Annotated in this window: 50 protein-coding genes and 1 tRNA gene (1 of these 51 running past the window's edge); 26 read left to right on the top strand and 25 right to left on the bottom strand. The window is 48.1% G+C overall.

Annotated features, from left to right (window positions below; genetic code table 11):
* The 6 genes from FWE06_03160 to FWE06_03135 all read left to right on the top strand — a co-directional run.
* Positions 1-663: the end of a YodL domain-containing protein gene (locus FWE06_03160; protein ID MCL2546182.1), read on the top strand. Its footprint begins 2,691 nt before the window's first position; only the last 663 of its 3,354 coding nucleotides appear in the window; its start codon lies beyond the left edge, outside the window; its stop codon occupies positions 661-663.
* 4 nt (positions 664-667) lie between these two features.
* Positions 668-919: a transposon-transfer assisting family protein gene (locus FWE06_03155; protein MCL2546181.1), complete on the top strand. Its 252-nt coding sequence runs from the start codon at positions 668-670 to the stop codon at positions 917-919.
* Positions 909-8,642, top strand: a complete 7,734-nt coding sequence (locus FWE06_03150; GenBank protein ID MCL2546180.1) for a strawberry notch family protein — start codon at positions 909-911, stop codon at positions 8,640-8,642. The genes FWE06_03155 and FWE06_03150 overlap by 11 nt, the downstream gene beginning before the upstream one ends.
* A gap of 92 nt (positions 8,643-8,734) precedes the next feature.
* Complete coding sequence (gene mobC, locus FWE06_03145; protein ID MCL2546179.1) at positions 8,735-8,995, top strand: plasmid mobilization relaxosome protein MobC; 261 nt, start codon at positions 8,735-8,737, stop codon at positions 8,993-8,995.
* Positions 8,996-9,265: 270 nt separating this feature from the next.
* The gene (locus tag FWE06_03140; GenBank protein ID MCL2546178.1) at positions 9,266-9,676 is read left to right on the top strand and encodes an SLOG family protein; all 411 of its coding nucleotides are present in this window, start codon (positions 9,266-9,268) and stop codon (positions 9,674-9,676) included.
* 89 nt (positions 9,677-9,765) lie between these two features.
* Positions 9,766-11,199, top strand: coding sequence for a relaxase/mobilization nuclease domain-containing protein (locus tag FWE06_03135; GenBank protein ID MCL2546177.1), 1,434 nt, complete (start codon positions 9,766-9,768; stop codon positions 11,197-11,199).
* A 258-nt stretch (positions 11,200-11,457) separates the two neighbouring features.
* Here FWE06_03135 and FWE06_03130 read toward each other — a convergent pair whose 3' ends face one another.
* From FWE06_03130 to FWE06_03060, 15 genes are read right to left on the bottom strand one after another with little or no spacing between them, the layout of a single operon-like run.
* Positions 11,458-12,288: a KilA-N domain-containing protein gene (locus FWE06_03130; GenBank protein MCL2546176.1), complete on the bottom strand. Its 831-nt coding sequence runs from the start codon at positions 12,286-12,288 to the stop codon at positions 11,458-11,460.
* Between the two features lie 16 nt (positions 12,289-12,304).
* Positions 12,305-13,519 carry a PD-(D/E)XK nuclease family protein gene (locus FWE06_03125; protein MCL2546175.1) on the bottom strand — a complete coding sequence of 405 codons (1,215 nt, stop codon included), beginning with the start codon at positions 13,517-13,519 and terminating at the stop codon, positions 12,305-12,307.
* Positions 13,520-13,546: 27 nt separating this feature from the next.
* On the bottom strand, positions 13,547-15,214 hold the full coding sequence (locus FWE06_03120; GenBank protein ID MCL2546174.1) for a hypothetical protein: 1,668 nt from the start codon (positions 15,212-15,214) through the stop codon (positions 13,547-13,549).
* Positions 15,215-15,239: 25 nt separating this feature from the next.
* Positions 15,240-15,962, bottom strand: coding sequence for a hypothetical protein (locus FWE06_03115; GenBank protein ID MCL2546173.1), 723 nt, complete (start codon positions 15,960-15,962; stop codon positions 15,240-15,242).
* Between the two features lie 4 nt (positions 15,963-15,966).
* Positions 15,967-17,238 (bottom strand): topoisomerase IV, encoded by a 1,272-nt coding sequence (locus FWE06_03110; GenBank protein ID MCL2546172.1) that lies wholly within the window; start codon positions 17,236-17,238, stop codon positions 15,967-15,969.
* 40 nt (positions 17,239-17,278) lie between these two features.
* Positions 17,279-18,868 (bottom strand): metallophosphoesterase, encoded by a 1,590-nt coding sequence (locus FWE06_03105; protein ID MCL2546171.1) that lies wholly within the window; start codon positions 18,866-18,868, stop codon positions 17,279-17,281.
* A gap of 23 nt (positions 18,869-18,891) precedes the next feature.
* Positions 18,892-22,092 (bottom strand): DEAD/DEAH box helicase family protein, encoded by a 3,201-nt coding sequence (locus FWE06_03100; GenBank protein MCL2546170.1) that lies wholly within the window; start codon positions 22,090-22,092, stop codon positions 18,892-18,894.
* Positions 22,082-22,612 (bottom strand): hypothetical protein, encoded by a 531-nt coding sequence (locus FWE06_03095; GenBank protein MCL2546169.1) that lies wholly within the window; start codon positions 22,610-22,612, stop codon positions 22,082-22,084. Before FWE06_03095 ends, FWE06_03100 begins: the two co-directional genes overlap by 11 nt.
* Before the next feature lie 34 nt (positions 22,613-22,646).
* On the bottom strand, positions 22,647-23,165 hold the full coding sequence (locus FWE06_03090) for a hypothetical protein (protein ID MCL2546168.1): 519 nt from the start codon (positions 23,163-23,165) through the stop codon (positions 22,647-22,649).
* Between the two features lie 33 nt (positions 23,166-23,198).
* Positions 23,199-24,017 (bottom strand): hypothetical protein, encoded by an 819-nt coding sequence (locus FWE06_03085; protein ID MCL2546167.1) that lies wholly within the window; start codon positions 24,015-24,017, stop codon positions 23,199-23,201.
* Positions 24,018-24,027: 10 nt separating this feature from the next.
* Entirely contained in the window at positions 24,028-25,920 is a 1,893-nt protein-coding gene (locus tag FWE06_03080; protein ID MCL2546166.1) for a site-specific DNA-methyltransferase, read from the bottom strand.
* The gene (locus tag FWE06_03075; GenBank protein ID MCL2546165.1) at positions 25,913-26,755 is read right to left on the bottom strand and encodes a hypothetical protein; all 843 of its coding nucleotides are present in this window, start codon (positions 26,753-26,755) and stop codon (positions 25,913-25,915) included. Before FWE06_03075 ends, FWE06_03080 begins: the two co-directional genes overlap by 8 nt.
* Complete coding sequence (locus tag FWE06_03070; GenBank protein MCL2546164.1) at positions 26,745-27,701, bottom strand: abortive infection family protein; 957 nt, start codon at positions 27,699-27,701, stop codon at positions 26,745-26,747. The genes FWE06_03075 and FWE06_03070 overlap by 11 nt, the downstream gene beginning before the upstream one ends.
* Positions 27,698-30,283, bottom strand: coding sequence for a DEAD/DEAH box helicase (locus FWE06_03065; GenBank protein MCL2546163.1), 2,586 nt, complete (start codon positions 30,281-30,283; stop codon positions 27,698-27,700). The genes FWE06_03070 and FWE06_03065 overlap by 4 nt, the downstream gene beginning before the upstream one ends.
* 11 nt (positions 30,284-30,294) lie before the next feature.
* Entirely contained in the window at positions 30,295-30,459 is a 165-nt protein-coding gene (locus FWE06_03060) for a helix-turn-helix transcriptional regulator (protein ID MCL2546162.1), read from the bottom strand.
* Between the two features lie 279 nt (positions 30,460-30,738).
* Here FWE06_03060 and FWE06_03055 point away from each other — a divergent pair, with 279 nt between their 5' ends.
* The 9 genes from FWE06_03055 (at position 30,739) to FWE06_03015 (ending at position 37,667) form a co-directional block, all read left to right on the top strand.
* The gene (locus tag FWE06_03055) at positions 30,739-31,719 is read left to right on the top strand and encodes a WYL domain-containing protein (protein ID MCL2546161.1); all 981 of its coding nucleotides are present in this window, start codon (positions 30,739-30,741) and stop codon (positions 31,717-31,719) included.
* A 114-nt stretch (positions 31,720-31,833) separates the two neighbouring features.
* Positions 31,834-32,166: an HIRAN domain-containing protein gene (locus FWE06_03050; protein MCL2546160.1), complete on the top strand. Its 333-nt coding sequence runs from the start codon at positions 31,834-31,836 to the stop codon at positions 32,164-32,166.
* A 151-nt stretch (positions 32,167-32,317) separates the two neighbouring features.
* Positions 32,318-32,683, top strand: coding sequence for a helix-turn-helix domain-containing protein (locus tag FWE06_03045; protein MCL2546159.1), 366 nt, complete (start codon positions 32,318-32,320; stop codon positions 32,681-32,683).
* Between the two features lie 6 nt (positions 32,684-32,689).
* Positions 32,690-33,454 (top strand): ImmA/IrrE family metallo-endopeptidase, encoded by a 765-nt coding sequence (locus FWE06_03040; GenBank protein MCL2546158.1) that lies wholly within the window; start codon positions 32,690-32,692, stop codon positions 33,452-33,454.
* Positions 33,455-33,523: 69 nt separating this feature from the next.
* Positions 33,524-33,832, top strand: a complete 309-nt coding sequence (locus FWE06_03035; protein MCL2546157.1) for a hypothetical protein — start codon at positions 33,524-33,526, stop codon at positions 33,830-33,832.
* Positions 33,833-34,345: 513 nt separating this feature from the next.
* Entirely contained in the window at positions 34,346-34,852 is a 507-nt protein-coding gene (locus FWE06_03030) for an RNA polymerase subunit sigma-24 (GenBank protein ID MCL2546156.1), read from the top strand.
* A 562-nt stretch (positions 34,853-35,414) separates the two neighbouring features.
* Positions 35,415-35,939 (top strand): type II toxin-antitoxin system PemK/MazF family toxin, encoded by a 525-nt coding sequence (locus FWE06_03025; protein MCL2546155.1) that lies wholly within the window; start codon positions 35,415-35,417, stop codon positions 35,937-35,939.
* Between the two features lie 151 nt (positions 35,940-36,090).
* Positions 36,091-36,327 carry a helix-turn-helix domain-containing protein gene (locus FWE06_03020; protein ID MCL2546154.1) on the top strand — a complete coding sequence of 79 codons (237 nt, stop codon included), beginning with the start codon at positions 36,091-36,093 and terminating at the stop codon, positions 36,325-36,327.
* A gap of 116 nt (positions 36,328-36,443) precedes the next feature.
* A complete protein-coding gene (locus FWE06_03015) occupies positions 36,444-37,667 on the top strand; it encodes a site-specific integrase (GenBank protein ID MCL2546153.1) in 1,224 nt (407 codons plus the stop codon).
* A 164-nt stretch (positions 37,668-37,831) separates the two neighbouring features.
* On the opposite strand, the gene FWE06_03010 is transcribed toward FWE06_03015, so the two are convergent.
* Positions 37,832-37,920: transfer RNA gene (locus FWE06_03010), tRNA-Ser, on the bottom strand.
* 366 nt (positions 37,921-38,286) lie between these two features.
* On the opposite strand from FWE06_03010, the gene wecB reads away from it, so the two are divergent.
* From wecB to FWE06_02995, 3 genes are read left to right on the top strand one after another with little or no spacing between them, the layout of a single operon-like run.
* Complete coding sequence (wecB, locus tag FWE06_03005; GenBank protein ID MCL2546152.1) at positions 38,287-39,438, top strand: UDP-N-acetylglucosamine 2-epimerase (non-hydrolyzing); 1,152 nt, start codon at positions 38,287-38,289, stop codon at positions 39,436-39,438.
* Complete coding sequence (locus FWE06_03000) at positions 39,432-39,893, top strand: GNAT family N-acetyltransferase (GenBank protein ID MCL2546151.1); 462 nt, start codon at positions 39,432-39,434, stop codon at positions 39,891-39,893. The genes wecB and FWE06_03000 overlap by 7 nt, the downstream gene beginning before the upstream one ends.
* Positions 39,894-39,904: 11 nt before the next feature.
* Positions 39,905-40,147, top strand: a complete 243-nt coding sequence (locus tag FWE06_02995) for an RNA-binding S4 domain-containing protein (GenBank protein ID MCL2546150.1) — start codon at positions 39,905-39,907, stop codon at positions 40,145-40,147.
* A 128-nt stretch (positions 40,148-40,275) separates the two neighbouring features.
* Here FWE06_02995 and FWE06_02990 read toward each other — a convergent pair whose 3' ends face one another.
* The 6 genes from FWE06_02990 to FWE06_02965 form a co-directional block, all read right to left on the bottom strand.
* The gene (locus FWE06_02990; GenBank protein ID MCL2546149.1) at positions 40,276-41,148 is read right to left on the bottom strand and encodes a MerR family transcriptional regulator; all 873 of its coding nucleotides are present in this window, start codon (positions 41,146-41,148) and stop codon (positions 40,276-40,278) included.
* A gap of 135 nt (positions 41,149-41,283) precedes the next feature.
* Positions 41,284-43,038 carry a hypothetical protein gene (locus tag FWE06_02985; protein MCL2546148.1) on the bottom strand — a complete coding sequence of 585 codons (1,755 nt, stop codon included), beginning with the start codon at positions 43,036-43,038 and terminating at the stop codon, positions 41,284-41,286.
* Positions 43,039-43,042: 4 nt separating this feature from the next.
* On the bottom strand, positions 43,043-43,471 hold the full coding sequence (locus tag FWE06_02980) for a S1 RNA-binding domain-containing protein (GenBank protein MCL2546147.1): 429 nt from the start codon (positions 43,469-43,471) through the stop codon (positions 43,043-43,045).
* Between the two features lie 35 nt (positions 43,472-43,506).
* Positions 43,507-44,112: a ribosome biogenesis GTP-binding protein YihA/YsxC gene (gene yihA / locus FWE06_02975; protein ID MCL2546146.1), complete on the bottom strand. Its 606-nt coding sequence runs from the start codon at positions 44,110-44,112 to the stop codon at positions 43,507-43,509.
* Complete coding sequence (gene tyrS / locus FWE06_02970; GenBank protein MCL2546145.1) at positions 44,109-45,338, bottom strand: tyrosine--tRNA ligase; 1,230 nt, start codon at positions 45,336-45,338, stop codon at positions 44,109-44,111. The genes yihA and tyrS overlap by 4 nt, the downstream gene beginning before the upstream one ends.
* The gene (locus FWE06_02965) at positions 45,331-45,897 is read right to left on the bottom strand and encodes a hydrolase (GenBank protein ID MCL2546144.1); all 567 of its coding nucleotides are present in this window, start codon (positions 45,895-45,897) and stop codon (positions 45,331-45,333) included. Before FWE06_02965 ends, tyrS begins: the two co-directional genes overlap by 8 nt.
* A gap of 147 nt (positions 45,898-46,044) precedes the next feature.
* Between FWE06_02965 and FWE06_02960 the strand changes: the two genes are divergently transcribed.
* The 6 genes from FWE06_02960 to FWE06_02935 all read left to right on the top strand — a co-directional run bounded on the left by FWE06_02960 (position 46,045) and on the right by FWE06_02935 (position 54,016).
* Positions 46,045-46,566, top strand: a complete 522-nt coding sequence (locus tag FWE06_02960; GenBank protein MCL2546143.1) for a nitroreductase family protein — start codon at positions 46,045-46,047, stop codon at positions 46,564-46,566.
* On the top strand, positions 46,567-49,755 hold the full coding sequence (locus FWE06_02955) for a PD-(D/E)XK nuclease family protein (GenBank protein MCL2546142.1): 3,189 nt from the start codon (positions 46,567-46,569) through the stop codon (positions 49,753-49,755).
* Positions 49,756-49,771: 16 nt separating this feature from the next.
* A complete protein-coding gene (locus tag FWE06_02950) occupies positions 49,772-50,302 on the top strand; it encodes a flavodoxin family protein (protein MCL2546141.1) in 531 nt (176 codons plus the stop codon).
* Between the two features lie 34 nt (positions 50,303-50,336).
* Entirely contained in the window at positions 50,337-51,065 is a 729-nt protein-coding gene (locus tag FWE06_02945) for a nucleoside monophosphate kinase (protein MCL2546140.1), read from the top strand.
* Positions 51,066-51,158: 93 nt separating this feature from the next.
* The gene (locus FWE06_02940) at positions 51,159-52,673 is read left to right on the top strand and encodes a hypothetical protein (GenBank protein ID MCL2546139.1); all 1,515 of its coding nucleotides are present in this window, start codon (positions 51,159-51,161) and stop codon (positions 52,671-52,673) included.
* Positions 52,674-52,675: 2 nt separating this feature from the next.
* Positions 52,676-54,016, top strand: a complete 1,341-nt coding sequence (locus FWE06_02935; protein MCL2546138.1) for a cyclic 2,3-diphosphoglycerate synthase — start codon at positions 52,676-52,678, stop codon at positions 54,014-54,016.
* On the opposite strand, the gene FWE06_02930 is transcribed toward FWE06_02935, so the two are convergent.
* Genes FWE06_02930 through FWE06_02920 form a run of 3 tightly spaced genes read right to left on the bottom strand, consistent with a single transcriptional unit; the run spans position 54,013 to position 56,795 of the window.
* A complete protein-coding gene (locus tag FWE06_02930) occupies positions 54,013-56,202 on the bottom strand; it encodes a DEAD/DEAH box helicase (GenBank protein MCL2546137.1) in 2,190 nt (729 codons plus the stop codon). The genes FWE06_02935 and FWE06_02930 overlap by 4 nt on opposite strands.
* A 3-nt stretch (positions 56,203-56,205) precedes the next feature.
* Positions 56,206-56,556, bottom strand: a complete 351-nt coding sequence (locus FWE06_02925; GenBank protein MCL2546136.1) for a type II toxin-antitoxin system HicB family antitoxin — start codon at positions 56,554-56,556, stop codon at positions 56,206-56,208.
* Complete coding sequence (locus FWE06_02920) at positions 56,553-56,795, bottom strand: toxin HicA (protein ID MCL2546135.1); 243 nt, start codon at positions 56,793-56,795, stop codon at positions 56,553-56,555. Before FWE06_02920 ends, FWE06_02925 begins: the two co-directional genes overlap by 4 nt.
* Positions 56,796-56,915: 120 nt before the next feature.
* Between FWE06_02920 and FWE06_02915 the strand changes: the two genes are divergently transcribed.
* Both FWE06_02915 and FWE06_02910 read left to right on the top strand, forming a co-directional pair.
* A complete protein-coding gene (locus tag FWE06_02915) occupies positions 56,916-57,257 on the top strand; it encodes a type II toxin-antitoxin system RelB/DinJ family antitoxin (protein MCL2546134.1) in 342 nt (113 codons plus the stop codon).
* Positions 57,250-57,546, top strand: coding sequence for a type II toxin-antitoxin system YafQ family toxin (locus FWE06_02910; GenBank protein MCL2546133.1), 297 nt, complete (start codon positions 57,250-57,252; stop codon positions 57,544-57,546). The genes FWE06_02915 and FWE06_02910 overlap by 8 nt, the downstream gene beginning before the upstream one ends.
* Positions 57,547-57,671 lie beyond the last annotated feature (125 nt).

The following is a 57,671-nucleotide window of genomic DNA, read 5'->3' as shown; positions in this document are numbered from 1 at the left end:
ACTTCTCATTTTGTTGACAGGGTTGGATTTGCTGAACTCTCTGCATTTCTTGGGGTAGAAAAACAGCCGGAGCAAGCTGCCTCTGCCGTGGAGCAAGGCGGTAACGAACCACCGCCGACACCCGCAGACCCGCCCACCGCTGAAATACCCGATATTCCCCGCAAAGACCAGCCCATATATTCGCTTTCGGCTGATGAGGCTTTGCAAAAGGGCGAAATCGAGGAATTTCACGACAGCCGCAAGCTAAACGTAGAGTGCGGTAATGCGATTGATAATGCCGTTATCGCAAGCAATTACGACACACACCGTTATGACCTTGATACCGCCATCCGTGGTGTTATTGATAAATACGGTGCTGACCGTGTGGCGTGGGTTTTGGCAAGCAACGTGAATTACTCCGACCATGACGGCAGATTAACCGCCGCCAGCAAGGAATGGGCGAAAGGGTTTGACACACCTACGCCCGATGTTCACTTGCAATCACACAAGATATTGATAGAGGGCTTGGTAGATAAATTCCGCAAGGTAGAGAAAGAAAAGCCCTCATTGATGAACGCTCTCGCCACAGGGGAAAAGAAAAGCAAAACCGAGTATGACGGCAAGGCACAGCCGGGGCTTGATACCCCCGACAAGTCCAAAAAGAAAACAGAAATGGAGGTTTAATCCTATGATAATCGCCCTTGATAAATTCAGCACCGAGGAACTTAACCTTATGAGCATTTTCGATACCGCAGACCGTGAAATCTTGCGGAATGACCTCGTGACAGCCCTCCATGATGTGTATGAGCCGGACATGATTGAGATATTCGGCTCAACGCTTGAAAAGTTGGACGGCCTTACGGACGAGGAATTTGCGGAACTCGGCTTTTTTATAGCCGATGATGAAATGCTTTTGGAGGGGGATGCTGTTGACGAATAAACTTCAAATGTACGCCGACCTTGCCGACCAGCAGACCCGCCAAGTTACCCAAAGCATGGGCGATTGGACGGGTTTTCTTAATACCGCAGGGCGGCTTTACAAGTACCCCTTTGACGAGCAACTGATGATTCACGCCCAACGCCCCGATGCAGTAGCTTGTGCGCCGATTGAAATGTGGAACAAGCCCATGAACCGCTCTGTAAAACGTGGCGCAAAGGGTATTGCTCTCATTGATAATACAAGCGGCGAAAGCAGATTAAAGTATGTTTTTGATGTAGCGGACACACATGACGGACGGTATGGGAAACCCCGCCGTCCGTTCGTGTGGGCGGTCAAGCGGGAACATGAAAATTCCGTGATTGATGCACTCGTTGAGAAGTTTGACATTGATGATGAAAGCTACGCCGGATATGATGCAAACAACGGAACACCCCTGCGTGGCAATCAGCTCGGTGATTATCTTCAAAGCATTGCACAGACCCTTGCGGCGCGCTACTATCAAGATAATAGGCGTGATATTAACTATGCCGTAGAGGGCAGTTTCCTTGATGGGCTTGACGAATTTAATATCGGTGTGACGTTCCAAGATGCTCTTACGGTTAGCACCGCTTACGCCCTTATGTCAAGGTGCGGCATTGACCCGATGGAGTTTATCGAAAACGAGGATTTTCAATCTGTTTTTGATTTTAACACCCCCGACAGCGTATACGCCCTCGGCAAAGCGGTCAGCGATGTGTCCGAAGAAGTTTTGCGTGATATTGAAATAACCATAAAAAAATACGAACGGCAAAAAGCCGTGGGATTGGGAGGGCAACGACATGAGCGTAGCGGTAGTAGACAAAGTAACATACTCCCATTGCGGGGATTATCTAATACCCAACATAGCGATACCCCAGCAGAGCCAACCGCTGGGGCGATTCGGGATGATGAGGAAAGAATACCTCAACAAGCACAGGGGGATTCTGTACACGAGGCACAGCTTGAAAGGGACTCTGTATCGTCATTGCCTCGAAATCGAGGTAATTGGGAACAATCGGTTGAACTCGCTGATAGCGGAACTATCCGCACAGAACCCGCCGCCGAGCAAAACGAGCAACCCGCAGGGCTGGACAGCACACATGAACGGGCTGAAAGCCCAAGCGGAGGCAGTCATAGTCAAGGAATTGATACACAGTTAGAGCAAACTGAACAGGGGGGTCACGAAACAGAACCCCCCTCCGAGAATGGCTTAGTTTCGCCGTTTGCGGGCATTACCATCGTTGAGCAGTCTGAACAACTTTCGCTAATGGACTTTCCAACGGAGCAGGAGCAGATTGATACCATTCGTGGCTCTATCCAAGTGGAACATCCCACCGTGACACCGCAAGCTGCTACCATAACCCAAGAGGACATAGACCAAGCCATTATAGACTGGAACGGCGATTTATCTAGTAAAATCCGTGTTTATGAGTATATGTACGAACACGCCCGCGCTCGTGATACTGCCAAATTTCTGCTTGCAGAGTATGATGCAGGGCAAGCGACAACGCCAAGTCCGTATTCAAAAGAGGGCTTGCATATCGTTAAAGACAACGCCGAGCCTGTAACCCTGCCGTGGGCGAAAGTGCAACGCCGCATAGGACAACTCATGGATGAGGACAAATTTTTAACTGTTGACGAGCGGACGGCGGCTGATAATGCCCTTGATGTTGAATGGGAGCGACTTGCCGATGAAAATACACCCGACACACCGCAGTTATCTTCTAACCAACACACAGAAACGATTGACGACGTAGAGTTTGTCTTTACCACAGTTACGCCTCGTGCCGCCGAAGTTTCGCCCCAAGCACAGGAAACAGAGCAACCGTCCGAAATGCAACCCGAAACTGCAAGCGTAACCTCACAAGGCAGTCCACCGCCTGTTTTCTTTGTAGATTGGCAAGCTGCACAGCACGATTTTGATATGAACCTATACCAAGACCGTGACAAGATTGGCTATAACAAGGACGGTGTGGAATATGCCGTAGGCAAGATGGGCGATTACACCTATATCACCACCACAACAGGCATTACTCCGTGGGGCGATATAACAGGGGCAACAAATATCCCTCGTGATGTGTGGGAGCAAATGAACGCCTACCGCAACGGCGAATTATCCGATGATGATGTGCGGGTAAATTATATGAGCGTTCTTGATGCTCACAAGCAAGCCCTGCAAGCTGAAATTGCAACGCCGCAGGGTAATGAATTGTGGCGGGAGTATCAAGCCCTTTCCGGCGAACATCAAGATAAAATCGCATTAAAGCATGGCGGCGGCTATTTCTATGCCATTGGTGAAGATGCACACGTTTTATCAAAGCAGTATGAATTAACACTTGTAATGGGCGATTTTGGATTGGCTGAGTATCAACCCTATATCAGCATCCCCCTCCATGCTCTTGACGAATATATTGAACGCTTTACTAACGATGGAAGAAGTGTTGCAGTTGGGTACGGCATAGAGGGCAATATCGTCCATGAGGGCAAACCTCTATTGGATGTTTCGGATAACTCGCTTGAACCGCAGGGCAGTCCGATGTGGCAGGACTACACCGCCATTGCCAACGAGCATAAAGATAAAATCCTATTTTATCGGCTGGGTGACTTTTATGAGGTAATGGGTAGCGATGCCAACGCTGTGTCGAAATTCCTTAACCTTGCCCTTGTCGGGCGTGACGTAGGACTTGACGAACGTGTGCCGCTCGTAGGTGTTCCCGCACACGCACTTGATGGATATGTTGACCGCCTTGTGAGTGAGGGTTTCGGGGTTGCTGTGCGACATGGCATGGATGATGTTACCGTCCATGAGGCTGTACCGCAATTAAGCATTACAGAAGATGAACCGCAACAAGACACCGCCGCTGAATACTCCCTTAGTTATCGGTTTTTATCCGACCCCGACAGGATAATCGTGTTCAACGATATAGACCCCGATGAAATTGATATTGTTGGCCGTGTTCACGCTGATGGCGAGGTAGTAATCACAAAGGAAAACGTACCTCAGTCCGTAATTGACGAGTTGACGGCATACGGCATTGAAAACTTTGACGAATTACGAGAATCAGCAGAGGCAAGTTTACAACGAATGATGGATGCCGCCGTTGCAATCGGCAGGGCTTATGACGAATCTTTGGAAATTACAGACCCACCGCAAGTCAATGAAATCACCACCGTACAAGCTGCCACATCCCCGACAACGGAAATAGCCGCCTTTGTACAGTCCAAACTGGAAAATGGCGAAAGGTTTACAAGTGCGGAACTTTTTGCGGCGGCAACACAGGCATACGGCGATACGATGGCAAACAACGCCTTTACCTCAAAAGATGCCTACGATGCAATGGAACTCGGCGTGAATCAGTATGTGTTATCGGTTGACAACCTCTCACATGAAAGCATGATGAACGCTCTTGAATTGTTCCCCACACAGACCCGTCGCACCGCTGAAATGGAGAAGTTTCAACAATTCTCTACCCCGCCGAGCATTGCGTACCTTGCGAATTGGGCGGCGAACGTGACCGCAGACGATGTTGTGCTTGAACCCTCCGCCGGAATTGGCGGCATTGCGGTTTTTGCCAAGAAAGACGGTGCAACGGTATTCGTCAACGAACTCGACAAACGTAGGCTTGAAATCCTTAAAAATCTACCTTTTGACGGATTTTTCAATGAAGATGCCGAGCAAATCAACAACATCCACGGTGATAAATTAGAGCCTACGGTCATTGTTATGAACCCGCCGTTTTCTTCATCGGCTGAACGTAACATCCACGACACGAAAATCGGGGCAAAGCACATTGACGAGGCATTAAAGATGCTTGCTCCCAACGGACGATTGGTTGCCATTGTCGGGCAAGGAATGGCTGATGATGCTCCCGCTTTCCGCAGTTGGTGGCGTGACATCAAGGCTCAGTACAACGTCAAGGCGAACATTGGCGTAGACGGCAAGAACTACAACAAATACGGCACAACCTTTGGAATACAAGTGCTTGTCATAGACAAGAACGGTGCTACTGTCGAGCCTGTAAAGACCGCTTTTATCGAAAACTTGACCGACCTACAAAATATCTTGGGAGGTATTCGGAATGATAGACCAAGCATTGAAATTGATAGTGGACATGAACGAATCATCGCTACACCAACACGCTCTGAAACTATTACAGAGCGAGAGCCGGAACGCAAGCCCGATGAGTCTGTATTTGCTCCAAGCGGCAGAACTGATACCGCAGTTGGTGGAACTGGACGAGAGCAGACCACTACATCAGAACTTGGTGCAGTATCTGACGGAACTCCCTCAACTCCACCCGACCCTGCAAGTGTCGGCGATGATGGGCTTGCACCAATCGTCCACGGAGAACGACATAGAGGAAATGACGGACGAAATGATGTCAACCCTGAATTTGGACGAGTTGACGATGCTGTTAGCGGACAATCTCTTGGGAGTATTGAGCCGCGGCTAACGCCGCCAAAGCCTGTTAAAACAGAACTCACCGACAGCATTTTTGAGAACTACGAGCCGCAACCGCTACTGCTTACAAACGTACAGCCCCACCCCGCCAACATCAGCGAGAGTGCGGCTATGAGTGCGATACAGCCGCCACCTGTTACCTACAAGCCTACTCTAAGTCAAGATATAATCAGCAATGGTATTTTGTCTGATGTGCAGTTAGAGGCGGTCACATACGCAGGGCAAAGCCATAAACAAACCCTCCCCAATGGCAACACAAGGGGATTCTTCTTAGGTGACGGCACAGGCGTAGGCAAGGGGCGCACGGTTACAGGGATTATCTTGGATAACTTCAATCAAGGCAATAAAAAAGCCGTGTGGCTAAGTGAAAACAGGGGCTTAGTGCCGGATGCAAAACGTGATGTTACGGCGTTATTCGGCAACTCCGATTTAGTGACGGAATTTGAGGGTGGTAAAAAAGCGGATGCCTCGTTGAGCAATGACGAGGCTATTTTATTTGCTACCTATTCTGCTTTATCAAAGGGTTTCGACCAAAGCGATTCAAACTTTGAAAAGATTGTGAACTGGCTCGGAAAGGATTTTGACGGCGTAATTGTTTTTGACGAGGCGCACAACATGGCGAACTCCACCGCCAGCAAAGGCAACAGGGGTATCAAAAAAGCCAGCCAGCGAGGTATGGCGGGGCTTGCCATACAGGATGCTCTACCGAACGCGAAAATCATTTATTCCTCCGCAACCGGGGCAACCGAAGTGGAAAACCTACGGTATGCCGAGCGGCTGGGTTTGTGGGGCGAGGGTACGGCGTTCCCCAACGGTGACGATTTTGTTCACAGAATCAAAGCCGGAGGACTTGCCGCAATGGAACTCATTGCAAGAGATATGAAAGCGATGGGCGTGTATCTTTCCCGCAATATCAGCTACGAGGATGTTGCCTACGATAAAATCGTCCATGAACTCACACCCAACCAGCGGCAGATATATGACGAGTTAGCGCGGTCTTGGCAAGTTGTTCTCCAAAACTTGAACGCCGCATTAAAAACGACCAACCAAGACAAGGACGGCACGGCGAAAGGCAGGGCTTACGGTGCTTTTTGGAGTGCGGAGCAACGCTTTTTCAATCAAATCCTTACTGCCATGCAAGTGCCGAGCATGATTGCCGATATTCAAAAGCAGTTGGACAATGACAATTCCGTGGTAATCCAGCTTGTGAGTACCAATGAAAGCGCACAGGAGCGGGAGTTTGCTCGATTGCAAGAACATGAACTTGACCTCGAAGATTTTGACTTGACCCCTAAGCAGATGCTGATGTCCTATATCGAAAACTCATTTCCTACCGTGCAATTTGAAAAGTACGAGGACGAAAACTGCAATGAACGCAGTCGGCCAGTCTTTGACAGCGAGGGCAACGCTGTAATCAACCGTGAGGCAGTTAAACAAAAGGACGAGCTGCTCGACAAGTTAGGCAGTATCAAAGTACCCGCATCCGCTCTTGATATGATTATCAACCATTTCGGGAGCGATATGGTAGCCGAGAACACAGGACGAAAGCGGCGTGTTGTCGTTACTGACGGCAAGGCGAGAGAGGAAAACATCGCCTCCAAAAAGCAAGCCGATGTTTCGGCGTTCCAAGACGGTGATAAGCGTATCATCGTTTTTTCAAGAGCAGGGGGAACTGGCAAAAGTTATCACGCTGACAAGTCGGCTAAGAACCAACAGCACCGTGTTCATTATCTTTTGCAAGCGGGCTGGCAAGCTGACGCGGCGGTACAGGGCTTTGGGCGTTCCCACAGGAGCAACCAAGTGTCCTCGCCTACGTTTTCGCTCGTGACAACGGACTTAAAGGGGCAAATGCGTTTCATTTCCACCATCGCCAAGCGGTTAGACCAGCTTGGGGCTTTGACGAAAGGGCAACGGCAAACTGGCAGTCAAGGGCTGTTCACCGCCGGAGATAACTTGGAAAATGCTTTTGCGGCTGATGTGCTGGCGGGATATTACAAGTCTTTAATCCTCAATCGTGTTGAGGGTGTAGAGGACGGCATGGCAGTCATTGAAAAGCTGGGCTTAAAGGACAAGCTGGTTGACGAGTACGGTCAAATCATTGTTACGGCAAATGAAATGCGTGAGGTCAACAAGTTTTTGAATCGCATCCTTTCCCTTGAATGTAACGAGCAGAACGCTGTCTTTGACGGCTACGCCGAGCGGCTGCATATTGCCACCGAGAAAGCCTTGCAAGATGGCACACTTGACCGTGGGCTTGAAAACTTCAAGGCTGATAAGGTTGTGTTGAACGAAGTCACCGATATTCGAGCCGATGAAAGCACAGGGGCAACAACCAAGTATTTCAACCTCACTACCCACAACAAAATAAAGCCGTTAGAGTTTGAGAACATCAAAACCGATAACTCTGCCTTTATCGGCTTTTACCAAAGCAAGAACACAGGAGCGGTTAGAGCGGCGTTCAAAACTTCATCTGTAACCGATGAACACGGCAATATAACCGAGAATTGCAGACTTACAGGGCAAGACGGTAACGAGTATATGCCCCTCGGCAGACTGATGGGAAACTGGAATAAACTCACTCCCGAAACCGCCGAAAAACTTTGGGATAAGGCTGTTTCTGAACTGCCCGAATTTCGTACCAACAATCTACACTTGATTGGCGGTACGGTGTTGCCTGTATGGGATAAACTCCCCATTGAAAACGTGCGGATTTATCGTGTTCTTACTTCTGACGGTGATTTACTCATCGGTAGGGTCATACCCGAAGATGCCATTGATGCCACGTTGGAAAAGCTGGGGGCTACGAGGGAAAAGGAAAAAATCGAAACGGTGGACTTGTTGAAAAACATTAAAAGCGGCGATACAGTCTACCTTGATAACGATTGGCGAATCGTCCAGCGGCGGGTGTCCAATGAGCAACGAATAGAGGTCATCGGTGCTGATTTTCTTCATAATGATTTACTGACGAAAAAAGGATTGTTCACCGAACGGATAGGGTATCAAACAAGATATTTTATCCCTGCCGAAAAAGACACCATACGGATTTTGGACGATGTGCTGAAAATCGCCCCTGTTAGTTATGTTAGCAAGGCTGGCAGAACTAATGACCGTGTTGCGGCGAAGTCCAACTCAGCAAAAGGTAGACCGTCCATGCTTGATGACCTCGAACGATACGCACAAAAGAGCAGAGCCGAGTTTGGCGGCGGCGATGCTCCGACCCAAAAGAAAGAAACTACACTCTGACGAAAGGGGGGCTGCTCATAGAAAAGAACAACAGGACTGTGTTCGTAACTGCGAGGGTGACTGAATCCGAAAACGCTCTGATTGAGGAAAAAATGCAAGCGGCTGGGATTGCCAACCGTGGAGCGTATGTCCGCAAAATGATTTTGGACGGCTATGTTGTTCGTGTTGACTTTTCCGATGTGCGTGAACTCGTCCGACTGCTTCGCAACGCTACCAACAATCTCAACCAAATGGCGAAACGAGCCAACGAAACACACAGCATATTCGCCTCGGATATAAAGGATTTACAGGACAACTACGAAAAATTGTGGGTGTCGGCAGAGGGCATAATGAAAAAGCTGGCGAGTATATAGCCCACGGTGCGGCGGTCACAATCAAACGTGACCGCCGCACTTTTTTTTATACCTTTGACCGGGCAATGCGCCTAACAAACACCTATCAAAATTGCTCCGTGGCCTCTGATTTTCACAAAGATTTTTTGGGGGGCTGCGCTACCCCTTTTGAGCGCGCTAACATGGATTTATCCAGTATTTTAGCGAATTTGAAAGGGGTTGGAATTATTGAAAAAGGAAAGTATATGCTGTTTTACAGGGCATAGAAAAATCGGAAAAGCGGAGTTGCTTATGCTCAAAAATCGCCTGTCTGAAACGATTGAGGCACTCATCAAAGAGGGGGTTGGTACATTCCTCTGCGGCGGGGCAATCGGTTTTGACACGCTCGGCGGGTTTGCAGTTTTGGAGTTAAAGGCACGGCATGAGTTTATGAGGTTGGTGATGGTTTTACCCTGCCGAGAGCAAGACAAAGGCTGGTCTGCTAATGACAAGGCGGCGTACAAAGAACTGCTTGCCGCCGCCGATGAAATAGTCTATGTGTCCGAGGAATACACCAAAGACTGCATGAAAAAACGGAACATCCGCTTGGTACAGGACAGCGATTTTTGCATTGCTTACATGAAATACCAACGCACAGGCACGGCACAGACCGTTCGCCTTGCCAATGAAAAAGGTATATCCGTTCTTAATCTTGCAGAGTAATTTGCTTTCCAATCAATACAAACGCTCGTGGCGCGGTCTACATTGACCGTGCCTTTTACTTACTAAAATCACGAAAGGAGGCTCACCCAATGGCGGCAACATGGATAAAACCAATCAGAGCCAAGAAAGGCAAAACGACTGTTCAAACTTTTGCCGATAGCTTGCACTACATCACAAATCCCAGCAAGACAAGAAACGGCGAATTGATAAGCACTCACGGTTGCGACCCTCGCACTCATTATTTAGACTTTTTGCTCAACAAGCAGGATTATGATAAGAGCATCGGCACAGCGGCAAATAAAAAAGATGTTTTACTCTACCACATCAGAATATCGTTCAAGCCGGGTGAGATAACTCCCGAAGATGCGGCTAAACTCTGTCACGATATGACCCTGCGGTGGACGAAAGGTAATCATCAGTTTGTCGTTGCCACCCACGAAGATAAAGGGCATATCCATTGCCACATCATGTACAACGCAGTAAACCTCAACACCGATAAGAAATTCAAAAACTTTTGGGGGTCAACTCGTGCATTGCGTAGAATGTGCGATATTGTGTGCTTAGAAAACGGATTATCCGTTATCGAAAACCCCAAGCCCAGCCGTGGAAGTTATGCGGATTGGCTGGGTAGCAAAAAAGAGCCGTCCGCTCGTGAATTGCTGGAACAGTTTATCGAAAAAGCACTCCAACATAACCCTGCCACTTTCGAGGAATTTATCAAGCTGTTGGAGGATGAAAATTGCGAATTTAAGCGTTCACGCCGCTCTGTGCGACTACCGGGCAAGCGGTGTTTCCTGCGGCTCAAAGGCTTGTCCGAGGATTACACCGAGGATGCCATCAAGGAAAGAATCGCTGGATTGCGTTCCGCTCCCATGCGTGAAACTCCAACCGCCGATGCACCGCCCCCTGTCAAAACTGCCCCTGCACCACAAGAGCGAAAGTTTAGCTTGCTCATTGATGTGCAGAACTCTATCAAGGCTCAAAATTCGCCGGGGTACGAGCGGTGGTCTAAGGTTTTCAATCTCAAACAAGCCGCCAAGACCCTCATGTTTTTACAGGATAATGACCTTGACGATTTAGAGAAGTTGTCCGAGGCAGCACAAAAAGCCAAAGGCGATTTTAACGATTTGCAAACCCGCATCCACGCCGCTGATGAACGCTTGAAAGAGATACCGCCCATGCAAAAACACATCGGCACTTACGTTAAGACCAAAGATGTTTACGCCGAATACAAGCGCCGTAAATTCAGCAAAAAATTCTATGCCGAGAACGAAAAAGCCATTGAAGATTGTAAAGCTGCCAAAGCGTTCTTTGACGAGAATGGGCTGGCGAAGTTGCCGACCATCAACTCTCTAAAACAGGAGTATGCCACGCTGACCGCCGAGAAGAAAAAGCTGTATGCTGGTTACTCTGCCGCCCGAAACCATATGCAAGAGATTCTAATGGCACAGCAAAATGTTCACCAACTACTGGATTACCGTGATGCTGAAATTGGCAGAGCCAATGACCGCACGGAGCGGTAAAACGCCTTTTATGCTGTTACCTTTGCCTTAAAAACGATTTTGGAAAGGGGTTGGGGTTTATGGTTTTACGCACTCGGAACGAGTGCCAGCAGACGCGAAAGCGGCTTAAAGCAAAAATCGCCTCACGGCGATTTTTGCTGGGGGGAGTTTGAGGGGTTTCCCTCAACAAGCTGTATTTGTTACACAAATACATTGCTTGCCAGTCTTTTGAACTGGATTTTCGCCTTTGGCGGTTTAAGTGCTTTTAACTACCTTAGATTACTTCTGTGTGAGTCTTTTTTGAAGTGATGCACCGACAAGGGACTTCATTTGCAATATGGCGGTGTTGTTCAGTTGTCGTAGCCTGTCGGATTGGGAAAGTCCCTGCCGTATCAATAATGCGTTTATGCTTTCAATGTTTGAGAGAACAACCAACTGTTCAAGCGTTGCGTAGTCACGCATATTTCCCTCTTTACCCGCATTTTCTGCCCGCCATTGTGATGCCGTCTTTCCAAAGAGTGCCACGTTCAAAAGGTCGGCTTCGTTGGCGTAGACATACGAGGCTTGTTGCTTGGTTATTTCTTCGGGAATGAGCCGCTCTTTCACGGCATCCGTATGGATTCGATAATTGATTTTTGACAAAGTGCGTTGCAGATTCCATTCGAGCGAAAGCCGCCCTTGTTCCTCTTGTTTCAAACGCTGGAACTCGGTAATCAAGTACAGCTTAAATTCGGGGCTTAACCAAGTGGCGAACTCGAAAGCAATGTCACGATGAGCATATGTGCCGCCGTAACGTCCGGGCTTTGCGATAATTCCGATTGCTCCTGTTCGCTCCACCCATTGTTTTGTGGAAATAATAAAGCTATTGTCCACGCTCTCCATTTTAATGTTACCGAAATCGGTAACATTAAAATTTGGGTTGTTGAGTTGTTCCCATGCACCCAAGAAATTTAGAGTATAGCCTGTCCTCATCCAATGGGAAATTACAAGCCCTGTCGTATCGGCATTTTTATACTTCGCCATGTCGGTCAGAGATATGTAATCATCTTCCCTGTGGGTGAGGACGGCAACCGCCGTGCCTTGTACGTTTACGATTTCTTGTTTTTTCATAATGAATTATTCCCTCCTATTTAAGTTTGGCAAGGACTGCGTTTGCCTGTTTAACGGTGCTATCTAATATTTCCTCGAAAGTTTTTGGGTCAAACAACTTAAAATAATTTTCGTAGCTGCCGTTAAAATTTGTCATGTTAATCCAATCGTCCTCAAAAGAAATATACTCATACACTACACAATGAGCAGAGGATTTCTTTTCTTCAACTCCATAATGCGTTCTCAACTTTTTAACAATATTTCTATCGCCAAGTCGTGCCGATTCACCCTCCCGAATCATGCCAAACCCAGCTAAGAGGGGGTCGTAGTTTGACATATTCAAAATAAAAATTACAGACACGCCCGGCACAACATCCTTTTCAAACATATATCTTATCTCGGCGTTAATGCTGTTTCCCCATTTTACAAAATCGCTTTCAAGCGGTTCGCTCTCAAAATTTGAGCCAAACCGTTCATGGAAAGCGGTGAAAAACTTGGTTGCTATTTCAAACCTACATTCGTCAAGAGTATCCGCAATGACTTTCGCATTACGCATATGTTGGGGTGATTCAGATAACAATTTTATAAGTTCCATTTTGGGCTTATCCTCCAAGTTATTTGTGATGTTCCTTATTGCAGAAATAAATTGAATGAGTATTTCTCGAAGCGGGGTTTTTCTGATTGTGTCGGGTAGGGCGAGGCATTTTTCAAGCCACCGTAAAATATGAACATCAAACGACATAAAAATTATATCATCATCTGATAATTTGCCCCTGCTGTCATCTGACGGTTCTTCTCCAAAGAGGGTTAAGTAAATAATTCGAGCCTCACTATCTTTCGTTCGGGCATACATACAATAATCATAACATTGTGCGGATTGGTCGGCGGCGTAAATTTTCACTTCAATAGGAATACATCGTCCGTTTCCCTCAATAACCAAGTCAACAGGCCGTCCTTTGTCTGTCATGCGTTCTGCCGCTACTTGCATATTTTCAATTTCGGCATCGGAAAGAGCATCGCCCATGTCGCAACATTCGCTCAAAAATAATTCAAGGTATGCGCCGCCTTGTCCGTGCCGTCCTTTGGGATTCAATAATTCGGCTAATATACGGCAAACGATTACTTCCTTATCCTCAATACGAGCAACCTCAAAGATGTTAAAACTTCTACCAGTTTCACGAGCGATGGCAGAATATTTGTCAATGATGCTACCCGCCGTCACCAGCAAATTATTTATGATAAGTTCGTCCATCAGCTTTATCCTCCACACACTCAAATACTATACTATATCGGGTTTATTGCTCATTTCCTTTTCAATCAAATCAGCAGAAATTTTAAGAGCTGCCAGCCGCCTCTGCATCAACGTGTGCTGTGGCGTACTGTCAATCAACTGCACATATGCCTTTTCACATTTGCCAATAAGTGACTTAATCGCTCGTAGTGCCTCGCTTAGTTCATCTTCGGAATAAATTGATTCTATTATTTTTTGGGCAGGGGGGTCACGAAACAGTACCTCCCCTCCCAAGCGTTTGACACAATCGTTTTTTACAATGCACTCGCCGCAAAGCGGATTTTTCGCCTTGCAATAATTCCGCCCAATTTCCCACAATGAAAAGTCAATAATACCGGGGAAGTCGGGGTGCAATTCCCTCGCACAGCGTATGGCGGCTCTTGTGTCCTTATCGCTCTCAATCAGCCCCATGCGATACATTACCCTGCATATATGCACATCGGGCGATACATCAATCGCCTTAAAATCAGCCAACTCAATTTGAAATTGGCGAACGAGGATATTTACAGCCATAGTCGCTATTTTTTCGCCAGCCCCACGAAAAGCTAAAAAGTGATTAACCGCCGTTTTACTGCCCGGTTTGCCTTTCCACATCAGCGAGGCATCGCCGTCAAACTTTTCTACAATCCTCTGAACACCGCCCTTGAATATAACCGCCATTTCTCTGTGAAACCTATGCAGGGAATTTTGTTGGAAGAATGATATGTACTCATCTTCGCTCACGGCGTTCAACGAATGAATATTTGCCCCATACTTCGCCATGACTATGCAAGGCACAGCCCACGCCCGCTCTGCCTTAACGCCTCTATCCATAAGACAAGCAAGCACAAAAGCGTGAGGGGTGTTTTCCAAATCGTTAAGCACGGCATCATATTCATCTTTGCCTGTTAGGTGTACCCACGGATGCTCGGACTTTTGGGCGAAACGCTCCAATCCCATTTTCACAAGCCATTTGCCAACCCTTTGCACCATAATTGCTTTTTCGGTGGGTGGTACAGTTATAGGAGGTGGCGTAGGCTTGCTCATCGGTAGCTCGTTTCCGCTGATGAACTCCAATAAAAGGCGTAATGACCGCTCGTAAATGTAAGCATCGCCGCGAGGATTTTTCCGTCCACGAGATTCAAAGTATTTTTGGATTTTTGCTCTGTATGTTTCGGGAATGATGCCATCAACAATAATCTGCTGAAAATCGAAACCCAAATTATTACCTTTTCGTTCAAGGAAGAACGCTCCCGACACGGTTGAACCTATGCTCGGATTTTTTGGAAACCGTTGTTGCATATGGGCTTGAAATTTTTTCCGTAGCTGCGCCGTGTCAATGGATGTAGTGGGCGGCGGCAGGGTCTTGGGTGCAGTCTGTTGGTCGTATGGTCTGTTGTGGTAGTAATCCAAAAGCAAATCAAACGCTTTCTCATACCCCGCCGCATTGCCGCGGGGGTTTTGAACGCCTCTCTTGGTAAACCGTTCTTCGAGCCACGGTCTGTATGTTTCGGGGATAAAGCCATCTGCCAGTATCTGCTCAAACTTCATGCCAAAATCATCCTCATGCCGTATGAGGTAAAAAGCATCCGACACATGGACACCGATATAATTATCGTTTGGAAAACGCTCTGCTAAGTAGCGTTTGAAGTTTTCTCGCAGTAGAACTGCATCCATATCCATACACCTCCCGCCGAATGTATTACAAAGCCAGTTCGAGTATTTTATCTACCAATAATTTTCTTTTGTCTTGTGAAAGCGGCGGTCTTAGCTGTTGCAGATAATTACTCCACCCAACGATAGTGAGGTTGCCTATCTTGCCGACCTTGATTTCGCAACTCGCATTTAATTGAATAAAACAATGGCTCGTTAAAGGTGCAATGTGTTTCTCAACGTATTTCATTGCAGTTCGACCATTCACAAACAGGCATTTTATTTGTCCGGCGTTCAGAATCGTTCGTAGCAAATCCCCGCCGTGGCGAACCAACCCAACCCTCTGCTCATCGGTCAAGGCACTCCACTTCACGCTGGTAGCCCACGGCGATATGTCAAGGTTAATAATATCGCCCTTAAAGTATGATAAATCTGCCTCGTTAAAAAGTTTCTCTAATTGCCCGAACCATTGCATATAAGGTCTTTTGTGGAAGAAGTTACAGAGTGATTGATATACCATTTCTGCTTGCTCTAAGCTAAGTGTTTCATCATCAGCCGCTCCAAGGAAATCCCTGTCTACAAACCGCTTTTTATTTGTCGGGAATATTTCATGCTTGGTATTGGTAAATTCTCTATTGCTTGGGTTTATAGCAATGGTAGCATATTTAGCCTTGTCAATATCACCAAAGAAAACAATCGGTATGGACTGCGGCACGATAGGAACGCCCTGCGGGATGGGGCGGCGAATATAATCCAGTAGGTATTGTTTCATGCGTTCACTCCTTTGCGGTGGCGGGTGCATCATGTTGGTAGTAGTATTTGCCGTCCATAATTACTATTGGCACATCGCTGTCGTAAACAGCTTTTTGTTCAATCGCCGCTTGCGGCTTTGTTTGGGATTGGTGAGTGATTTTATCAGCAATTCCTTGTTTCAAATCCCTATACTTCCATTTATCGTCAAACAACGCTGGCACTTGTGCAAAAAATCCCGCCACGCCGCTTTTTTCAAGCCTATTCCTGTCAATCTCAATTTTAAGGGCGGCAACTTGCTTGTCATGCCATGATTCCAGTACATCTCTCGCTTGGACTGACAATTCCCAATACTTGCTGTACAAGGAATAGCACATATCCTTTGAACTGTTCCCTTTACCGAGCAAGTATGATAATTTGCTTATTTCTTCGAGGATTGTTATCAAAATATTTTGATATTCAACCAAAGTATAGAAGTCCTCAACGGTGGCTTGGTATGCTTTGTAATCGGGGGTCGGGTTGCCCTGCGTAATTCCAATTATCGTTTCGTTGACTTGTCCGAGCAATTCAGTACCGTCTGCTTTCATATTTTCTAACGCTGCCAGTTTAATTGTCCGCAACTCGTCATTTTCGATTATTTCAACGCTAAACTGTGAAATCTCACCGACAAGAGCAATCAAGGACATTATACGGCTCTTAAACTCCCTATCTTGAAAATCACTTATTTTACTGATGTTTTTATTCATAGTTTCCAGTTTGGCGTTTATCTCGTTCATGTAATACTGCCCGACAACCAAAGAGCCAACATTCATCACGTTTGCCCCTATGTTCGCCACGGTTGAGGCTTTGGTAATCTTGGATGGGTCAACCTTGACTAAGTTTGCATGACCTTTCGCTCCTTTTGCTCCACGAAAGAACCCGCGAAACGCCCCTGTCATGCTCTTGGACTGTACAAGGGTTTCACCGTTTGGGATTATCACCCTATACAAATCAGCTTTTTTCATTGCCGTGTTCGTGACTGTTTTCGCCGCCTTTTCCGCTACTGTCGGAATGGTCTGCGTTATTCGAGCAACAACGGTGCTGTCTGTGATTTCTGTTAAGCTGCTCTCATCAATCAAACTCAACGATGTAACTCTTTCAATGGGAATAGGAACGCCGCCGTCTACGGTCACGAGTTCCACGTTCTCATCCATAGCATGATTGTTTTCAGAATTGGCTTTTTTCTTCAAATACACCACCACTACTGCAATCACGGCGATAATGGCTATGGGTACTGCTATTATTAAGAATGATTCCATTCTTCACCCTCCAAGCACAATTTGTACAAACCCATTGCCGTTACTCCATCGGCGGCGGGGCTTTAATATCTACCGCCCCAGCCCCAAGTATATCTTCAACAAACAATGTACAGGTCACGGTATCTTGATTAACCTTAATCAAGTTGTAACTTATATAGGTTTTTCCTCGCTCTTTGTGAACGATTTGCCCTGTTGACGAGCCGCATGAGATTATTTGGATTCCGTCATGTTCCGCTTGAAATGGGATATGTTTATGTCCGTGGAGTACAAACCTCACGTTTCTGCGTTTAAGCCACTCCATGAAAACATCAGCATCTATAAGGCGTAGAGCCTCATCCAACAATCCTCTTGGAATTATTCGCCTGTACCATCGTTCATCATAATGCTCTGGTCGTAAAATCGGTACAAGATGGTGGTGCATTACAGCAATAAGCAGATATTTTTCTATGTTCTCGACACCATCAAGCAAATTGCCCATTTCCGACATTTGCGCCGAGCCTATTTCTCCCTGTGCTAACTTTCCCTCGGTATTGGAGTTAAATAGTAAGAAAATGACTTTGGGTTCTTCTAAAACTTTTATCATTGGATAGTTCCCAACAATATTCGCAAGGTGCTGCTTTCCTTTCCAAAAAGCAAGTCCTTTCTTGTTAATGTCGTGATTACCTAAAACACAAGTAGGCTTTTTCCCATATCGTTCTTCAATATCTTCTGAAAAATTACGATAACTGTTGGCGTTTTTTTGGTCGGGACTATCTGAAATATCGCCTGTAATAATAAAGTCAAGGCTATCGTTATCGTCAAGGCTGGCAACTTGCTTTTGTATCAGCTTTTTTAAGCGGCGTTCGGTAACATCAACATTTTTAGCCCCAAAATGCAAATCACTAAGATGCAGAATATAATGACTTGGGCGTTTTTTATGTTGGGCTATGTTTTTTAATTCACGGAGGGATAAATTATCATAATGAATGATTTTGAACAGATGTCGCAAATCTCCTTTGTCGTCAACTGGAATAAAAGCATACTCGCCTCTCCCATCCCAAAATATCACCGCTGGCCATATATCGCGTTGCCTAACGGCTATTTCAAAGTTTGGAAAGGCATCATAAAGTGTAACCGCTCTCGGTCTTTCGGTTGGTTGTAAAATTAAGCACGAATCACCCGGATGGTATTCCACCAAGTTGTGCAACGTATCGGTGTGGAGCATAAAATCATCATCAATACATCGTTTTATGGAGCGGTAGTTTCCGTCACTTATTCTCGGCAATAGCAGGGATTTCAACCTACACCGTGAGAACGTATCAGATAAGCCTTTAAGAGCCTCCAATACTTTTTCATCGTAAGGTCTAAGTTCTCTAAACCTATATATATCATCTTCATAAAAATCCCAATGTTTTTTGTCATGGTAATACTTGCTGTCCTTGCCTTCAAGCAAATCACGCAGACGGCGTATATGCTTGTGGTATCGCTCGTTTTCATTAGAAAACATATTTTCATTAAATTGGTCGAGAAAAGCCCTAAACCCCCAATAACTTTCATCAGAGCTGTGAATTTCACGGAAACAAGCAAGCACCTTGCCGAAAGTGAGGTTGGCTACTGTATGTGCTGATTCAAGTGTAAATCGGTATCCCATCAGTTCACAACTCCTTCGATTTTTTATATCGTTCTTCTGAACTCCCGCCAATCAGCTACCGGCTCGGCAGGGAACGCTACTTCATTTTCCAACGCCTCAAAATGAGCCTTACCACACTTGATTTTCAACTGTTCGGGTGTTCGCAAGTCGTACAGGCTTGTTGTGCCTTTCGTTTCAAGCACGAAATACAGTTTTTTATCGCCGTTGTGTTCCAAGTACACCGCCCAATCGGGGTTATATGTGCCAATGGGGGTTTCAATCTTAAAACGGCTGGGGATTTTGAAAAACAGCTTTACATCGGGGTCATTATCCAAACTTTGGGCGAAACGGCTCTCTGTTCCGCTATCACAGTCAATGTAGTCATATAGGCTGTTGTTCACACTCACAGCATGGCGGTCAAGGTTTGCGGTCAACTCCGCGCTATCGAAAATTTCTTGAACATAATATTCCTCCCCCGCCAGTTTGACGTAACTGATTCCGTCAATCGCAAGGCTATGTCGGTTTCGGGTAATTATATCTAACGCCTTTTCAGTAAAGGCTTGGGGGTTGTTTAGGAAGTCTGCTCCACGGTTGCTCTGCCGGAGGATTTGCCCTACATCGGAACGCTTTAACAGGGTTTCTGTTGCGATTACATGAAGAATGTCCGGCAAGGATTCATAATCGTCTTTGAGGTCAATGGTTCGCAAGCCGCTTTCCATGTGCGTTACGCCAGCATTTTCAATGTTGATTTCTGCCGATTGAGTAACAATCCTTGCCTTTGGTATGGCTGGCATATTGGCAAAGTCATTGAGGCAGTTTTTCGTAAGCTGCTCATGGTCTATCTTTACCCTGTATGTGGTCTTTTGTTTGATTCTATCCCAAATTTCCATAAATTCGGGCGATAACATGACTTGCTTTTTCAGCCTAACCTTAACTTCCTTTGATTCATCACGAATAACCACCTTTGCATTGGCACGTTGAGCGACTTGTATAATTGCTCTCTGTTTTGCTTGGCTGTGGCGTTCACTCAAATCAAGAGTGCCTGTTTCAAGCTGTTTTTTCATGGTGTCGGTCATTTTGTAATTGCCGCTTTTTTTGTCTTTGGTGATTAGCTTTTTATCCTCCATGTCGGCAATAATTTCTGCGGCATCATCGTAGGATATTGTTTTTTCTTCGGTGATAGTTTCGGTGTATGCCGCTCCCGACAAGGTTCCAATGGCAATAGGCTGTTGAGTGGAAGTCAATGATGCTACGATTGCGTTTGACACAACTGCTCTAACAGGCTCCGGCAATGGGAGCAAATCTATTTCGTTTGTTTTGATAGTAGCGACTATCTTTCCGCTTTCGTCAATTACGCCTGTGGATTTTAAGGTTTCCACGGCGGCAGCGGCTTGTTCGATGGTCACGGTCTTTTCTACGGTGACTTCTTCATCGTAGGTTGTTCCCACCAGCAAGCTGATTTGGAACATACCAAAGGTAATGCCTGTTTCGGCCTCGATTTCCTTTTGCAAGGTGTCCGCAAACTCAGCAAAACTCTCATTAGCCATGACATGAAGTATATTGATTTCTCTATCCTCTATGCGGTTGCCCTGCTGGTCTACACAAAGACGTAGCCCTCGTCCAATTTTCTGCCGCTGGGTGAATGTGGACTTATGCTCAATCAACGTGCAAACTTGGAACACGTTGGGATTATCCCAGCCCTCTTTAAGTGCCGAGTGAGAGAAGATAAACCGTAACGGACACTCGAACGACAACAGCCATTCCTTATCTCGCATGATGGTGTTGTAAGTATCATCATCAGCCAGCGTATCGCCTTTTGTATTCTTGAACACACCTTTTTTATCTTGTGAAAAATAACCGTTGTGGACTCTTTCCACGGTGGCAGGGAATTGGGTTTTGAGGGGGGCATACTTTGTCCTGTTCATCAGTTCAGCGTAGCAAGATTCAAACATTTGGGCGTATATGCCTTTTTCGCCCTCTATGGTACGGTACTTCGCCACTTCATCAATGAAGAACAGCGAAAGGACTTTGATTTCATGTTCCAAGTACCGCAATTCTTTGTCTAAATGAGCCTCAACCGTGCGGAAGATTTGGGCGCGTTTTAGCACATCCTCATCCACCCCGCCAATGGTCTTGTTAAGAGCCAGCGTTTCTGTGTTTGAAAATTCGATGTATTCTCGCCCTGCTGCTACATCAATTCCCGAAAGCTGGTAGCCCTCGTAGAGTTCTCGTCTGCCGGATAGAATATAAAGGTCATCACCGGGCTTTGCGGTTACAGTCTTGCGGGTCACAACCCCGCCATTGCCCTGTATATCAATTTCTATCCTCGCCTTAAAACCGCCGTCACGAGATACGGATTTTAGGGCGATATATGGTTTATTGTGTGCATTGTCTACGGTGTTGCTGGAAACAACGATTTGCTTAACCAAGCCTTTTTGGTAGGCATCAACAGGGGTTAGGCTGTACAGCAAATTGGTCTTTTCTCTGTGCGTAGCGGAATAACGAAGAACGACAAGGGGATTAAGGCTTGCGATTGCCTCTTTTGCCTTTTCGGTATTGTCTACGCTTTGCGGCTCGTCAATGATTACGACAGGGTTTGTGTCCTGTATGTATCTCATAGCTGTTTCGCCGTTCAGCTTGTCCTGTGCTTGGTTGATGATGTTTTCGGCCTTTTTGAAAGCATCTATGTTGATAATCATAATCTCAATGTTATTACTTGTAGCAAACTGGCGAACATCGGACAATTTCGCCGAATTGTAAATGAAGTAGCGGCACGGTACATTGTCATAATGCGCCCCGAAGTGGTCTGTGGTTATTTGGAATGACTTATACACGCCCTCACGGATTGCCACGGACGGCACAACGATAATAAATTTTGTAAAACCATATCGCCGATGCAACTCAAAAATCGTCTTAGTGTAGACATAGGTTTTTCCTGTGCCTGTTTCCATTTCAATGCAAAAACGCCTGTCACCCTCACGATAATGGGCGAAAGGGTAAAGGTCTTTGGTGCGGGGTAAATTGTTCCGCTTTTGGATGCGGTTCATGTTCACAAGAATATCGCTACCCTGTATGTTCAAGACATTGCCTATGCCAAACTCGTTTATGACACGCAACTGATTACCGTCCGATTCTCCGTCAACGATGGAAAATGTAGTGGTCTGTTTGTCTTGTCCGGCAAAGAGGTCTGCCACGGCGTTTACAGCATCCGTTTGGAAGTCTTGGGTTTTGAATTTAAGTTTCATCTGTTTCGTCCTCCATATCGAAATAGATTTTATAAGTTATCCCCGTTTTGAAACAATACTCTTTTTCTGCTGTGTCGGTAGCTATAATGACAATTTCTTCATTCAATCGGTTTAACTCCTTTGCGTGTTTTGCCAATCGGACGAAATGGGAAAGAGGAATAATCATTTGCCTTGCCTCCTCTATTTCAAGAACGCAAGGTAGTTTCATGTCTTGCTCATTATCAGCTAACAAATACAGAAAGCTATATGAATGACCATCGGGAAACGAAAATTTGATACCGTCAATAATTACTTTTCGATTGCCTGTGTTAATAAATTTAATCAAAATGCTGTCAACAGTTCTTCCCTCTCGAAAACCGTCGTATGTTATCTGCCCTGTCATGTGCTTAAAATCAATCTTTATTCTTTTACGGTTGTTGATTTTATGGTCGTACCTAACAATCGCAAATGCTGTAATAACGGCAATTATTGTTGCTATTGAGGACAAAGCACTCCAAAATACATCCCATTCAAAACACATAGCATATCTCCCCTTACAACAACATCATTCGATGTTATACTCTGCCGATTTCTCTTTTTATGACCTCGACTAAATGTTCGACCTCCAAAATGAAATGTTCATAATCACGTTCTCTATCTTCTCTATTTCCCTTGCTCCACTTTGAAGTTTCGCGTGTACAAAATGACTTCCAACCATGCAATGTTTCAGCCGCTTTGTGGCGAATCTGTTTCGGCACATAAAGGATATTACGTTTTTCATATAAATTGAGGTATAAAGAAACTGCATCATTACTTTGTCGCAAACTTGTTTCTGTTTCATCTGTATAGCCAAAATCACAAAAGTCCATCGCCACATTTCTTACGGTTGATAAAACCACCAGCAATTCCGCAAAATAAGCCTCCTTTTTGTCCAATAAGCGTATGGATAGCTCTGACTCCTTTTGCAAGTTTATTTTTTGTATTTCAAGTTGGAGGCTCTTTTTCATAGTTCTGCTAAGGACAAATATTGATGTGACAGCACCAAGAATCGCACCGAACAATGAAAACAATCCTGTTATTACTACATCGGGCATAAGTCATCCTCCCTAATTTGTAAATACGCTTTATTATCGTTTCTTTACATTTCGCTCATTTACTGGAATGGGTGTAGGGGAATCCACTCCATCAACATCAAATTCATTCGATGCTTTATTTAACTTCAAAGCAAAAATCTGTGTGTACTCACTTCGACTGATGTCTTTATATTCAGCAACCAAAACTTGCTCCATATGCACATTCTCTATGTTGAGAGAAATTTGATAACTCTTGCCTTTGACAAGGGTATAGGTTGGAGTAGGAATTTTCACTTTGCTTTTTTCGTATTCCCTAAACAAGTAGGGTTTGGTTGGGCTTGTCCATAAAAACCAATTTACATCGAAAGCAGGGTACTCGCTAATACATTCAATCTTGAACGTCTGACGGAATGGTTGATTTTCCTTTAATCCGCTCGGTAGAGTTAATATGGCCGTGTTTTTTGAGGTAGTCACATACAGGCAAGGCATAAGCCCAAGTTGTGCGAATGCGGCTTGCTGCCGAAAAGTGTTTTTTGACTGTATAACGCTATATGTTATAGTCATAATAACCACGGCACTACTCATTATTACGCTCCATGCCGTTAGCGATATTTCGTCCTCAAACTCCCACCAAATCCATATTGTCGCTAATCCTATCGTTAGCAAAATGGCAAAAAGAGATATAAACGGATTTCCAAGAATTTTTTGTTGAACAAATCTAGCATATTTCGTGTTCTTGAAAACAGACCGTGAAATAAACAGCAATAGGATAACAATAGCCAATGCAATCAAAATCATAATTATCGGGTGATTCGTAATTGCCTCTGTTATCTCATTAACCAAGCCATAACGATTATCTACAATTTCCTCCATATCCGCCCCCTTACAGTAATTTCATTTCAATATCCCTGTCACGCAAGATATAATGAGCGTTACTCATTGCCGTACTGTCCTCAAACGCCTCCTCTGCGGCGATGATTTTCGCCGGGGCAAGGTCGCAAAAGGCGGTTATATCTTCGGGTGTTATGCCGAAGTCAAGACAAACGAGAATCATACAGTCTTGGCTTGATTCAAAGGGGCGTTCGCCGATGGAGTAGCACTTGCGGTTGCCTACGGTGATTTCAGACACCACATAATCAAGGTGAATACCCATTTTCAACATGACTTCAAAAACCATATCCAAGTCGGAACGGTCACGCTTGATTGTTTTCTCACGAGCATCAAAACGCTCCCAAAGAGTTTGTGTGTTCCCATCGTTGATAGGTGTACCATCCCATGCGTGGAGGTTGGATGTGTCGAGTTTGAACACACGGAAACCTACGTCAATCGGTGCTTGTTCGTTGCCGTCCACGGATAATTGCGTGTTATTTGCCTCATGTTCGGACTGGATTTTTAACCCCGCACGGCGTATGCGTTCTTTTCCAATCTCGGCAATACTTGAATATCCATCCTTATGAGCATCGGATTTTTCAGCATTGACTTCCGGCAACTGTACTAAAATGAATCTTCGATTGCCGCCGTCCTCTGTGTTTAATTGCATAACTGCGTGGGCAGTTGTGGCAGAGCCGGAAAAGAAGTCAAGGATAATAGCCGAATCGTCCTCATCGGCAGCAACGCTACCTTGCTGTACGAGCATTTTTATTAAATCAACAGGCTTTGGAAAATCAAAATATTCTTTATCGTCAAAAATTGTTCTTAGTTCGCGTGTGGCTTGTGTGTTATAAACGGTATCAAGCACCGTACTGAATCCAGCAAATTCGCCCGATAAGTCTTTTACATATTTTTTTCTGCGTGGTCTGCCTTTTGGGTCTTTTGGAAAAATAACCTCTCCATCTGCGATTAGGTTATCCATGCGTGATTTCTCATACCGCCAGCCAGTCGGAGGACATGGGTAGGTTATTCCTGTTGCGGGATTGGTTAAATCATAATGCAAATTCGGGCGTTGTGATGCAGTAGCCAAGCCTGTCATATCAGCACTCATCCAATCGCCCTTGGGGTCATTGTCGGGGTTCCCGTATTTACTCATGTCTGTTGATTTTCCACGAATACGTCCATCATACTTTGAATAACACACCACATATTCATGGTCTGAGGACACGCCTGTTTTTGAACGGCTATCAACCATTTGCCGCCTTTTCCATATAAATGTGCCAAGATGGTTTTCTTCGCCAAAAATCTCATTACAAAGTTTTTTTAGGTTTTCAAACTCGGTATCATCTATTGAAATGAAAATTACTCCATCATCACGCAATAAATTGGCTGCCAACCTCAATCGTGGGTACATCATGTTAAGCCATGCTGTGTGAAAACGCCCCATGCTTTCGGGGTTACTCTTTGTGGCTTGGCTGGTGATTTCTTTGTAATGGGCTATCGGGTCGCTAAAATCATCGTTGTACACAAAATCATTGCCTGTGTTGTATGGCGGGTCAATGTAAATCATCTTCACCTTGCGGAAATACGCCGTTTGCAAGAGTTTCAACACTTCAAGATTATCACCTTCGATGTAGAGGTTCTTGGTCGTATCAAAATCCACGCTCTCATCGGGGGCAGGGCGTAGTGTGCCCGTGGAACGCTTGCCAGCAATGCGGAAACACTCAGCTTTTCCTTTCCACTCGAATTTATACTTTTCAAAATCTTCGTCAATGTACTCGCCGCAAAGGTTAAGGAGCATATCAATATCCAGCTTACCCTCCTTGAAACATTGCGGGAACAAGACTTGCAATTTATCCCGCTCGTTTTGTTCGATGTCCATGCTCATGCCGTTTACCTTATCCATTTTGAACCTCCTGTTTTGGTTTTACAGTATATTTGAGTCGTATTAAGTACGTTAAAGCATAAACCCGATTATAAAGGTACTCAATAAACATTTTATCGTTCAGCGATTCTCTCATTTCTTTGGCTTTATTAAGATATTCGTTGTGCCGGATGTCAAAAAATTCATTTGCAATTTTCATCAGTTCATCAAGTTCTGTTTTAACCACGGAATAAATTTTATTGTTTTCATCTTCTGATATAGTCAAAGCAAGGGCTTTGTATTTATCTCGCACTCGTTCACCCAAAGCAACCGAGATAAGGTATTGAAGTGAGTCTACGATATAATCAAGGGCTGCTTTTTTATCCAAAAAATCTTGGCTCATAATCATTTCTTCTGAAAATCTAATTTTCCGCTCACACATTTCATAGTTGACGATTTTTTGTATTTTCTCTGTACTCTTGTAGCCCTCGCTTTTTAATTTTCCACTTTGTAGTTTATATGGAATCTTAAACTTTCTAAGCCGTTCGTTAATCGCTATTGTAAATCGGTATCTTTCATCAGTCTTAACGCACACATCATATAGCAACTCAATAAAAGGTTTGAATGCCGCCACAGAGGTGTTGTCACTATCGAAAAGGTCAATCCATTCAACGCCATATTCTTTTTGATATAAGGAATCGTAATCAACATTGACATATCTGTAAGATATTGAATCAAAGCCATTTCCGTATTGTGCGGCTACATATTCATAGCCTTCCTGTACATATTCATCTTTGAGCATCGAAGAATCCGGCAAGTCACAGCGATGCCAAGCCTTAAAGCTGACCCAAAACTTATTAAAGTTATCATCTAACACTACCACTCACCACCTTTTGTTCTTCATGAGTTTCCCATATGAACAATACTGCCGCAACAGTTGAGCCAACTGCCAATCTTGCATGGCGGGGTGATAGCCCCTTAAACTTTGCATCTTTACCATGACCGCTACCGTATGAATTTCGCAGTTCAGCCATTGATTGTGATATGACAGACAAATTCCCCAACAGTTTTTTTATTGTAGTGCTTGCTTTAACAGAATCGGTGATATGGTCGGGAGTTAGTTTTAGCACACCACACGTTTCTTTTGTTAAGCGGATAACATCCCAATTTTCATCAATCGGCGTTTTCAAATCATTGAGAACGGTTTTACAGCAATTTTCAAACAGTTCTTTGGCTTTTCCTATTGCATCGGCAGGGCTTTTTTCAATGGATTCATCCATAATCTTAATCTGCATATTTATATAATCGGAATTAAACTTGAAAGCGAGGCTTTTCGCTTGTGCTTCAACAATCGTGTTTTTACCCTTTGCCTTGCGCCATGCAAATTTTGGCCTGCCAGATATATGGGATTCTTCGTACAACTCAAAACCATCAACTATCAATAATTGATTTACGAGCGAAACAAAATGATTCCAATTGTTTTTTTCTTCTCTGACTGCGGGATGTAATGATTCGCATAAAAATCTTAGCCATTCATCATCGGGTGCAGTTTTAATTGAAAACCGTCCATCATAAAACACCCAATCTTCATCCCAATCCCAATTATTTACACGATGCTGCCATATATCGCTATACGCATCGGAAAACCTCCCATCATTTGAACGCATATCTTTAAGGTTGTACAGGCGTGATAAAAAGTCGGGTTCATGCAATTTTCCACACCAACAACACTTAATTTCTTTGCCAGTATTCGGGTCTGTAAAACCCATGATGTAAAGGTCAATAATCTCTTGCCGTGTCACTTCGGAAATTTTATTTTTCATTCTTCATCCATCCCCACAATACCCACTATGAAATGCCGCTTTGACCGTGCCTCATATCTCTCTTTTGCCGTCAATGTCGCTATTTCTTCCTCGGCAGCAACATCAGCCCGCATTTGGTCGAAGTATAAATTTTGCTCCCCGACACGCAACTGTTTTTCAAGTTCTTTCAAACCCTTTTCTGCGGCGTATTCTTTCAACCTATCGCCAGCGTTTGTCGCCAGTTCTTGCTTTACAGTTTTTATCTGCCCCCGCAAATCATCAAGGGAGTGTTCTAATACGGTCTTTTTCCGCATTGCACGGAGTTTAATGCGTTCTATTTCCTCGGCTCTCGCCGTGTTGCTCTCAGCATCATATCGCTCAATCAACGTATCTTTCGGCACAAGATAGTCAAGCTGGCTACCCCTGCCACTTTCGCCTGTCACACTACGCAACCAATTAGCGGCACGGTTGCCGTCCTCTGTGTAAGATAGGACTGACATTTTCATAATGGCTTGGCATTGCTCGTCCGTCATGGTTTCGCCTGTTTCTGTGATGCCAATGAGAACATCATACGAGGCAAGCCATGTCTTGCAAGACGATATAACCACTTCATACAACCCAATTTCGCAAGGTTCGATGTCTGCATCCACCACAACCGTACCAATGTCAGCACACGACACTTCCTTGACCGCACCCCTGCCGACAACGGAGGTCAATGTAATTTTTCCGTGGTGGGGCTTGAAATCTTGCCCCATGCCGTATTTTTTCAATCCTTTGTAGGGGCGGCTTGATTTTCCGACCCAATGATAAAACAAAACCGGGGGTTCATCAGCCGTTAGCGTTACGGTCTTTTTTTCATCATCAATATCGTAATCGTCACGCTCGGCAAAGAGGGTTTTTACTAATTCCCAAAGGTCTGTATTGATGTCAGTAGCCATGTCCGTGACATACTGTGGCGTGACGGAAATCTTGTCGGCGATGGATTTGGTAAATGTGGTAAACAGCGTATCCTCGGCGTGGGATATGAGCGGTCTGTTTTCATCTTCGTGTGCGGTGAGGTTAGCATCAAAGGCTTTTTGTATCTCGGCGGGCTTTCGTGCTTGCCCCAGCACACTCTCGATTTCTGCATCAAAGCTACCTAAAATATCATCACTCATGCCAAAAATGCCGTCAAATTGCAAGGTTCTTTTATTTATTAACTCTAAAACCCGAACATCGGATAGATTTTCTTTTGAAAGAAGATTTACGACAATAACATCGGAGGTCTGCCCTTGTCGATGGCATCGGCTGATGCGTTGCTCAATTTCCACGGCGTTGAAAAGCAAGTCGTAGTTAATAACAACAGGGCAAAACTCCATATCAAGCCCCTTTGCGGCGGTGTCAGTAGCAATCAACACAGCAATGAGGCTATTTCTGAATTTTACAATGTAGTCATTCTCTCGGCTGGTTATGATTGGGTAGGATTTTTGCCCCAGCCAGTCTGCCAATAGGTCGCGGGTGGTTAGGTTGTCGGTGAAAACAATCGCCTTGCAGGGGATTTTGAGCCGTTTTAACACAGCAGAGCATGATTCGAGTGCCGCTTGCAAAGCCATCATTTTTCCGCTCTCAGCTATCCCTGCGGCTAATGCCTTGATTTCTTCAAGCTGCGTTTTTTCGTTTCCCTCGTCAAGTCGTGAAATGGCTTGGTCTACTGTCCGGCAAAACGCCTTTGGGGAGGACGAAAGAATGTGGTAGCACATCAAGTTTAACTCGTAGCTGTCCATATTCGGATATGCTGCTTTTTTTGACAGGGCGAGGTATGCTCCGACCTTTGCGTATAATGTCCGTTCGGCGGGAGTTAATGAGTAGTCAATCGTTATCGGCAAACGCTCGGTGATGTTTACATACTGCGACACTTGACTTTTCAAGGTTCTGAAAGCGAATTGCGATACCCACGAGGTCAACTCAGAGTAATTTTGAGGCTTGCGGAAATATCGCTTGTAAAAATCGTCTGCCTCCGGCAATACCGTTTCATCAATGAAATGAATTAAGCCGTATATATCCATGACACTCATGGTTATGGGCGTTGGGGTCAATAGCAGTTTGAAAGCACCCTCCGTAGCCGCTTTTAACGCCACCACGGTTTTGTTTTCGGGTTTGAATAAAATGTCGGCCTCGTCAAAGATAACCATATCCCATGTTCTGCTACCGATTGCATCAGCATTGCGAACAGCATAATCATATGTAGTGATGATAATGCCATCACTTTCGGGAATTTCGCTCCCGCCGTTCCATATGGTGTATGGCAAGGTAAAGCTACTTTCCAACTTACTTGTCCATTGCCCGACAAGGTTTATCGGCAACACGAGTAATAAACGGTCTTTCCCCTCATACCATCGCTGGGCGGCAACCAACAGAGCCTCATATGTTTTACCCAAACTACCCTCATCACAGAGGATGCAACCTTTTATGTACATTGACCGCATGGCGAATCGTGCGGCGGCGATTTGATATGGGTATACACCGATGGAGGACGAGGCGAACACAGAAACAAGGGCTTTGCTATTAGCCAAGCCCGCAAGCCGCCGCGCGGTAATGTATGCGTGAAATGGTGTAGCGTTCAATATGCCGCCTCCTATATTTCTTCGGGTTCAATCAACTCCATAATATCGCCGATTTCACAATTCAAGGCGTTGCAGATTTTAATGAGAATTTCTACATTGACGGTTTCGCCCTTTGCCAGCTTGGATAGGCTAGACGAACTTATATGGGCGGCATCAGCAAGCATTTTTTTGTTCATGTCCTTGTCAATCAGTAATTTCCAAAGTTTTTTGTAACTTGCCTTTCTCAAATGAATACCTCTTTTCATCATCCACACGACCTATTGCAAGATTTCGACAACACAGCCATTATATCAGAAAATAAGGCAAATTTCAAGAATTAAATCGTGCGTTCTCGTGATAAATTCTCAAATTCCTTGATATTTTGCCGTTTGTATAGTAATATAAGGAATAGAAGAAAATTTATACACCGTGATGGTGTTAGAGTATTATCCGATTTCACGAGAGGAGGGCATATCATGCCAGCATCACCAAATCAACGTGCTAAACTGCTTTATCTTCGCAAGATATTACTTGAAAGAACTGACGAACAAACCCCCATGTCCATGCCGGAGATTATTTCTGCACTTGCAACCTACGATGTCCACGCAGAACGCAAGTCCATTTACACAGACTTAGAAATTCTCCGTCAGTACGGACTTGATATAGAAGTCACAAAGGGTAGAATCCCTCGGTATTACATAGGGCATCGCCACTTTGAACTTCCCGAACTTAAACTGCTTGTGGATGCGGTGCAGTCCTCCCGCTTTATCACGGAAAAAAAGAGCGAGGAGTTAATTTCAAAAGTAGCTGCTTTTACAAGTCACCCCCAATCAGCGGCATTAAAACGCCAAATTTTCGTTACTGGCCGTCCAAAATCATTTAATGAGCAGTCTTTTTACAGCGTGGATAAAATCCACGAGGCGATAAACACAGGGATGAAGATTACATTCAAATACTACGATTACAACGTGAAGAAGAAACTTGCACCCCGCAAAAATGGTGCTTTATACGAGGTCACGCCTGTAACCTTGTGCTGGGATAGTGATAAATACTACCTCGTAGCATACAACGCCGAAAACAAGGAACTGCGGAATTACAGGGTAGACCGTATGGGTAGTGTTGAGTTGTCTGAACACAAAGCCGATTTTGACCGCAGTAAATTCAATATCACGAGGTATGCCAAGCAGACTTTTGGAATGTTTAGTGGCGAGGTCGTTAGGGCAACGCTGGCTTTCGATAATAGTTTGGTGAACGTGGTACTGGACTACTTTGGCATGGATGCGAAAATCATACCAAAGGATAACGGACGGTTTGAAGTGTCTGTTGATGTAGCGGTCAGCCCGGTGTTTTTGGGTTGGATGTTCCAGTTTGGTGATAAAGCTAAAATCGTATCGCCGGACAGCTTGGTCGGCTCTATGCGAGAACTTATCAAGTCTAACACAGCTATGTATGATTAGGTGTCCAGTTTGAGGTACACCTTTTCGATTTCCTCTAAGCTGTCCGTACAAATGGACAGCTTATTTGTTATAATGGGTTCATCAACCGCAAATCAATTCTTGGAGGTGAATCAAATGTACGAGAAAAGCCGTAATCTACTTGATTTTCACATTGCGGGGTTCACATACTACGATGGGCTTGACGTTATCGAGCAGCTTACACTTGGTACGTCTGTTTCTTTGAAGTCTGAGCCGGACAATCCGTATGACCCCGAAGCGATTGTAGTCATGCTGGGTGAAACTAAACTCGGATATGTTCCGAAAGTGAAAAATGACTTGTTAAGCACCCTGCTGTATTTCGGATATAACGATGTTGTTGAATCGAAAATTATCGGCAGGGATTTAGAGGCGCACCCCGAACGACAATTCCGTGTCGTTGTGAAAGTCAAAGACAAACGAAAATGCTAACGGCTTGCCTTGCATCGGCAGGGCAAGCCGACCACGGCGAACAGATGCAAACGACCTCAGCGGCGATAAAGCCGCTTATTTATCCCCTGCAAGTACGCATCATTGCGAACGAACGCAATCGAACATTTAATGCAAGAAAGGGATGATACTGTTGAATGATTATCAGAGGTTCGGAGCGTTCCTCAAAGATAAGCGTAACGAAAAAGAGGTGTCAATAAGACCACTTGCCGAAAAAATTGGTATATCGGCGGGGCATTACTGCGACATTGAATCCGGACGGCGTTCCCCTGCTGACCGTGACTTCTTGGATGCACTTATTACCCATTTGCATCTTAACGATGCGGACAGTCAAACCCTCTACGACTTATGGGGCAAGGCACGTTCGGCCTCTCCCCCCGACTTGACGGAATATATTAACGAAAGCAAAGCGGCTCGTATCGCTCTCCGTGTAGCCAAAGAAAGGGCAAGCGATGCAGACTGGCAACGGTTCGTTAAGCAACTCGAAGGAAAGGAGTAGTTTTTGATGAAAGCGTTTGATACACCATATTCGTTTTCGATGATACCGTACACGACATATGATTCGCTTGATGATTATGCAGGGGAACTTGTCAAAGACTTTGCACCCAATGCCCTCGGAACACCCAGCGCATTGGACGTTGACAAGTTTGTTGAATTTTACTTGCACCTTGATGTGGATTATCGTCACTTATGCGTAGGTAGTAACATCTTGGGGATTACAGCGTTTAACGATGGAACGGTTGAGGTCTTGAACGAACAGACTTTATTAGCAGAGAAAATCCCTGTATCAACAGGTACGGTTATTATCAGCCCAACCTTGCTTGCAAAACGTAACATTCCTCGTTTGCGTTTCACTATGATGCACGAGGGTTCGCATTGGCTCTTGCACCGTAAGGCATTTGCGGAGGACAATCCTTTCGGTCCGGCTGGCAAATACGAAAACCAATTTATCGCCGCCAAAGAGGGGCGTGTAGATTACAGCCGTTCCATGAAAGAGAACACCGACATCGCCCGCATGGAGCGACAAGCGGATTTCTTGGCATCTGCAATTCTTATGAACCGTCCGGCATTGAGGATAGCGTTCAAGGATTTTTTCAAGTTTTACAACGACAAACCCCGCCGCATCATCAGAGGGGCGAGTTATCAAGACGATTGCTACGCCCAGCAGTTGCCGGAGTATGTGGCAAAGGCTTTCGGCGTGTCTAAACGAGCTGCTCTTATTCGTTTGGAAAAGCTAACAGCGATTGTTAATAAAGGGTCGAGGCGGTAAATTTTCGTCTTTTATTTGCCCTTATGTTCGCAAAATTGCGAATTATCAATGTTTTTGGAGGATTATCTGATGGATTACAAAACCAGCGAGGAAGTTTTATATGTAATAGAGGTATTCGGACACGCCCCGGAATTTTGGCCTGCCGTGGCTTTCCGCAAAAAGGGTGGCAAGGGTAAACAGCCCGAAGAATCCGAACGACTTAAAGAAATCAAATGCCCTTACTGCGGCAAGCGATTCATGTTAGTGAATGAAAAACGTAAACTTGACCTTTTACGATTTTCAACACGGATAAAAGCACCTTGCCATGAATACAGGCAATGTCGCTTGTGTCACGAGAAAGTGGGTGTGGTGTACAGGGGTGAAAAAATCCCCGCATAGTCAATCATAGCAAGACTAAAAATTGAATATCGGTAAATTAGCCTTATCGCTCTGAAAATGAGCGGTTAAGCGTTGTCCTCACGGAATCTGAAACAAGCGGTTGGAATGTTCTGCCCTGCTCTTACCCAGTGAAAGTCTGGGGATGGCGGCATAAACCGCCCCGACAACGGCTGCGACTTCGCGGATAAAAAGGCTACCACCGCTATCGTATACAGACCGAAACAGGCGGGCAGGCATCATTCACTTGCGTTTGCACTCGCAAACGCCGTGCCGAGTCCGCATGACATCGCTTTGCGATGAATCACAATGCTTGACGGGTCTTACAAGGCGGCAACTTCGTGTTGCCGTTTTGTAAGACCCGTCTTTTTAACGCAACCCAAGCTGCCGCCTTTGTAGTGGCTCTCGAAAGGGAGAACGCACAATGACGGCAGTTTTTTTGTATTTTCGGACGCGCGCACCGCCTCCCTCCATTCGATTTTACGGCTTTTTCAAAAATCGAATGGAGGAAACCCCATGAAAAATTATAGAGATAGTGATTACGCCATCAACAAAAACGCAAAGGGTATTGTTTACCGCTTTGCAGACCAAACCGTAGAAATTACCCTTGCGGATTATCTGCGTGAAAACCCCGCCAAAACCGCCGCCGACTTTGAGGCTCTTAAAGCCCTGTCCGATGCGGACTACTACGAAACGGACAGGAGCGGCTACCGCCAATCGTGGAAAAATACATCGTTGGACAAGCTGGCTGATGATAAGAATGATGCGTTCACCGTGCCATCCGCAGAAGATGAGGTCATTCTACAAGCAGAGCAAGCGGCGGCGTATGCTAAACGCAAATCATCGGCTGTTCTTGTGTTGGACAAGCTGACCGATGTTCAACGGCGGCGGTACTTGATGTACCACGTTCAAGGGCTTTCAACTTATCAAATCGCCGAGCGTGAGGGAACAAATCAAAAATCTGTACACGAGAGTTTGCAAGCGGCTGAAAAGAAAATAAAAAAATATTTGTCAAAGGGCTGAAAAACACCCCCTCAAACTGCGCCTTTTTTCACGCTATATGAGAGGAACTTTCCTCCCACGATTGCTCTTTGACAAATACCGCCTCTTGAAAGCGGTCATACACAGTATCTCAAATACATTCCGATTGTGACCCGCAAGGGAAAGCGATATGAGGTAGCCGCCGCCATGACCGCCGCAAGGCGAGAGCGATAAACGGATGCCTCGGACAAGCCATTGGTGCGGCTTGTTCGCCAAGACCCACAGGAGGAAATAATGATACTTTCGCTTTGAACGCCTCACAGCATTGAGCGACCCGCCATCAGCATGGGGGGAGTGCGAGCCTAACCGTGGAAACACGGCTGGCTGGCATTATGACACTTACCAAAGTGGTTTGAGATATTCCCAACAGCCGGGGGTGCGTGGCAAATACGGCAGACAAAAAACTGACTTTATTTCAAATGTGCGTGTTCCGCACGTTTGTTGAAATTAGAGCCATCGGGCTGGGGAGCGTTCATCGTGACCCAGCCTGTTACTGTGATTTCAACTCACAACCAATACTTTATAAAGGAACGGAGAATGTGAAATGAACAGAAAGCAAATCAAGCGTGGCGATATGTTCTACGCTAACCTCAATCCGACAATCGGCTCGGAGCAGGGTGATGTTCGTCCTGTGCTGGTAGTGCAGAATAATGCCGGAAACGCCCACAGCCCCACGGTGGTAGTAGTGCCGATTACCCGCAACCTCAACAAAACATCATTACTTACGCACGTTGTTCTTCTTAAAGAAAGCGGACTTGAACATGATTCGCTGGCTTTGGTGGAACAGATACGGACGATTGACCGCTCTCGTATGACTGGATACATAGGGCGTATTGGCGGAAAAGAACAAGCTGCCATTGATACCGCCCTGTTGGTCTGTGTTGGGATTGAAAATCGCCGAGCCTCAAAAGGCGAAATGATGGTGCTGACCCTTTGCTTTCGTTGCGAGGGCGATTTTAGGGATAGCGGATATGTACTCGTCAAAAAAGGCTGGCAAGAAATAAAAGAGGACTGCGATTTTTGCAAGGTACGGCAGGGGTTGACCTTTGGGGTGTTTGGTATGCCGTGATTGCTCCTTTGGATTTAGGATATGGGTTAAGGTTTCAAACGATGTGCAGGGTACGCCATGCCCCTGCACATACTTGAACCTTTAACAAAGCAACCACATAAACGAGAGCCGCCTACACAGGCGGCTTTCTGCGTGAAGCGGAGGAATGAATATGAATATCAGTACCCAAGATGTTTTCTGTGTTGTGTTCAAGGATTATCCCGATGTGCTTGATGTTAAGCAAGTGAGCCAGCTTTTGAGCATCAGCACAAAGACGGTCTACCGTCTACTGCGAAACGGTACGATAGACAGCCTCAAAATTGGGCGGGAGTTTCGTGTGCCAAAGGTAAACATAATGAAATATGTCAAGGTTTTGAACCCGCTATTGACGGAAAGGCACACGGCATAAAAAATTTTCTTCTCAAAAACGATTTTGGGGGGCTGCATTATTTATGTTGGCGCGCTACAATTAAATAGTCAATAGTAGGTGGACATTATCTGCAACCAAAGGAGGTTAAGGATTCAATGGCAGACCATCTACGCAAACAAGAAAAAATAAGGGTTGCGGCTCACCTTGCCGATGTCCGAGGTTTTTACCATATAAAACTGGCTTGGACTGACAGCACAGGACAACGCATCCGTAAATCCGTAACAACAGGGCTTGTGGTTAAGGGCAACACAAAACGAGCCGAGGATTTGCTCCGCAAGGCACGGAAAGAGCATGAAATACTCGCCAACCGTACCGAGCGTGAAAAGCCAGCCCCGGACGAAATGCTCTTTGCGGACTTCATGGAAGAATGGCTTGTAGCCATCCGACCCGAAGTTAAGCTAACCACATTCGGCGGCTACCAACTGAACGTACAAAAAGCCATCGCCCCATATTTTCGGGATAAAGGCATTTTGTTACAACAGCTAACCGCCGAGGACATCAACGCTTTCTACGCCGAGCAACTCAAACGAGTTAAGGGAATGACCGTCCATAAGTTTCATGCCAACATTAGCAAGGCATTGAAATACGCCGTGGAAAAGGGTTACATCCCCCATACGGTGATGGGAAAGGTCAAACGCCCAAAGGCAGACCGATTTTCGGGCAAGTTTTTGAAACAGTCTGAAACGGTTGACTTGTTTGAGGCAGTCAAGGGTCACAAGCTGGAATTAGGCGTTATATTCGGAGCGTTCTACGGTCTTAGGAGGTCAGAACTCGTTGGACTTCGCTGGGAATCAATCAATTTTGAGGCGAACACCATCACCATCGAGCATACCGTTACGATTGCTAACGTGGACGGACAAAAGGTGCTTGTAGCCGATGATACGACCAAAACAAAGTCCAGTTTTAGGACGTTGCCCCTTGTTCCGGCTATCCGAGCCAAACTGCTGGAAGTCAAAGACGAACAAGAGCATAACCGCAAGCTGTGTGGCAAATCGTACAATAAAAAAGAGAGTGCGTACATCTACACGGATGCTCTCGGCAATCGGATTAAACCCGATTATCTGACATCCATGTTCCCCAAGTTTTTAGAGAACAACGGATTTAGACGTATTCGCTTTCACGACCTACGCCATAGCTGTGCATCGTTGCTCTTGGCAAACGGAGTACCCCTTAAACAGATTCAAGACTGGCTGGGGCATAGTGATTTTGCCATCACCGCCAACATTTACGCACATTTGGACTTCTCTGCTAAACACTCTACGGCTGGGGCAATGTCTTGGCTGGACGAAACATCGCTTGCGGGATTGGCAACAGAGTAGTAAAATGCCGAGCATCGAAAAAGCCTGTAATCACAGGGGAAAACGGCGATTACAGGCTCAAAAATGGCAAACATTTGGCTCTGAAAAAGCCGAGTTGAGCCAAAAGGACATTGGGGTTCAAAATATAAAAGCCAGCAAACCCGCAAGTTTACTGGCATTGTTTGTGGCGGAGGGTAAGGGATTCGAACCCTTGTGAGATTGCTCTCAAACGGTTTTCAAGACCGCCCCGTTATGACCACTTCGGTAACCCTCCAACAAGATGAAACAAGAAACACAGTATAAGTCAACCGCTGGAAAAATGGCAAACATTGATGGCAAACATCGTGTTTTTGCCCCAGTGGGATGGATAGCGAAACCCGCTAAAATCAAGGCTTTGCACGGTCAAGACGGTCACTCAATCCACAGTATTTCAAGACCGCCGCCTTCGACCACTCGGCCAGCTATCCTCAAAGGAACCCCTTGGATAAAGGGGTTCTTATTTTTAGTATACGGTTTATTCGTGCGGTGTCAAGGATGGGCTTGCGCATATTGGGGTGATGGAATATGCTTGCGCTGTTGTTTTTACATACTCCCTAACTTCGTGTCGAATTGACACGAAGTTAAAAAAGGCGGCTCATATATGAATACGGTAAAGATTCTGACGGTTTTCGGCACGCGGGCGGAGGCATATAAGATGATCCCGTTGGTGCTTGTGCTGGCGGAGCGCGCGAAGGGTAAGGGGGTGAATCCCGCGGGTTTGCCCGTCCTTGAATCGCGTGTGTGCGTGACGGCGCAGCACAGGGAACTGTTGGATCAGGCGCTTGAGCCCTTCGGGATCGTGCCCGATTGGGATTTAAACGTGATGACGGCGGGGCAAACCATGGGTGACGTGGTCAACCGCGTGCTTACGGGCATGAAGCCGGTGATCGAGGAATACAAGCCCGATATCCTATTGGTACACGGCGATACGACGACGACGTTCGCCGCGGCGTTGGCGGCTTTTTACGCGAAGGTCGCCGTCGGGCATGTGGAAGCGGGACTGCGCACATACGACAAGTACCGCCCCTACCCCGAAGAAATGAACCGCAAGCTGACCACGGCCCTGACGGATTTGCATTTCGCGCCGACGGAGCTTTCGCGGGAATACTTGCTTAAGGAAAACATCCCGGGCGATACGGTCTTCGTCACGGGCAACACAGCGGTGGACATGCTGGCCTATACGACCTCCGACGGTTACCGCTTCCGAAACGGCGCGCTCAACGCCCTCGATCCCGCGAAACGCACAATATTAATGACCGCCCACCGCAGGGAGAATTTCGGCCCCCCCATGGAAAATATCTGCCGTGCCGTCGGGCGTATCGCCGCGGATTTCCCCGATGTGCAATTGGTATGGCCGATGCACCCCAACGGCGCGGGTCGGGAAGAATCACAAAAATATTTGGCCCACCGTGCCAACGTATTGCTTACGGATGCCCTGGAAATCCATGACATGCACAACCTGATGAAGCGTTCGTACCTGATCCTTTCCGATTCGGGCGGTTTACAGGAGGAAGCCCCTTCCTTTAATGTGCCTGTGGTCGTGCTGCGGGAAGTGACCGAACGACCCGAAGGGCTTAACGCGGGTACGCTTGTGCTGGCCGGCGTAGCGGAATCGTCCGTTTACAATTCCGCCGCGGAATTATTGGCCGACAAGGAAGCGCGCGCCCGTATGGCCGCCGTTCCCAATCCCTTCGGCGACGGCAACGCGAGCGGGCGGATCATCGACGCGATTTTGGGGAGGTTCATATGCTGACCATGCAATATTTCTTCGGTGAGGAAGGCTTGGACGACGCCTATCTCCTGCGCCGCCGCGTTTTTATTGAGGAACAGGGCATCGCGCCCGAGGATGAATACGAAGGGGACGACGGCGCGTGTATCCACTTGGTCGTTTACGAAAACGACGCGCCCGTATCCACCGGGCGTATCAAGATCACCCGCGACGATTATGTGATCGGACGCGTTGCCACCCTACCCGAACACCGGGGTAAGGGCTTAGCTACGGGTATTATGCAAGCCTTGATCAAAGCCTGTTGCATCATGGGCGGCGAACGGCAGATACTTCACGCACAGCTTACGGCGCGGGGGTTTTACGAAAAATTGGGGTTTGCTTCTTATGGAGAAGAATTTAAAGAAGCGGGTATCCCGCACATTTGTATGGAGCATTTTGGGTTGCCTCAAGGATGTTGTGCCGCGGGGCTCCACGTTTAAAGGAGGAAAACATGCGTTTAGATAAATACTTAAAAGTCAGCCGCATAATTAAGCGACGCACCGTAGCCAATGAAGCCTGCGACGCGGGGCGCGTGACGATTAATGGTAAGTTGGCAAAGGCTTCCGCCGAGGTTAGGGTCGGCGATTTGATTGAAATCCGCTTCGGCGATAAATTAACCAAGCTCGAAGTGCTGGCGGTACGGGAAGTCGTCCGCAAAGATGACGCTTCTTCGATGTTTCGTCTTATCGATTAGTGGGGCTTTGCTTTTGTGGAGAATTGTTTGAGTTTATAAAAGCAAAGCCCGCTGTCTTTTATCCCCCAATGGGGCGCACGATAATTTTGACTTGTCGATACTGTATAAATGCGCTCGACTGTAGCTATTTAATTCAACGCAAACAACCAATCAACACCGAATTTATCTGTTATGGTCGCAGCTAAAGATGTCCAATGCCAATCCAAGTGAAGATTGGATTCTTTAGCATCTTTTGATAATAATTCATATGCTTTTCGCAGTTCTTGTTCAGTTGCAAAACTGATACAACATGCACCCCTGTTGCCGGGCATGTCAACTGCTTGTATGAATATTCCAAAATTAAATACCCTAATGTTTATGCCAATCCAACCGTCAATCCATTCGCCCGCAGATGTGTCCTCGGATGTTTTTTCCGCATCAAAGGCTTTGCAATACAGTTCAGAGGCTTCAATGACGCTTTTTCCATCCTTTAAATTAAAAATTAAATAACAATATGAACGTTTGTGGATTATTTCAGGTGTTCTTGCTAACTTATCCGTTACATCAAGCAACCGATTTGCATTCGTAATATTTCCGTTGTAATCTACATTAACAAACTGGGCTTCGATTTCCCTTGTTTTTTCATATAACAATTTTATATCAGATTCATTGCCGAAATCGGATTGCTCAATTTGACGGATAAAATCCAAAACTATCTCTTTAAGTTCGTGCAAGAGAGATACTTCTTCGTCGATGGCATCAACTTTTTTTCCAAGCACTTCTAAAACAACTTCTGAACCGGATGTATTGAAAATGCGTTTAATGTCCTTGATACTGATGTTCAGTTTGCGCAATATTAAGATTTGTTCAAGCCGTTGTACGGCAGCCTCGTCATAAAGCCTGTACGCATAATCATCATTCCGGGTACTGGTTATCAGCCCCATTTCCTCGTAATATTTCAAGGCACGTGCGGAAATACCATATTGCGTTGACATTTCGCGGATTTTTTTAAGCTCACTCATGCTTTACCTCCATAATGTTTTAATAAACCCATCATAAAGCCGCACGCAACGGTCGAGTCAACCCCGCCCCCGTTACAACAAAAAAAGGCTGTCACGTTTTCACATGACAACCTTTTTATATACCACGATATCACACTACCAAAGCAATTCCCCAATCAGCACATCCAGCATCCCAACGTCGTAACCCATTCCTTCTATCCGCGCTATCAAATCGGAAACGTTGCCCAATATCGTAAACAAATCCCTGCCCAGCAGTACGTCGATTTGGTCAAACCCCATCGTGTTCGCGGGGGCGGTGACGTTGACGCGTACGTTTTCCTCAAAGTTCATTTCCAACCGGGCGGAAAGACGGTTGACCGGTTCCGCCAACTCCAGCATAAAACGGGACGAATTGGGCGCGGCTTCCATGTGCAGGGTGATTTCGGCGTTGTTCACGTATTCCGCGAAGATCGGCGGGAGCATATCGTTCGGGCTTACCCCCGCAAAAGTGAACCAATCGGAAACAGCCGTTGTCAGGCGTATGGAATAGCGGTCCAAGGATTGGAAGCGGATATCGAACGTCCCCAGCCTTCCCGCCATACTGCTCCAACGGTCCTCGTATTCGATCCACAAATCCCCCGTGAAGTTATCCGAACGGCCGCGCAATTCGCCGCGGATCACGATGCGGCCGGGGTCCCACACGCTGCGGTCGTGTATCGTCAGTTCGTAGCCGTGGTTAAAGTCGAGGAAGCCGCGGATCAGCACTTCCCCCAGCCCGAATTGGATACCCGTAATCGAGTTGTTTGCGTCCAAATAAATCTGTATCGTGAAAAACACCGTATCATCGAAATACGACGGGTCGAATTCGTTGATGATTTCATCCAGCACATCACGGACTTCCCGCGCTTCTACCGGGAAGCCGAAGGTATTGGCCGTATCGATGACCATATCCGTAAAATCGCGGCTGTCGCGCAATACGACCATCGCGGCGCGGGCGGCGTTGGCCAGCTCGGTTTCGGTGATCGACACGTTCATTTCGGTGTAGCGTACGGGGCGTTCGTTGACTTGTACGCTTACGTTTTCGGTGACGGTAATGTTCTTGATTTCGGCCAAAGCGGCGTCGATCACTTCAGCCAGCAAGCGGTCAAGAGCCCGTTCATGCCTTTCCAATAAATCGAAGATGGGCATTAACTCGTCGAACATGCCGCCGAGCATTTCACCCAGCATGTCGTCCATAAAGGATTCGATGTCCTGCGCCATGTACAGGAACTCCGCTAAATTAAAGCCCAAACCCAAGTCCGGCAGGTTAATGGCTATGTATCTGTCGTAGAGCTCCGGTACGCCCAAATAAACCGTATCGTCCACCATCAGCGCGTCAAAACCCAGGATACGTTGGTTGTTTAACAACCATTCCAAGCTGACCTCGCCGGAAAAATCGTTGCCGTTGAGGTTATAGGCCGCTTCGACATTTACCCCCGAGTCCAACAGGAGGTGGATCAAGCCCAACACGTCCCGAATTTCGGGGAACTCCTGTGCCCAACGGTCAACCTCCCGCGGGTTTACGTTAAGGGAGAACATCGTGTTCATCCGTCCGGTCACCCCGCCGTTAAGGTTACCCGAAATATTGGAGATCACGTCGGACGAGCCGCCGATGTTGCTCAGCACCGAACCGAACAAGCCCTCCGATACGTTGGCCAAAAAGGCCTTGGGGTCGGCCGCCACATCCATACGCGCGCGCACGGCGTTGGGGGTGTTGCCCGTACTTGGGTTTTCGCTTGATTCCCGGCGGTCATCGCCGCGCCTGTCGTGGTCCGAACCCGCTTGACCGCTTGCGCCGCCGTTATTGCCGCAAGCGGAAACGAACAAGGCAAACAAACCCACGATCAGTAAGGTTAAAAACCGTTGTTTCATACGTTTACCTCCTTTTATTCCTCCGGTTGATACCGGCGATACGCTCGTTGGATATCTTTTGCCAGGACTTGAATTTCTCTTCAAAAGAAGCCGCTTGCGCGGCTGATATCACGGGGGGGGGATCGTAACGGTAGGAATATTCGCCGTCTTCGCTGGTTTCTTCGTCGTCGTAGGCGTAGTGCGACTGTTGGGGGACGTCCTTCATGGAGAGGGAAATCTTGCCCGACGCTTCCTCGTAGGAAACGACGCGTACGTCCACCTCGTCGCCCACATTAAGGACATCGGCCACGTTTTGCACGTACCCGTTGGTTATCTGCGATATATGCACAAGGCCCGGCACGCCCCCCGGCAGCGATACGATCGCCCCGAAGGGTTTGATCTTAAGCACCGTTCCCGTGTATATATTCCCAACCGTAACAGCGTTTTCTGCCATTTAATCGCCCGCCTTAAATTGTATTTTCTGCCAAACTATAACATATAAAGCCCGCAACTGTCTATTATGCCTGACCACAGTTCTTCCCGCCCTTGGTGCGTTTCGGCGGAAAAGGGGATAATACCCCGCGTCCCCAATTCGCGCCGCAGCATTGCTATTTGCTTCGCGATCTGATTGCGCGAAAGTTTATCGCATTTGGTAGCCGCGACCGTAAACGGCAGTTCGTAGTAATTGCACCAATTGTATATCATGCGGTCGCCTTCGCTCGGCTCGTGGCGGATATCCATCAGCAGATAAATATGCCGTAAGGGCGCGCGGTCTTTTAAGTAACCCTCCACCATCACGCCCCATTTTTCCTTCTCGGCCTTGGAAACCTTGGCGTAGCCGTAGCCGGGAAGGTCCACGAAATAGAGCTTACCCTCCACCGAGAAAAAATTGATCGTGCGGGTTTTTCCGGGTTGACGGCTGGTGCGCGCCAGTTTCTTGCGGCCCAGCAGGGCATTAATCAGGGAGGATTTACCCACGTTGGAACGCCCCACGAAGGCGATTTCGGGTAAATCCGTTGACGGGAATTGTGACGGCTCCACCGCCGTGGCGGCGATTTCGGCGCGGTTGATGACAATGGGGCCCCGCTCGCTCATACCAAGCGCCCCCGGTGGTATATCTTCTTCCCTTTTTGAATCAGCAGGAAACCGGAACCGTCAAAATCATTAACGTTGATTATCCGATCGTGGTTTTCTATCTTTGTATCGTTTAATTTAATACCGCCCTGCGCGATGAGCTGGCGCGCCTCGCTGCGGGATTTGACCAAACCCGTTTTTTCAAGCAAAACCACGATATTGATGCCTTCCTCCGCTTCCGCGCGCGGGATGTCCGTACAGGGCATGGATTCCGCTTCCCCGCCGCCCCCGGCAAACAACGCTCTTGCCGCGTCTTGCGCCTTACGCGCTTCCCCTTCGCCGTGGACGATTTTGGTCACCTCGTATGCGAGTATATCCTTGGCTTGGTTTATTTCCGCACCCTGCCATTGCGCCATCGCTTGGATTTCATCCAGCGGCAGGAAGGTAAACCATTTAAGGTTGCGGATCACGTCGGCATCCACGGTGTTGCGCCAATGCTGGTAGAAATCGTAGGGGGTGGTTTTCTTCGCGGAAAGCCAAACCGCGTTGCCCGCGGACTTTCCCATCTTACTGCCGTCCGAAGCGGTAAGCAGAACGTTGGTTAAGCCGTAGACTTGGACGTTTTCCTTTTTACGTATCAGGTCGATACCCGCGATGATATTACCCCATTGGTCGCTTCCGCCGAGTTGCAAGCGGCAATTGTACCGTTTGTAGAGTTCAAGGAAGTCGTAGGCCTGCATCAGCATGTAGGTGAGTTCGAACGCCGTGAGCCCTTCTTCCAAACGTGATTTATAACATTCGGCCGCCAACATGCGGTTGACGTTGAAATGCACGCCGTAGTCGCGCATAAAATCCACCAGCGACAAACCGAGCAGCCAATCGTTTTCCTCCATGATGGCGCCACCTTCGCCGTATCGAATGAAATGGGCGCATTGTTCCTTAAAGCAAGCGATGTTGTGGTTGACTTCCTCGCGCGTCATGACGCGCCGCATGTCGGTACGGTCTCCGGGGTCGCCGATCATACCCGTACCTGTACCCATGAGCGTGATAAACCGGTGCCCCGCGTCCTGCATATGCTTGTGCACCATAAGGGTTAACAAATGGCCGGTGGTCAAGCTGTCGGCGGTAGGGTCGTACCCCATGTAGAACGTGACAGATTCTTTGCCGAGCAAGTCGCGCAGCTCGTCCTCGTGGGTGCATTGGGCGATGTAGCCGCGTTCTTTTAAAGTATTGTATACGTTAGGCATTTTCTTCCACATCCCTTTCGCAGGAACGCATAGCCAGGATCGTCTCGCTGATCAAATCGTCGAGTGTCCTGCCCAGCATTTCCGCGCCCTTTGTTATCGTTTCACGCGAGCATCCCGCCGCGAATTTTTTATCCTTAAACTTTTTCTTCACGCTGGAGAGCTCGAGGTCCTGCGTGGATTTGCTCGGGCGCATTAGCGCCGTCGCCCATATCAATCCGGTGAGTTCATCCACGGCGTACAGGATTTTCTCCATTTCGTGCCGCGGTTCGTAGGGCGAATCGGTCATCCCCCAGCCGTGGCTCAAAGCCGAGCAAATGATGTCCTCGGGTACGTCTTCCGCGCGCAGGAGTTCGATGCCCGCCACGCAATGCGCGCCGGGATGCAATTCAAAGTCCGTATCGTGCAGTATACCCACAACGCGCCAATATTCCTCGCGGTCGGGGTCGTATCGGCGGGCGAAGTACCCGAGCACGCCGCTGACGGTCAACGCGTGCCGGATGTGAAAGGCTTCCTTATTATATTTGCGGAAGATCGCTTCCGCGGCGGGGAGCGTAAGCATATAAACCACCCTTTATCGTTCGGTTTAAATAATAAATTGCTTCCTATGAAACATGAATGTAATAATTTTGTCAATATCCGTGTGATTCGCTTCGTTTTATGTATATAATAACGGCATTAACCTATTCAAACGCAGGAGGGATTCACGATGGTTATCCAACCCATTTCCACCCGCCGCAGCATCCGAAACTTTAAATCCACCCCCGTATCCAAGGAACAATTGAAAGCGCTTTTGGAAGCCGCGATGCTTTCGCCATCAGCGTGCAACACACGTCCCTGGCGTTTTATCGCCATTACGTGCCGTACAACGCTCAACAAACTGGCCGACGCGCACAACTGGGCGAAGATGCTGTACAAGGCCCCCGCCGCCATCGTGATGGTCGCCCTGCCGGAAACGCAGGAGAACGTGCAGGACGGCATCGCGCGCGGGTATTTCCCGCAGGACCTGGGCGCGGCTACGGAAAATATCCTGATCCAAGCCGAGGCGATGGGCCTAAGTACCTGTTGGTGCGGCGTGTACCCGAAGGAACCGTTGATCAAAGCCGTACGGGAAGCGTTGGAGCTAAGCGAAAGTGACCTCCCCTTCAACATCATCGCAATCGGCGAGCGTGACGAATCCCCCAACGCGCGGGGCTTCTACGACGAGGCGAAAGTCATCTGGATCGAATAAATGCCGTTGCAATTCATCCTCGGCCCGCCGGGCGCGGGTAAGACGGCACATTGCCTGAAGGAACTCGAGCGTACCCGTTCGCAGCCCCCTTCGGGCGGCACCGATTGCGCCTTCGTTGACGCGCCCCTGTATTACCTCGTGCCGGAGCAGTTCTCCTTGCAATCGGAACGTTTGCTGCTGGCGGAACGCACCGCTTCCGTACGGGTGCAGGTACTCAGCTTCAATCGGATGGCGTACCGTTTGTTTTCCGCGCTGGGCGGCCCGCCGGGGCGCATGGCGGACGAATTGGCCAAGGCGATGCTTTTGCGTAAGGTTTTGTTTGAAAATTCCGATTCGTTTGTATATTACCAAAGCGCGCACGACAAACCCGGCTTCGTTGAAGCGTTGGCGAAGACGCTTACGGAGTTGAACCATTATAAGGTAACGGCTGAGGATTTACTTTTACGAACATCGGAGGGTTCGGGGATTATGGGGGCTCCGGAGACACGGGAGGGGAGGGATTCCGCTCCCTTGAAGGCGAAGTCGGTCGCCGGAATCCCTCCCCTCCCGCGTCATGGCATCCCGGAAATAACCGGAGACCCCGCGTTGTCCGCGAAGCTCTCCGACCTTGCGTTGATAATTACCAAGTACCGTGAGGCAGTCAGCGGACGGTATCTATTGACCGATGATTTGTTGGATTTGCTGGCGCAAAGGTTGGAAGCTACGGAAGGCGCGCTGCCGCTTTTGGACGGTGCATACATTTGGGTAGACGGTTTTTCGGGCTTCACCCCGCAGGAACGGCAAATATTACTACATATAATGAAACGTTCCGCTTACATGGGCGTCACGCTTACCACGCGGGACACGCAACGCTTCACCGATCCGCTGTGCGAAGCCCCGCGCACCACGCAAGAAAGATTGAGCCGCACCGCAGCACAAGCGGGAATCGAACTATTACCGCCCATTTACATGGAAAACAACTACCGCCATGCCGACAATCCGTGCATGGCGTTCTTCGTATCGCATTTTACGCCCGCGGCAGGGGCAGGTAAAGCGAGAACATATAACGTGGGGAACGATGGGGATTCTGCCCTTGGAGCCGTCCCAAATTCCCCAATTGAATTAATCCCCGCGCGCGATCCGTACGACGCCGTCCTTTCAGCCGCGAGCCGTATATGCGAATGGGTGCAGGAACGGGGATACCGTTTTAAGGATATCGCCGTATTGTGCGGCGACCGCAAACGGTACGAAGGGATTCTGCGCCTCTCGTTCGACAGGTTAAAAATACCCCTCTTCGTGGATACGGAAACGGATATCCTGTCACATCCGTTAACGGAGCTGATACGCGCCGCGTTCGAAATCGTCAACCGAAATTACGGGTACGACAGCGTGTTCCGCTTCCTAAAAACGGGCCTGGTCGATTTGGACCGTAACGCCGTGGATATATTGGAAAACTACGCGGCGGCGCACGGCATCGCGGGGTACCGCTGGCGGTACGAAATGGCCGACCCCGCCGCGGAAGCGGCCCGCCAACGTTTTATGCGCGTGTTGGGCGATTTCGACCGGATTAAAAAGAAGTCTTCGGTCGTTTCCGTTTGCCGTAAGGTTTTCGATCTGTTGTACGCGCTGGACGTCCCCGCGGTGCTGTCGCGTTGGTTCGACGAATGTATGGCCGCGGGTAACCACGATACCGCGCGGATGCATAAGCAGGTTTGGCCGAAGATATGCGAGGTATTCGATAAGCTGGCTGAAATATTGGGCGATACGCTTGTCACGCCGCGGGAGTTCGCCGTTTTGCTGGACGCGGGGCTTTCGCAGGCGGGGTTGGGGCGCATCCCGCCCACGCTCGACCAAGTCGTGCTGGGTGATATGGGGCGCTCGAGATACCCCGCGATAAAAGCCATGATCGTGCTGGGCGCAAACGAAGGAGTGCTTCCCCCATTACCCGCCGAGCAAGGGCTGTTTACCGACGGCGAACGCGAACGCTTACGCAACGCCGACCTTGAACTCGCTCCAGATATAACGGGGCGCGTCAACGAGCAATCCTACGCGCTGTATTGCGCGTTGTCCCAACCGTCCGATACGCTCGCCTTTATTTACGCGGAGGGCGATTCGGGCGGGAAGGTATTGAGGCCGTCGCCCGTTGTGCGGGCGATACGGGCGCAGTTTCCGGCGGTCGTACCGAAAGCGGCCGCGCCCGTGCGTGAATACGTGCCGTTAACTTCTGACCTAATAGGTCAGAAGTTGCCTTCGCTTTCCCCAAAATCCGTAAACCGCCTTTTCGGGCCGGTGGTATACACGGCGGCGTCCCGTTTGGAAGCCTACGCCCGCTGTCCCTTCGCTTATTACATGACTTATTTACTCAAAGCCAAGCCGCGCAAGCTGTATGAAATCATGCCCGCCGATTTGGGCAGTCTATTCCATGACGTCGTCGCCAATTTCGCGCGGCGGTACCAATGGCAAGCCCGCACGAAAACGGAAATCGAGGAAATCGTAGGTTCGCTCGTACGGGAGCTCGTCCCCGAAAGCGAGGAAACCAACGCAACGGTTTACCACGGCTCCGCGCGCAACCGCTATATATTGGAAAAAGCGCGGCGGGTTTGCACGGCGTCGATTTGGGCGTTGGGCGAACAACTTAAGCAGGGGGAGTACGACCCCGCCTATACGGAATTGGACCTGCCCCCCGCGCCGCCCATCCCGTTGGGCAACGGACGGAGCCTCTCCCTTTCGGGGCGTATCGACCGTGCGGACTTGCTGGAGGGCGAAGACGGGAATACATACGTACGGATCATCGATTACAAGTCGGGCCGCGCCCGCTTTAATCCCGACGAGGTACGGCGCGGTACGCAATTGCAGCTTATGCTTTACATGAACGCGATGCTGGAAAGCCCCGATCTGACCAATAAAAACCCCAAACCCGGCGGCGTCTTCTACTTCCCCATCGGCGACCCGCTGCTTAAAACCGACCAACTTTTGGACGACGCCGCGCGCGAAGCGGGACTACTAAAGGCGTTCCGCATGTCGGGGGTGGATTTAAGCGATCCGAACGAATACGCCCGCTTAAGTAAAGACGCGAACGAAAAAATCAAGGACCTCACCCTGCGTTTGACGGAAGGCGTTATCGCGCCCGCGCCTTGCGTAAGCGGCGGCAGGAACCCGTGCGAATATTGCAACCATGGGGCGGCATGTAAAATCGAGTTCGGAATATAAAGAAGGAGGGATATGTATGTATTTGGTGATTACGGCATCGCCCAATGAAAACGGGCTGACCGCCGCCTGCGGCAGGGCCGCGTGTGATAGCGTTACGAACGCGGGGCGCGAGGCTGAAATAATCGATTTGTGCGCGGGCAGGATTTCGCCTTGCTTGGTTTGCAACGATGGGTGGGGGACTTGCCTGCCCGAAGCGAAATGCGTCATCGGCGATATGATGGATGCGTTGCAAGCGAAGATACGCGCGGCGGAGGGTATATTCCTCGTTACGCCGGTGTATTTCGGCCAACCTAACGAACGGATGCAATACTTCCTCGACCGCTTCCGCCGGATGGAATGTTTTAACAAAGCCGGCAGCGCGGCGAAGGGAAAAATGATTCACCTCATAGCGGCGGCGGGCGGCGGCGGCGCGGGCGGCGGCACATGCCTGGCCGAAATGGAAATGTGGTGCAGCCACGTAGGCGCGGTTACGGGCGAGCGTTTTGACGTAACGCGCGCCAACCGCGGGGAAGTGATTGACGCGATACGGCTTTTGCCCATACAATAGGGGCGTACTTATATGGAAAACGGGAGGGAAAGACGTGAAGCATAACCGCAAACCGTTGATATTGGAAAAATGGGATTTCATGATTCTGCTGGGCGAGTCCGGCGGGGGAAAAGGTACGCTGGTTAAAAACATCAAACACTATTGGCTGGACAACCTGTATTCGGCCAGCATGGGTGACATCTTCCGCGCCAAAGCCAAGGAAGACCCGAAAATCAAGGAACTGACCGAGCAAGGCATTTTGGTGGACGATTCCGTCACCTGCCAAATCTTCCGCGAATTCGCGCTGTCGCACACCCCCGGCTTGGTGGACGGCTTCCCCCGCAACCGCCAGCAAACGATCGACTTGATCCGCTTTATCAAGGAAAACAACTGGCGCGTGCTGCTGGTAGACCTCAAATGCTCCATGGAAAAGATCATCGAACGCCTGCTGGCCCGCAAACGCTCCGACGACAATTTGAACATCGTATACAAACGCCATACCGACCACAACAACCTGCACCCCGTCGTCATGGAGGAAATCAAGACCCGCCCCGACCTCTTCGACGTAATTACGCTGGACGGCAACCTTAATTCGGAAGTCGTATTCTCAAATTTCCTCCTGGACGTACTGCGTTTGGTGGATATGCTCTACTTCTACGACATGACGGACGTGGATACGACCTTCGCTGTCAGCGACGACGAAACCTCAATCAACCCCGCGATCAACCGCTGGATATGCGGCTTCCTGCGCAGTATCCAAAAGAAATTAATCGAAAACGAATAGTACGCAAATAACCTACGGGCGTTACGCTCCACTTCGGCACAAATTGTTCCGAAGTGGAGGCGTAACGCTTTTATCAATTACAAGGGGGTGGCTATGAGAAAATTATTACCTTTGTTCATCCTGTTATTCCTTTTTATAGCCTGCGGAAGCGGCGCGAACGAAACCGCAACGCGGGAGGACATTACCGCGCCTTCTATCCCCCCCGCGATTTCGCTCATCCCCATCCAACCCCCGCCGATGCCTACCCCCGCACCCGTTCCCACGCCTGCGCCTACTCCGCCCCCGCGTCCGGCACCGCCGCCGATAACATCCCTTTCCCATATATGCGACGAAGAACGGGAGACGGTCATTTGCCTGTTGTGCGCGGCGGAGCTGTTCGCCATGATGGAAGCCCGCTTGAGCTGGGACGGCGGTGAAATGTGGGGCGTCGATTTAAACGGGCCGTTTATGTTCGCCGACCCGGTGACGCGGCAAGCCGTAGCCAATCGGCCCGCAGGCCAAGACCGTTTCGAATTGGTGTACCAAACGGAGGGGGTATACGCGGGTGAATTGCCTTCAAGTGTACACATCGGCAACACCGCCGCCATAGCGCACGGAATAACATGGGGCATGATGACATGGTCATATGTGCAATCTATTTTACCCGACACGGAACGCGTGGTCGGAATTATGGCGCATGAATTGTTCCATGCGTGGCAGCCGAAACTTTTCACCGGTCGCCGTCCCTATTGGATACCGCTTAACCACATGGACGGATTGAATGAGCGTATCAGTATATGGATAGAAACCACAGCGCTAATACATGCGCTGGAAACCTCCGGCGAAGAAAGGTTGCAAGCCGTCCATACCGCGCTTTCCGCCCGCGCCGCGCGGCATGAAAGCAACCCGAACGCTTTGTCGGCGGAAACCGGGTTTGAAATAAGCGAAGGTACGGCACTTTATACCGAAATGCGCGTAATCATGAACGAAATGACCGATAAAATCGCATGGATACGAGCACATATCGACACCCACTACATCGGGAAGTCCTTGCAAGGGATTGGCTATGTGACGGGCGCGTTGTACGGCCTTTTATTAGACGCGTTTGAAGCGGATTGGACAACAGATTTCCGGTGGGAAACCGACTTGGGTGCGTTGCTAAAGGAAACGGCGGGAATCGAGACCCTCACGCCCTTCGCCGAATTGGACTTAACACATTACGGCTACGAAAGCATCCGCGCCGCCGAAACCGCTTGGGTGGAGGACAACGCACGCCGCGTTGACGCTATTTACGCGCTTTTCGAACATCCGGCGCTGCGCCTCCAGCACGGCGGCGATTTTATCGCTTCCGACGACGGGTTGTACGAGTATGACGTATTGAGTTTGCCTGATATAAGCGGCAACGCCGCCGCTTTTTGCGGTAATATTGAATATACGGGCGCGTTCGGGCGGGTCGTGATTACGGGCGGGCAATTGATCCTGGGCAGGGAACCGGGATTTTGGGAAATTTCCGCCTACGGAATGGAAATTACCGAAACCGGCGCAACCACCCCGTATTGGGTGCTGGAACTTAACCCCGGTTTTCGTATTATTGAAGAACGCGACGGAAATTTTAGAATAGGGAGATAATTATGAAAAAGATCATCATCATCGGCGCGGCGGGCCGCGACTTCCACAACTTCAACACCGTGTACCGCGGCAACCCCGAATACGAGGTCGTCGCCTTCACCGCGGCGCAAATCCCCGACATCGCCGGGCGAGTGTACCCGAGCGAGCTGGCGGGTTCGCTGTACCCGCAAGGCATCCCCATCTTCCCGCAGGAGCAATTGACCCAACTCATTAAGGAGCTGAACGCGGACGAATGTGTCTTTTCCTACAGCGACGTACCCTATACCTACGTGATGGGCTTGGGCGCGGAGGTGAACGCGGCGGGCGCGGACTTTACGCTGCTCGGCCACAAGCGTACGATGTTGAAAAGCACAAAGCCCGTAATCGCCGTGGGCGCGGTGCGCACGGGCTGCGGTAAGAGCCAAACCTCCTGCCGCATCGTGGAAATCCTGATGGAAATGGGCCTAAAGGTAATAACCGTCCGCCACCCCATGCCCTACGGCGACCTGGCGGCGCAAAAGGTACAACGCTTCGCCGCAATCGGCGATTTAAAAAAGCACGATTGCACCATTGAGGAAATGGAGGAATTCGAGCCGTACATCGAACGCGGCAACGTGATTTACGCGGGCGTGGATTACGAGGCCATTCTGCGCGCGGCGGAAAACGACCCCAACGGCTGCGACGTGATCCTGTGGGACGGCGGCAACAACGACTTCCCCTTCTACCAGCCGGATTTGATGGTTACGGTCGTTGACCCCCACCGCCCGGGGCATGAGCTGAGCTACTACCCCGGCGAGGTAACCCTGCGCATGGCCGACGCGGTGGTCATTAACAAGATAGACAGCGCGGATTTCGAACATATCCAAACCGTAAGGGCTAACATACAGCGCGTTAACCCCGCCGCCGCCCTCATAGAAGCCGCTTCCGTCATCGCGGTGGATGATTTGTCCTGCATCCGCGGCAAACGGGTGCTGGTCGTGGAGGACGGCCCCACCCTCACCCACGGGGAAATGGAAATCGGCGCGGGCATCGTAGCCGCGAAGCGTTTCGGCGCGGCGGAAATCGTTGACCCGCGTTCGGCAGCCGTCGGCGAGCTGGTGGAGGTATTCACCAAATACCCCCATATCAAAAACCTCCTGCCCGCCATGGGCTACGGCGAAAAGCAAATCGCAGACCTGGCCGCGACCATTAACAAAGTGGACTGCGACGCCGTAATCATCGCCACCCCCATTGATTTGCAACGTGTGCTGGAAATAAATAAACCCGCAACGCGGATTAAATACAGCCTCTTTGAAATCGGCGAGCCGAACTTAAAAACCCTGCTGGGGAGCAAATTGCCTTTATTACGAGCCCCGAAGGTTTAATTCCCGGTTGCCAGCTCCCGTACCCCTTCCATATCCAAGTAATCCTCCACGAATTGCTTCCTTAGCAAGTCCGCGGGGACATACTCGTTGTACTTCGCACGTATCTGCGTTTTACCGGGAAGGGGTAGGTTATACAGGTCGATTTCCGACCGTGCGATACCGCGGATGATTTCCTCCAGCTCCTCCGTCGTGCCGGAAAAAATCGCCTCGATGTATACGCTGGTAAACCACGGTATCTTGTTGGGTATTTGTTTATCTATCAACGCGTAGTGAAGCGTGAGTAATTGCCGCGTACCGATCCACGGGAAAATGGCGAACTTTTTATTGGATATTTGCGTTACCAAATTGTCCAATATGCCGCTGTTCTGCGTGATGTAACGCAGTTCGGTGATACGCTCCTTGCACGAATCGCTCAAATACGGGAACATCACGTCCGCCATTAGTATATGGCGGATTTTTTTGACCAAAACCGTATGCAGTTCGCCGTCGAAAACCGCTTCCCAATCGACCATACTAACGCCGGGTACCCGCTTAACGAAAATGACCTTCGACTTCTCGTTCACGTCCAGCACTTCCCACGTCATGCCCGCCAGCGAGAAGCGCGTCCCCACGGGGTACACCGTGTCCACCGTGCCGATGGTGCGGTTTTCGTCCTTTACCAGCAGGTATTCCGGCGCTTTAAATACCGTCAAAAATTTATGCGAATTGACGATCCGTTCCCCCTGCCGCCCGATAATCAAGCCGCCGCGCTCGGTGCGCTCCAATTGCTGCATATCAACCATGTGCGAAAGCAGCCGACGGTAATCCTCCTGCGGGATGTGTTTGAACACGCCCAGCCCCAGCACCGCCGTAGCCAGCGCCGCGGGCGAGGATTCCCCGTTCGATTTTAAAAAGCTCATCGTCTGGTGGTACAACAGCGCGTAATGGTGGTGGTGCGGGTAAATCGGCTCGATCCAATGTTCCTTGGTGTACAGCTCGATGATGGCGAGCGTCTTTAAAAAGTCCCAATTGATCGGTCCCAAAATGTCAGCGGCATTAATCACGATGCTCTCCACGAAGGTGAATAATAATTGCGCGATCTGCCCCCGCCGCCCGCACCGCCCCAACCGTTGCGCAAAACCGGCAACGCTGTGCGGCGCGCCGATTTGCACGGCTTGGTCCAGCGCGCCGATGTCGATGCCCAATTCCAGCGTAACCGTCGCGCCCGTCACGATTTTTTCGTCCTCCGATTTCATTTCGTCCTCGGTCGTTTCACGCAGGAGCGCACTCACGTTACCGTGGTGTACCCGGTAAATGTCGGGGGATTTATTTTTCAACGCGATTTCGCGTAAGTTCGCCATCACGTATTCCGTTTCCTCGCGGGAATTGGTGAAGATAATCGTCTTCTTATCCAGCGTCATCTTAAATAAATAATCGTAATGCGCGCGGTCGCCCACGTCCTGCGTACCCGAAGAATCGGTCAGCGCGTTTAAGTCCCTCTTGTCGGCATAATTGACGAACCGCTCGATGTGCAGGCGGATCCTCCGCTTCCCTTCGTCCGTCACGGGGGAAGCACACTTACGCGCCGTGCCCGTGTTCAGCCAATTCTCCGCCAGCTTTATGTCCCCCAGCGTCGCCGACAAGCCCACCCGCCGTGGGTATACCTTCGTCAAATTTTGCAACCGCTCCAGCACACACAAAAGTTGCAAACCCCGCGCGTCCCGCATAAATTGATGCACCTCGTCGATAATCACGAAGCGCAAATCACGGAACAATTGCAAGCACGACCCCCGCTTGTTGGTCAGCAGGCTCTCCAACGATTCGGGTGTAATCTGCAAAATCCCTTCGGGGTTCTTCACCAAATAATTCTTTTTGTCCTGGTTCGCGTCCCCGTGCCATTTCGTCACGGGAATGTTTGAATCCAGCAGTAATTGATCCAGCCGCTTAAACTGGTCGTTAATCAACGCTTTAAGCGGCGATATGTACAGCACGCCCACCGACTTCGGCGGGTCCTCATAAATTTGCGTAAGGATCGGCAGAAACGCCGCCTCGGTCTTGCCCGACGCCGTGCCGGAGGAAAGGAGTAAATTATCGTCCGTATCAAAAATAACCCCGCAAGCGGCAATCTGTATACCGCGCAGCTCCGTCCACTCGTTGCGGTAGATGAACTCCTGTATGAAGGGGGATAAGCGGGAGAAGGTGTCCATTTATCAACTCACCGCTCTTTCGCTTAGCAGGTACAAGCAATATTGGTTCATGCTTACTCCCTCCGCGTTTGCGTTGGTCGCGAGTTGTTTGTATAAGGATTTTGGTAAGCGTAATTTAAAATTATTAGGGTATTCCTCCGTTGTTCGCGGCTCGGGGATAAAATCATTGTCATGTAATGCGGATTCTATCCAACATTGTTTTGCATCTGTACCCATTTCGATGGCTTCTTCAATCGTTGATCCGCAAGTCATACATCCGGGTAAGTCGGGGTATATAATAAGATAGCTCCCATCTTCGTCTTGTTCCAATGTGAAGGGGTATTTCAAATCCATATAATATTGTAAGTTTTTCATTGAGTTGCCTCCAATGCATCGAGGATTTTAATGACTTGTTTTATATAAATACCGTTAACGGGGTTGTCCTTGGGGATCGTAATTCTATAGATACCTTTATGATACGTATAATGGCTCGACCCACCGCGGGGTACGGTTTCTTTAAAACCAAGGTTTAATAATATATTTTGTATGGCTTTAAATTTAACACCCTTCGGATTGTTTCGTATGGCTTGCAATTGTTTATCACGTTTGCTCAAATTGTATCCTCCTTTGTGTAATAATATAAATATATAACAATGTCATATATGGCGTCAAATGATTACTTTGATGACAATGTACTTAATATGTGTTACGATAATAAACAAGGAGGTGTCAACATGGCGACAGCAACCATTAACGTAAGAACCGACGCAACCCTAAAGTCCCAAGCACAGCAAGTCTTCGAATCCATCGGCTTGGATCTGTCTACAGCGGTTAACTTATTTTTAAAGCAAACGGTGAAAACTAACAACCTGCCTTTTATTTTGGGTGTTTCAAATGTCCCTGATTCATCTTTTATGCGGTTAACCGAAAACGGGTATACTCCGGATTTTGAATCGGAACTTCTTACGGAATCGAAGAAATATCATACCGCCGTCAAAAATGGGACGGCAAAGTTATATAAAAACGCAGCAGACCTCTTCGCAGATTTGGACGCAGAGGACGATGATGATGATTGAAACGATATATTTCGTTGTTAGGACTTCAAAGTTTAAGAAAGGTTATAAACTCGCAAAAAAGCAAGGAAAGGACCTATCCCTGCTCGCTTGGGGTATTAACCAATTAGCGAAGGATATCCCCTTACCTTTAAATTGGAAGGATCATCAATTAAAGGGAAACATGAAACGTTTCCGCGAATGTCATATCGGTGGTGCCGGTGATTGGTTGCTAATATATGAAAAACAAGAAACGGGCATGATTCTTTATTTGCTGGGAACGGGAACCCACGCCGATTTACTCGGACTATAATTGGGAGTGGACAAAAAGCGTTGAATATGATATAAAAAAGCATGGAAAATAAAAGCGTAAGAAATGAATATCAATGCCCCAAATGCAAGGCAGAAGACGGTCAAATGAAGAACGGAAAAAACCGT

Source organism: Oscillospiraceae bacterium, assembly GCA_009780275.1.
Taxonomy (GTDB): domain Bacteria; phylum Bacillota; class Clostridia; order Oscillospirales; family UBA929; genus WRAI01.
The sequence above is the reverse complement of the archived record's forward strand: the minus strand, read 5'-3'. Positions and strand labels throughout refer to the sequence as shown.

Coding starts and splice junctions, on each gene's coding strand:
- FWE06_03155 (MCL2546181.1), top strand. CDS start 668: ATGATAATCGCCCTTGATAAATTCAGCACCGAGGAACTTAACCTTATG.
- mobC (MCL2546179.1), top strand. CDS start 8,735: ATGCAAGCGGCTGGGATTGCCAACCGTGGAGCGTATGTCCGCAAAATG.
- FWE06_03140 (MCL2546178.1), top strand. CDS start 9,266: ATGCTCAAAAATCGCCTGTCTGAAACGATTGAGGCACTCATCAAAGAG.
- FWE06_03135 (MCL2546177.1), top strand. CDS start 9,766: ATGGCGGCAACATGGATAAAACCAATCAGAGCCAAGAAAGGCAAAACG.
- FWE06_03130 (MCL2546176.1), bottom strand. CDS start 12,288: ATGAAAAAACAAGAAATCGTAAACGTACAAGGCACGGCGGTTGCCGTC.
- FWE06_03125 (MCL2546175.1), bottom strand. CDS start 13,519: ATGGACGAACTTATCATAAATAATTTGCTGGTGACGGCGGGTAGCATC.
- FWE06_03120 (MCL2546174.1), bottom strand. CDS start 15,214: ATGGATGCAGTTCTACTGCGAGAAAACTTCAAACGCTACTTAGCAGAG.
- FWE06_03115 (MCL2546173.1), bottom strand. CDS start 15,962: ATGAAACAATACCTACTGGATTATATTCGCCGCCCCATCCCGCAGGGC.
- FWE06_03110 (MCL2546172.1), bottom strand. CDS start 17,238: ATGGAATCATTCTTAATAATAGCAGTACCCATAGCCATTATCGCCGTG.
- FWE06_03105 (MCL2546171.1), bottom strand. CDS start 18,868: ATGGGATACCGATTTACACTTGAATCAGCACATACAGTAGCCAACCTC.
- FWE06_03100 (MCL2546170.1), bottom strand. CDS start 22,092: ATGAAACTTAAATTCAAAACCCAAGACTTCCAAACGGATGCTGTAAAC.
- FWE06_03095 (MCL2546169.1), bottom strand. CDS start 22,612: ATGTGTTTTGAATGGGATGTATTTTGGAGTGCTTTGTCCTCAATAGCA.
- FWE06_03090 (MCL2546168.1), bottom strand. CDS start 23,165: ATGCCCGATGTAGTAATAACAGGATTGTTTTCATTGTTCGGTGCGATT.
- FWE06_03085 (MCL2546167.1), bottom strand. CDS start 24,017: ATGGAGGAAATTGTAGATAATCGTTATGGCTTGGTTAATGAGATAACA.
- FWE06_03080 (MCL2546166.1), bottom strand. CDS start 25,920: ATGGATAAGGTAAACGGCATGAGCATGGACATCGAACAAAACGAGCGG.
- FWE06_03070 (MCL2546164.1), bottom strand. CDS start 27,701: ATGAAAAATAAAATTTCCGAAGTGACACGGCAAGAGATTATTGACCTT.
- FWE06_03060 (MCL2546162.1), bottom strand. CDS start 30,459: ATGAACAAAAAAATGCTTGCTGATGCCGCCCATATAAGTTCGTCTAGC.
- FWE06_03055 (MCL2546161.1), top strand. CDS start 30,739: ATGCCAGCATCACCAAATCAACGTGCTAAACTGCTTTATCTTCGCAAG.
- FWE06_03050 (MCL2546160.1), top strand. CDS start 31,834: ATGTACGAGAAAAGCCGTAATCTACTTGATTTTCACATTGCGGGGTTC.
- FWE06_03040 (MCL2546158.1), top strand. CDS start 32,690: ATGAAAGCGTTTGATACACCATATTCGTTTTCGATGATACCGTACACG.
- FWE06_03035 (MCL2546157.1), top strand. CDS start 33,524: ATGGATTACAAAACCAGCGAGGAAGTTTTATATGTAATAGAGGTATTC.
- FWE06_03030 (MCL2546156.1), top strand. CDS start 34,346: ATGAAAAATTATAGAGATAGTGATTACGCCATCAACAAAAACGCAAAG.
- FWE06_03025 (MCL2546155.1), top strand. CDS start 35,415: ATGAACAGAAAGCAAATCAAGCGTGGCGATATGTTCTACGCTAACCTC.
- FWE06_03020 (MCL2546154.1), top strand. CDS start 36,091: ATGAATATCAGTACCCAAGATGTTTTCTGTGTTGTGTTCAAGGATTAT.
- FWE06_03015 (MCL2546153.1), top strand. CDS start 36,444: ATGGCAGACCATCTACGCAAACAAGAAAAAATAAGGGTTGCGGCTCAC.
- wecB (MCL2546152.1), top strand. CDS start 38,287: ATGAATACGGTAAAGATTCTGACGGTTTTCGGCACGCGGGCGGAGGCA.
- FWE06_03000 (MCL2546151.1), top strand. CDS start 39,432: ATGCTGACCATGCAATATTTCTTCGGTGAGGAAGGCTTGGACGACGCC.
- FWE06_02995 (MCL2546150.1), top strand. CDS start 39,905: ATGCGTTTAGATAAATACTTAAAAGTCAGCCGCATAATTAAGCGACGC.
- FWE06_02990 (MCL2546149.1), bottom strand. CDS start 41,148: ATGAGTGAGCTTAAAAAAATCCGCGAAATGTCAACGCAATATGGTATT.
- FWE06_02985 (MCL2546148.1), bottom strand. CDS start 43,038: ATGAAACAACGGTTTTTAACCTTACTGATCGTGGGTTTGTTTGCCTTG.
- FWE06_02980 (MCL2546147.1), bottom strand. CDS start 43,471: ATGGCAGAAAACGCTGTTACGGTTGGGAATATATACACGGGAACGGTG.
- yihA (MCL2546146.1), bottom strand. CDS start 44,112: ATGAGCGAGCGGGGCCCCATTGTCATCAACCGCGCCGAAATCGCCGCC.
- tyrS (MCL2546145.1), bottom strand. CDS start 45,338: ATGCCTAACGTATACAATACTTTAAAAGAACGCGGCTACATCGCCCAA.
- FWE06_02965 (MCL2546144.1), bottom strand. CDS start 45,897: ATGCTTACGCTCCCCGCCGCGGAAGCGATCTTCCGCAAATATAATAAG.
- FWE06_02960 (MCL2546143.1), top strand. CDS start 46,045: ATGGTTATCCAACCCATTTCCACCCGCCGCAGCATCCGAAACTTTAAA.
- FWE06_02955 (MCL2546142.1), top strand. CDS start 46,567: ATGCCGTTGCAATTCATCCTCGGCCCGCCGGGCGCGGGTAAGACGGCA.
- FWE06_02950 (MCL2546141.1), top strand. CDS start 49,772: ATGTATTTGGTGATTACGGCATCGCCCAATGAAAACGGGCTGACCGCC.
- FWE06_02940 (MCL2546139.1), top strand. CDS start 51,159: ATGAGAAAATTATTACCTTTGTTCATCCTGTTATTCCTTTTTATAGCC.
- FWE06_02935 (MCL2546138.1), top strand. CDS start 52,676: ATGAAAAAGATCATCATCATCGGCGCGGCGGGCCGCGACTTCCACAAC.
- FWE06_02930 (MCL2546137.1), bottom strand. CDS start 56,202: ATGGACACCTTCTCCCGCTTATCCCCCTTCATACAGGAGTTCATCTAC.
- FWE06_02925 (MCL2546136.1), bottom strand. CDS start 56,556: ATGAAAAACTTACAATATTATATGGATTTGAAATACCCCTTCACATTG.
- FWE06_02915 (MCL2546134.1), top strand. CDS start 56,916: ATGGCGACAGCAACCATTAACGTAAGAACCGACGCAACCCTAAAGTCC.
- FWE06_02910 (MCL2546133.1), top strand. CDS start 57,250: ATGATTGAAACGATATATTTCGTTGTTAGGACTTCAAAGTTTAAGAAA.